Origin of the sequence: Bacillus sp. JJ1562 (assembly GCF_036962705.1) — a bacterium.
Classification (GTDB): domain Bacteria; phylum Bacillota; class Bacilli; order Bacillales; family Bacillaceae_L; genus Ferdinandcohnia.
The window spans coordinates 57,672-104,753 of record NZ_JBALOQ010000022.1; the positions used below are offsets into that span (position 1 = coordinate 57,672).

Annotated in this window: 38 protein-coding genes (1 of these 38 cut by a window edge); 4 read left to right on the forward strand and 34 right to left on the reverse strand. The window is 37.1% G+C overall.

The genetic code is table 11. From position 1 onward, the window contains the following. From V7097_RS14500 to V7097_RS14565, 14 genes are all read right to left on the reverse strand, one after another. Nucleotides 1-1,243: the 5' portion of a TOMM precursor leader peptide-binding protein gene (locus V7097_RS14500; protein WP_335704340.1), read on the reverse strand. The gene continues 701 nt to the left of window position 1, outside the view; 1,243 of the gene's 1,944 nt are visible here — the first part of the coding sequence; its start codon is at nt 1,241-1,243; its stop codon lies beyond the left edge, outside the window. Next, nucleotides 1,240-3,207 carry a putative thiazole-containing bacteriocin maturation protein gene (locus V7097_RS14505; protein WP_335704341.1) on the reverse strand — a complete coding sequence of 656 codons (1,968 nt, stop codon included), beginning with the start codon at nt 3,205-3,207 and terminating at the stop codon, nt 1,240-1,242. Before V7097_RS14505 ends, V7097_RS14500 begins: the two co-directional genes overlap by 4 nt. Before the next feature lie 175 nt (nt 3,208-3,382). Further along, the gene (locus V7097_RS14510) at nt 3,383-3,715 is read right to left on the reverse strand and encodes a heterocycloanthracin/sonorensin family bacteriocin (RefSeq protein WP_335704342.1); all 333 of its coding nucleotides are present in this window, start codon (nt 3,713-3,715) and stop codon (nt 3,383-3,385) included. 370 nt (nt 3,716-4,085) lie between these two features. Then, nucleotides 4,086-7,013 carry a fibronectin type III domain-containing protein gene (locus tag V7097_RS14515; protein WP_335704343.1) on the reverse strand — a complete coding sequence of 976 codons (2,928 nt, stop codon included), beginning with the start codon at nt 7,011-7,013 and terminating at the stop codon, nt 4,086-4,088. Between the two features lie 450 nt (nt 7,014-7,463). Then, nucleotides 7,464-8,294, reverse strand: a complete 831-nt coding sequence (locus V7097_RS14520; protein ID WP_335704344.1) for a TPM domain-containing protein — start codon at nt 8,292-8,294, stop codon at nt 7,464-7,466. Continuing rightward, the gene (locus V7097_RS14525; RefSeq protein ID WP_335704345.1) at nt 8,288-9,244 is read right to left on the reverse strand and encodes a hypothetical protein; all 957 of its coding nucleotides are present in this window, start codon (nt 9,242-9,244) and stop codon (nt 8,288-8,290) included. Before V7097_RS14525 ends, V7097_RS14520 begins: the two co-directional genes overlap by 7 nt. A gap of 158 nt (nt 9,245-9,402) precedes the next feature. Continuing rightward, nucleotides 9,403-10,689, reverse strand: coding sequence for an SPFH domain-containing protein (locus V7097_RS14530; RefSeq protein ID WP_335704346.1), 1,287 nt, complete (start codon nt 10,687-10,689; stop codon nt 9,403-9,405). A gap of 219 nt (nt 10,690-10,908) precedes the next feature. Further along, nucleotides 10,909-13,941: an efflux RND transporter permease subunit gene (locus V7097_RS14535; RefSeq protein WP_335704347.1), complete on the reverse strand. Its 3,033-nt coding sequence runs from the start codon at nt 13,939-13,941 to the stop codon at nt 10,909-10,911. A gap of 267 nt (nt 13,942-14,208) precedes the next feature. Beyond that, nucleotides 14,209-15,024, reverse strand: coding sequence for an alpha/beta hydrolase (locus V7097_RS14540; RefSeq protein WP_335704348.1), 816 nt, complete (start codon nt 15,022-15,024; stop codon nt 14,209-14,211). An 89-nt stretch (nt 15,025-15,113) separates the two neighbouring features. After that, nucleotides 15,114-16,325 (reverse strand): ABC transporter permease, encoded by a 1,212-nt coding sequence (locus V7097_RS14545; protein ID WP_335704349.1) that lies wholly within the window; start codon nt 16,323-16,325, stop codon nt 15,114-15,116. Beyond that, nucleotides 16,322-17,002 (reverse strand): ABC transporter ATP-binding protein, encoded by a 681-nt coding sequence (locus V7097_RS14550; RefSeq protein WP_335704350.1) that lies wholly within the window; start codon nt 17,000-17,002, stop codon nt 16,322-16,324. Before V7097_RS14550 ends, V7097_RS14545 begins: the two co-directional genes overlap by 4 nt. Continuing rightward, nucleotides 16,986-18,248: a biotin/lipoyl-binding protein gene (locus V7097_RS14555; protein ID WP_335704351.1), complete on the reverse strand. Its 1,263-nt coding sequence runs from the start codon at nt 18,246-18,248 to the stop codon at nt 16,986-16,988. The genes V7097_RS14550 and V7097_RS14555 overlap by 17 nt, the downstream gene beginning before the upstream one ends. A gap of 217 nt (nt 18,249-18,465) precedes the next feature. After that, a complete protein-coding gene (locus V7097_RS14560; RefSeq protein ID WP_335704352.1) occupies nt 18,466-19,140 on the reverse strand; it encodes a YdeI/OmpD-associated family protein in 675 nt (224 codons plus the stop codon). 99 nt (nt 19,141-19,239) lie between these two features. Next, a complete protein-coding gene (locus V7097_RS14565; protein WP_335704353.1) occupies nt 19,240-21,735 on the reverse strand; it encodes a DEAD/DEAH box helicase in 2,496 nt (831 codons plus the stop codon). A gap of 147 nt (nt 21,736-21,882) precedes the next feature. On the opposite strand from V7097_RS14565, the gene V7097_RS14570 reads away from it, so the two are divergent. The 3 genes from V7097_RS14570 (at nt 21,883) to V7097_RS14580 (ending at nt 23,516) form a co-directional block, all read left to right on the forward strand. Further along, entirely contained in the window at nt 21,883-23,034 is a 1,152-nt protein-coding gene (locus tag V7097_RS14570) for a glycoside hydrolase family 18 protein (protein ID WP_335704354.1), read from the forward strand. A 56-nt stretch (nt 23,035-23,090) separates the two neighbouring features. Further along, nucleotides 23,091-23,225, forward strand: coding sequence for a hypothetical protein (locus V7097_RS14575; RefSeq protein WP_335704355.1), 135 nt, complete (start codon nt 23,091-23,093; stop codon nt 23,223-23,225). 147 nt (nt 23,226-23,372) lie between these two features. Beyond that, nucleotides 23,373-23,516 carry a hypothetical protein gene (locus V7097_RS14580; RefSeq protein ID WP_335704356.1) on the forward strand — a complete coding sequence of 48 codons (144 nt, stop codon included), beginning with the start codon at nt 23,373-23,375 and terminating at the stop codon, nt 23,514-23,516. Nucleotides 23,517-23,548: 32 nt separating this feature from the next. On the opposite strand, the gene glgA is transcribed toward V7097_RS14580, so the two are convergent. The 13 genes from glgA to V7097_RS14645 all read right to left on the reverse strand — a co-directional run bounded on the left by glgA (nt 23,549) and on the right by V7097_RS14645 (nt 36,812). Beyond that, nucleotides 23,549-24,985 (reverse strand): glycogen synthase GlgA, encoded by a 1,437-nt coding sequence (gene glgA / locus V7097_RS14585; protein WP_335704357.1) that lies wholly within the window; start codon nt 24,983-24,985, stop codon nt 23,549-23,551. A 12-nt stretch (nt 24,986-24,997) separates the two neighbouring features. After that, nucleotides 24,998-26,104, reverse strand: coding sequence for a glucose-1-phosphate adenylyltransferase subunit GlgD (glgD, locus tag V7097_RS14590; protein WP_335704358.1), 1,107 nt, complete (start codon nt 26,102-26,104; stop codon nt 24,998-25,000). Between the two features lie 24 nt (nt 26,105-26,128). Beyond that, nucleotides 26,129-27,283: a glucose-1-phosphate adenylyltransferase gene (locus V7097_RS14595; protein ID WP_335704359.1), complete on the reverse strand. Its 1,155-nt coding sequence runs from the start codon at nt 27,281-27,283 to the stop codon at nt 26,129-26,131. Continuing rightward, nucleotides 27,280-29,223 (reverse strand): 1,4-alpha-glucan branching protein GlgB, encoded by a 1,944-nt coding sequence (gene glgB / locus V7097_RS14600; protein WP_335704360.1) that lies wholly within the window; start codon nt 29,221-29,223, stop codon nt 27,280-27,282. The genes V7097_RS14595 and glgB overlap by 4 nt, the downstream gene beginning before the upstream one ends. 426 nt (nt 29,224-29,649) lie before the next feature. Beyond that, on the reverse strand, nt 29,650-30,663 hold the full coding sequence (locus V7097_RS14605; RefSeq protein WP_335704361.1) for a glycoside hydrolase family 15 protein: 1,014 nt from the start codon (nt 30,661-30,663) through the stop codon (nt 29,650-29,652). A gap of 296 nt (nt 30,664-30,959) precedes the next feature. Further along, nucleotides 30,960-31,472: a hypothetical protein gene (locus V7097_RS14610; protein WP_335704362.1), complete on the reverse strand. Its 513-nt coding sequence runs from the start codon at nt 31,470-31,472 to the stop codon at nt 30,960-30,962. Then, the gene (locus V7097_RS14615; protein ID WP_335704363.1) at nt 31,462-31,842 is read right to left on the reverse strand and encodes a hypothetical protein; all 381 of its coding nucleotides are present in this window, start codon (nt 31,840-31,842) and stop codon (nt 31,462-31,464) included. Before V7097_RS14615 ends, V7097_RS14610 begins: the two co-directional genes overlap by 11 nt. A 364-nt stretch (nt 31,843-32,206) precedes the next feature. Continuing rightward, nucleotides 32,207-32,596: a hypothetical protein gene (locus V7097_RS14620; protein WP_335704364.1), complete on the reverse strand. Its 390-nt coding sequence runs from the start codon at nt 32,594-32,596 to the stop codon at nt 32,207-32,209. Nucleotides 32,597-32,634: 38 nt separating this feature from the next. Then, nucleotides 32,635-32,781 (reverse strand): hypothetical protein, encoded by a 147-nt coding sequence (locus V7097_RS14625; protein ID WP_335704365.1) that lies wholly within the window; start codon nt 32,779-32,781, stop codon nt 32,635-32,637. Continuing rightward, nucleotides 32,782-32,994 (reverse strand): hypothetical protein, encoded by a 213-nt coding sequence (locus tag V7097_RS14630; RefSeq protein WP_335704366.1) that lies wholly within the window; start codon nt 32,992-32,994, stop codon nt 32,782-32,784. Between the two features lie 69 nt (nt 32,995-33,063). Further along, nucleotides 33,064-34,410: a UDP-glucose dehydrogenase family protein gene (locus V7097_RS14635; RefSeq protein WP_335704367.1), complete on the reverse strand. Its 1,347-nt coding sequence runs from the start codon at nt 34,408-34,410 to the stop codon at nt 33,064-33,066. A gap of 117 nt (nt 34,411-34,527) precedes the next feature. Continuing rightward, entirely contained in the window at nt 34,528-35,421 is an 894-nt protein-coding gene (galU, locus tag V7097_RS14640) for a UTP--glucose-1-phosphate uridylyltransferase GalU (protein ID WP_335704368.1), read from the reverse strand. Nucleotides 35,422-35,480: 59 nt separating this feature from the next. Continuing rightward, the gene (locus V7097_RS14645; protein ID WP_335704369.1) at nt 35,481-36,812 is read right to left on the reverse strand and encodes a glycosyltransferase family 2 protein; all 1,332 of its coding nucleotides are present in this window, start codon (nt 36,810-36,812) and stop codon (nt 35,481-35,483) included. Between the two features lie 723 nt (nt 36,813-37,535). On the opposite strand from V7097_RS14645, the gene V7097_RS14650 reads away from it, so the two are divergent. Beyond that, nucleotides 37,536-38,699, forward strand: coding sequence for an MGDG synthase family glycosyltransferase (locus tag V7097_RS14650; RefSeq protein ID WP_335704370.1), 1,164 nt, complete (start codon nt 37,536-37,538; stop codon nt 38,697-38,699). Nucleotides 38,700-38,808: 109 nt separating this feature from the next. Here V7097_RS14650 and V7097_RS14655 read toward each other — a convergent pair whose 3' ends face one another. The 7 genes from V7097_RS14655 to V7097_RS14685 all read right to left on the reverse strand — a co-directional run bounded on the left by V7097_RS14655 (nt 38,809) and on the right by V7097_RS14685 (nt 46,886). Then, nucleotides 38,809-39,930 carry an acyltransferase gene (locus tag V7097_RS14655; RefSeq protein ID WP_335704371.1) on the reverse strand — a complete coding sequence of 374 codons (1,122 nt, stop codon included), beginning with the start codon at nt 39,928-39,930 and terminating at the stop codon, nt 38,809-38,811. Nucleotides 39,931-40,641: 711 nt separating this feature from the next. After that, complete coding sequence (locus V7097_RS14660) at nt 40,642-41,625, reverse strand: ring-cleaving dioxygenase (protein WP_335704372.1); 984 nt, start codon at nt 41,623-41,625, stop codon at nt 40,642-40,644. A gap of 275 nt (nt 41,626-41,900) precedes the next feature. Next, the gene (locus V7097_RS14665) at nt 41,901-42,815 is read right to left on the reverse strand and encodes a LarC family nickel insertion protein (protein WP_335704373.1); all 915 of its coding nucleotides are present in this window, start codon (nt 42,813-42,815) and stop codon (nt 41,901-41,903) included. After that, nucleotides 42,816-43,571 (reverse strand): nickel pincer cofactor biosynthesis protein LarB, encoded by a 756-nt coding sequence (gene larB / locus V7097_RS14670; RefSeq protein WP_335704374.1) that lies wholly within the window; start codon nt 43,569-43,571, stop codon nt 42,816-42,818. A 76-nt stretch (nt 43,572-43,647) separates the two neighbouring features. Beyond that, complete coding sequence (locus V7097_RS14675) at nt 43,648-45,120, reverse strand: gluconokinase (RefSeq protein ID WP_335704375.1); 1,473 nt, start codon at nt 45,118-45,120, stop codon at nt 43,648-43,650. A gap of 113 nt (nt 45,121-45,233) precedes the next feature. After that, nucleotides 45,234-46,034, reverse strand: coding sequence for an ATP-dependent sacrificial sulfur transferase LarE (gene larE, locus V7097_RS14680; protein ID WP_335704376.1), 801 nt, complete (start codon nt 46,032-46,034; stop codon nt 45,234-45,236). A gap of 81 nt (nt 46,035-46,115) precedes the next feature. After that, on the reverse strand, nt 46,116-46,886 hold the full coding sequence (locus V7097_RS14685) for an SDR family oxidoreductase (RefSeq protein WP_335704377.1): 771 nt from the start codon (nt 46,884-46,886) through the stop codon (nt 46,116-46,118). Between the last annotated feature and the right edge of the window lie 196 nt (nt 46,887-47,082).

The window sequence follows — 47,082 nt, forward strand, 5'->3', positions numbered from 1 at the left end:
ATGGGTCTAATTGTGGAAGTGACATTTGCGCATACCAAGTCATCAAGAATGAATCGCGTTCTACGACTTCCATTATTCCGTAGAAAATAGCCTCTTCTAGGCTTCCGCCTAAAGCACATCCGTTTGAGGTTTCATAAACAAAACCCTGCCCATCGCCTAAGCTGTAATAGGCAAGCAACTCTGGAACAAGAATCGGTCGGTCATGCAAAAGTGAATAGCCCCATACCCAATTCATTGGGCTATCAGGATCGAACGGTTTAAACGGAAAACCAGGTTGGGAATACTTTTCCGCTTCATGAAGACCTACGGTGAGAGGGTTTAGTGCTTTTCCTTCTAAATTGCGGAAACTATCATGTATGACAGTTCTTTTTCCACGTGGAGCAAGACCACAGTACCGCTCCAAGCCTTCTAATATCGCAGTCAATTCACTTACTTTGTATGAATGAGTACGTCCGGCTACTCCCTCGTCACCTATCAACAAAGGCAAATTAACACCTACATCGGCAAAAGGCGGCACGAGGTCATACATTTTCCCATTTAAAAAGCCAGTCTTAGGATCCAAATAGTCATTAACTAAGAATTTTTCTAAGTCGTCTAAAGAACGGCATCGGTAACTGTCAAGGCTGCTCTTAGGACTAGGTTGAAGAGAAATTTTGGCGCTGCTTGCAGAATCGTCAGGAAGTCCACCACATACTGAACATAATGGGTTTGAGAGAAAGGAATGCCATGAACTTTTTAGAGTTTGCAAGTTTATTAATAATAGTTTTCCTTCTGAGTGAGGGATCCTTCCACCTAGAATACTCTTGACCTCTTCAACTATAAAATAAGCCATCTGCAAAAGACCCGTGTTAGATGCCCAAACATCACGAGTAATTCCTCTCTGTTCAGAAAGGTGTTTCTGCATATCCTGCATTTCTATTCGGTCACGGCCAGCCATGAGGCGTCTCATGTCAGCGCATTGGGAACAACCTGTGGAACCTGGACGAACCAACGGACCAACCACACCTTCACCAAAGGAAACAAAACCTCGTAACCAGGGGATTCCCTTAGGGCGTAGTAACTCTTCTGCCTTTTGATGAATGGAGGGATTCCAGGCTTCATGCAATACTAAAACCAAATTAGTCTCTTCTGGTATTCCTGAGTCAATATCGGGATGACGAATTAACATGTAATGGGAGGCCAATTCTTCGGACACGCGATCCGCTAAAAAACCTTCTCCGATAATCACCACGATAGCATTCAAGTGGATCCCTCCTTTTTTAAAAGAACACCATATAGCTCAACCAGTTCCTCTTTCCAAAATGGTTCTATTTCAAGTTCAAATACCAAGATTTGCTTGTCGTTTCGTTCCAATACTTTTATAGCCGAATTCAAAATCTCGGAATGTGGCATCTCTTCACACGAAGGTATTTCAAGGCTTAGTGGAACAGTATCCTCCAGAAGTATGGAAGATACTTCCGATGCATGAGATGTTCGAAAATCCCCAATGTTTTCTGCCTTCATAATCGCGTGTTGTAACGCGTTTTCCAATGCCTTTGTAATAGTCAAACCTGTACCGCTATACCAGCGGTTATTAGTACCAATCCAAACAACAGGGAATCCAGAAACTTCCTCTCCTAAGCCGATAATCGGTGATCCATTCAACCTAGTCAATACCTGCATATAAAACTGACAGTTTTTATCTTTTAAAGATGCCAATTCTACACGAGAGACAGTATGACTCTTTTCAACATTTTTTTCGCTAAGCTCCTCAACTAAACACTTTTGCAATCCCCGGCAAATACTTTCTGCAAACGTTTCCCCCATTCCTACACCAATAAACTCATTTTTTTCTCCAATACTACCATCTACTTCCTGATGTGATAGAGTTTTAAAGAAATGATTAAAAGTTTGAGACACATAGGCTTCAAGCCCTGTCAACCCTGCTTCCCTTCGAGCCTCCACATGAGTCAAACCAGCACAGACAATCTCTGGCAACAGCTTAGCAGGTCCATCTGACAAAGGGTTTGCTGCCTGGACCCGGCATAGTGATAAGGGAAGTTGCTTTAAATCCCCTTCTTCCCAGGTATGAAGAATTCCGGTTTCAGGTGATGTCAAATGATTGAAAAATAGAAACAATTTCTCCACATCATTAGCGCCTTCTCCTTCTTTGTTCCGTAAATCTAAATCTTGTATCCTTTTAGCTTCTGCAAAACCAGTCACTAAGGGGTGTGGGATGAAGGTATGCCAGTTCCCCTCCAAAGTATCTAGATTAAGCAGAAAGAATTGATTATCCTCTTTTTCCGATTCGGTTCTTCTGGTAATCTCTTTGAATAATTCAAAGACGATTACATTTGCAAGCATTGCTCCTGCTATTTGAGAGAAATTGGATAGCGGCTGTTCGTTGTGAAGTGCAGATTCGTGTATGCGCCTCCATGCCGATTCCCAACATCCTCTAGATTCTGGACGCACTAGAGGACCGGCCATACCTACGTGTTCTAAACAAATAGCGGGGAGAAACCCCTTCTTCTCTTTCGTGCAAATCTCATTAAGAGCCCGCAATTCTTCAACATCACCCTCTTGTGACACATACAAAATAAAATGAAATTCTTGCACGATTTCCCGCCATGAACTCATCATCTCATCCTTTTGTAGGGTTAACTCATTTACCATTACCTCGGGGTCGGTTTGATGTGCATGTACAACGTGTTCTGACAACCTCTTTCTATTAGTAGATACTTGGTCGGTAATTAGCACATGGAACTTTGGTAATCCAGATTCGAGTAATGCAGATACTAACGATACTAAAAATGGGCCAGATCCTACTGCCAATACTTTTGACTGACGATAAGCTTGAAAGCGGTAAGCACCAGAGTCTCCAAAATTTTCCAGGAATTCAATTTGAGATGCATACTTCTTAGTAATATAAGACGGCAATTGATGCGGCAAATCTTGACTTACATCCTGAACAAATCCGTTACGATATAGCGCTTCCGCAATTTCATATACCCGCTCTCGGTATGGTCCGGGTAATCCTTCTGTTAAATTCTCCAACGTGTATTCTCCATTGAACATCGGTATTAGCTTTTCAACCCACTTATCGATTGTATTTCCTTCCATACTGAACGAACTTGTATTGTTCCGAAAATATACACCGCTGTTTGCATAAGGGAGAAAAAACGTGTCTCTTTTTACCTTGAGACGCATAGAAGGGATTAATTTTGTCATTTCGTTCCTCCTTTACAAAATATTCAATTAGAGATTCTGTACCATCACTATCACTATAATCCTATGTACAGAAATTTGTCTTATATGTCTAATCTTAAAGAGAAAGCCCCTAAAGTAATTTTTTCAGGGGCTAAACTTCTTGATATGCTAAATTTGTTTTGTATCTAAATTCGAATTAGTGGTGACCTCCACAGCGTCCACCGCCTCCACAGCGATGTCCACCTCCACAGCGTCCACCACAATTAGAGCAACTAAAGCAACTAAAACAACGGAAACAATTAAAGCAATTAAAGCAATTAAAGCAATTAAAGAAGCACCGAGCACAACTAAAGCAACTTGAACAACGACCAAACCCTAATCCACCAATTCCACCAATTCCACCAAATCCACCTAATTGTCGGGCAGATTCATCATAATACTGATTTGGGTCCCAAGGAACTGCATCACTCGAATAGAAATCCCCAACATTCAACATTTGTAGTTCATTTTGAAAATTGTTCACGAACATTACCTCCGATTATTCATTTAATAAGGTGTGAAAGTACTTTAAAAAGAAAACAGAACAAAGAAAATAATATAGAAATGTGTTCACGTTAGATTCGAGATATTTCAAAGACTTTCACCATCAAAATATGAATGATTATTGGGTGTTGTGCCTGATTCCATCGCCTATTTTTAATTGACTATTATAAAACTCAGATACATGTGAATTAGTTGCAATAGAGACTGGAAATATTTTAAAAATATTAAAACACAGAAAAGGCTGCATTTAATTGAAATGCAGCCTTGTGTTGGTAAATTTATCAGGGTATGCAATCTTTTATTTAATTAAGGAATGCTCGCCCATGATTTTACAACATATTCTACTTAGATTTTACTTATTCACTTTTTGCTTTACCAGGAATTAGATGAACATCGACACTTGGCCCAAATCCACTCCATCTGTATCCTGAAACTTCAAGAAGACCATTTGGAAGTATATCTGAGAGTCTCTCTCTCTTTGAGTATTTGATTCCATGTCCAACTGCTTCAACTTTAAATGTGTAACGTTTTCCTTGTTTTAATCCTGTTACTGTGTAGCTTGTATCGGATGTAGTTATTTCCGAATTAATTGGTGTAAATGCTGCTCCTTCAGGTTTAATAGGTTGTCCATTCACAAATACCCGGTATCCAATTACATCTTGATTAATCGCTTTTGCAGTGTTCCATGACAGTGCTACACTAGTTCCATCTTTATTAATTTTTGCCTCTAAGCCACCATCAAAGGAAGGTGCACCGATTGGGTATGGTCTTGCTGTTTCGAATTCTAGTAAACTATTATAAGGTGCTATATTATCTGCAAAATCAACTGCTTCGACTTCTATTTTATATTTTGTACCAGGTTCTAATTGTGTTAATGTGTATTTATTCGATTTTGCAAATCCCTTTAATTCTCCATTTGCATAAACGTTATAACCAGCAATACCCGTGTCGTCATCAGCTGCATCCCAAATGATAGAAGTCCAAGAAAAACCAGTGTACACAACATTAACTTCTTTGCCGCTAAAAGTATCACTAGAAGGAATTTTAGTAGTTGATTCAGAAATCTTTGTATTCTTCGGTAGAACAGGTGCTGTTTGATCAGCCTCACCATTTGTAACTACCTTAATTTCTGGTCCATTAGAAGTACGATTTCCCGTTGAATCAGTTGCTTCCACTTTAAATGTATATTCTGTAGCCGGTGCCAGTCCATCTACAGTAAAGCTTGTGAGATCCGTAGTTGTATAGGCTGCACCAAGTTTCTCGTCATCTTTGTAGATTGTGTAACCCGTAACACCAATATTGTCTGTTGCTTCACTCCAAGTTAAAGTTACACTTTTTCCGTCAGGTGCTGATTGAGCATCAATAACGGTTTCTCCTACCCATTCTGGCTTTTGTGTAGCATCAATAGGTGTTGATGTTGTATTCTCAAACACAAGTCCTGCTGAATTTGTTATTCTCCACGGATTTCCGCCGTTATCTTTAACGTTTGTAAATGAAACATTAATAAATTTGAAGTCTTTTGCATAATCCATATTTACCGAATAGACATTATCAAATTTAACATTTTTGAAAGTAATATTTTCGTGATAAATTTCTCCAGCATTATTATTACCATTCACAAGAATAGCTTGCTTGTTGCTTCCTCCTTGATTGCGAACTGTTGTATCAACAATCTCCATATCCCTAAATTGAGAGATGACCTCCGCTGGCTCGTATAGGATTGCAGCATTCGCATCCGTATAAGAGGAAGTGAAAACAAATGGACCGTCTCCATCAATACCCTCCAATGCATTGTTTCTGAAAAGGATATTTTTAGCCCCACCACCCATTGGTGTATTTGTCTTACTGCGTAAACCTACATCCGTTTTATACATGATATTATCCTCTACTAAAAAGTCCTGGATCCATCCACCAGTATGACTACCGGTAACAACCCCACCGTGACCTTCACGAATATAGTTGTTGAAAATCCAAGCATTTCCTGTTGGCTCACTATTGGATGCTACTTGTCCCATACCTGACGCGAAATTAATAGCATCATCGCCAGTATCAACAAAGTTATTGAATACCATGATATTTTGAGAGTCACCAAACTCGTAACCATCTGCATTATTTCCATCGTACGTTTTGGAAATGGTTCCGTTAATAACGATATTTTTACTATGAAGGTTCACAATCCCGTGGTTTGCCGGGTTTAGTTGGGTAATCCCTTCATAATACATACCATCTACTCCGCGAACAGTAATGAGATTTGAACGGGTCGAATAAGCAGATTTCACATCCATGCCTGATACTTGTGCAGCATATGATTGGTTTGCTGCCAAGATTCCAAACGTATTTTCAGACTCAAGATCTAATGGGCTCATTTTCCCATTCTCTACTTTTACATTCCCAGTTACTCTTGAATTGTTGCCTGCTACATAACGAGGCAATTCGTTTCCAAGTTCATCAATGGTAGGATGATTGTTATCATATTTCCACCCGTTCCCATCAATGATACCGTTACCTACGATACGAATGTTTTTTAAACTTCCGTAATCGTATGTATGTGCATTGATGAGTGAATATGATCGTTCATCTGTAGAATAATCATATAGCCAGAAATTCATACTGTAGTCTTCGGCATCCGGGGATCCAAGTAAGTATCCATCGACTTGTAAAGTCATATCAGATTTAAGCCATAATTCCCCAGAGATAAATTTTCCATCTGGAATTAACACCTTTGAACCAGGTGTTGCAGCATCAATGGCCGCTTGAATGGCTTCTGTATCCTTTGTTTCATCATCTGGTGTTGCCCCATAATCTTCAATATTAAAAATTTCTGGTACCTTTGTTGTTTTTCCTACAATTTTTTTGGAAGGTGCGGATTCCACCCCTTCAGCATTTACAGATGTTACATAAAATTCGTAGGATTTATTAGATTTAAGATTGTTAACCTTAAAATTATGGATAAGAATCTTTTCGTGGAAATTATCCTTATCGATATTTTCATAGAAATTATCGATATAAGCTTTTGCTGGGCCGCTATTATCTTCTAAAGCGCTTCCAATTTTCTTCTTATTCATATAGATGTTAAAATCAACGATGTCATTATAACGCTCAGGTTTTTCCCAAACAAGAGTGATGCTGTCTTCGTCAAAGGCAAGTTCTGGAATCTGTAAATTGACAGGTGATGCAGGTGCATTAGGAGACCCATTCGAAACTGCATAAGCTCCCCCGCTAAAGCTACTAAAAACCAATAGTAAAATTAAAAACAAAACTCCATTTACTTTAAGACCCTTCAAATACTTCTACCACCTTCACGTGTTTTTTGTGAATCTAATAAACTTATTCTTCCTCCTATCTTTTAAATTTCATATAAACCTTTTTGTGGATAAACACACCAAGTTAAAGGTCTATATATCAAGGAAATCGTAAATTACATTTCTATGTTAGTCTCTTCCATTAAAAACGTATACAATCATTTTATTGAATATTTAGATAACTATAGTTCTATTTACCTAACCAAAAAGTCCTTTGTGAGTTAGTGATTACCTCCAAATGAAATGATTACAATCGAAAAAAAGCTTGGCCTAATCACGTTAACTATACCTCGGGTATCTATTTTGTATATTTCGACAAACTCTTGGGAAATAAATTATCCTTATCAAATAAAGATGTTATATCAAGAAAATTTCTAAATTTCTCCACTATTACATCATAAAAAAAGCATGAGGCAATGTCCTCATGCTTTCCTAAAACCCTCTTCCCCCACCGCCAGATCGACCACCGCCGGAAAAAGAGGATCCTCCACCATTATTTGAATTTCGTTGAATTTTTTGCTGTGTAACACGTGTATTGTAATGTCGGTCCATTTTATTTATAACATCGAAGGAATTAGACTCTAGGTAAGTGCTAGCTGTTGTTGTGGAGCGGCCTCTGTTATACATCGCCATCACTCCAACAGAAATTACTCCAATGCCAATTGCAATTGCAAGATATATTAAGAGTTCTTTTATTAACTCACCGTTGGTTGCTGCAGGGGCACTACTTGAATAAGATGTATCACTATCTGATTGTGAGTAACCTCCAGACGAAGTTGAACCTTCGGAAATCCCTTCATTCATCGTTGCTTCCAAATCTGATAAGAAGGCTTTCGCACTGTCACCAAATGCTTCCTCGGTTAGGAATGGATAGACGTGGTCAAGTATTTGTTCTACGGTAGAGTCCGGAAAATAATCAACAATCCGGTCTCTCGTAAAGATATACACTTCACGATTATCCATATCAATTAGGTATAAAATCCCGTCCTCCGACTCACCGTAACCGAATCCGTGGCTATCATAAAAATCACTTGCATATTGTCTTGCTGATTTTCCTTCACTGTTACTTGTGGTGACAATGCGGATATCCATTTGAAATTGTTCCGATAACATACTTGTTTGTTCCTGTAACTCTAGCTTTTCTGTTTCCGAAAACAAATTGGCCTGGTCAAATATATTTTCAGTGTTTGCAAATGTAGGGATCGCAAAAGCCACTATTAGAAGGAGGAAAAATGGTAAAATGAGAACTTTCTTCTTTACCATAAAAATAACCCTCCTAACGACAAGACTGCAAAAATACTTGCTGAAATCATCCCAAACCACTTACTCGCTCTTCCAATACTAATTGGCAAGTCACCGGCAATTTTACCGGTTTGACCATTCATAGCAAAGACATAGGTTTTACCTTTAAATTGATACGTAAACATCCAAACAGGTAATAAAACGTATTTCGTCTTAACGTTTGCTAGTTTTACATTTGTATTATGAATTGCAACCGTACTATATCCGTGAATCGTCCCTTCAAGCAAAGTCCCTAGATTTTCGCGAAGGAGACTTGAGATTCTACCGTAGACGTCGTTCTGGTTCATATCATACTTCTCAGCAAAAAAACCAGACAAATAAGACATTGAAAAATCGGTTAAATCTTTATAATCATAAGGTTCAAGAATGGTCATTAGTTTATCATCCATTTTTTTAGAACCGTCCGCTGGAACATCGCGGAATATTGCTCTTCCTTCTCGCATCACCTTATAATATTTTGTTTCAGTATATCTTGTATCCCCTCTTGTATAGGTACGAACTCTTCGTGCTTCACCTTCAACTTTTCCAGATGTGTTACTATCAAACAACCAAAATGGAACATAGATTCCAGATAATTTCTCGAGCTGGGAATTTGAAGTGAAAAACTTCGGAAGTAGGGGCTTCCCCTTACACCATTTTACAAATAACTCTTCTGCTTTTTTACGGTCAATTTTAAAAGGAATTACCTTTTCAGGGCGATATTCTCCCTCTAGCTGCCTTGGGATAATCGTCGGATTATGGCAATAATAACAAAAGGTGGCGGCAGTGGTATCATCGGTTACGATTTCTGCCCCACAACTGCTACATGTATAGCCTGTTGCTTTGTCATTGAATTCTTGATCCAATTCCTTTGCTTGGTGTAAGGCCTCTTCACTTACTTCCGCTTCTTCTTCAGCCTTTTCGTTATTCACAAATTTTTTTACATCTGCTTGTGAGAACTCACTTAAACAGTAATCACACGTCCAGTTTTGGGTGTCTGCCTTAAACGCTAGAGGACCCCCACAGTTTATACATTTATATACAATAACCCCCAACCAATATCACCTCTTCTTCTTTTGTATATGGTTGATTAGTGCTCAAAACGTGTTCCACATTCTGGGCAGAATTTTGCGTTTGGATTAGAAGGTTTAAACCCGCAATTTTTGCATGTTAGTTCTTCAGGCTCTTTATTACCACAGTTTGAACAGAACTTCCCGCTATTCTCTTGGCCACATACACATTTCCACGCGTCTTTTTTTGCTTCCTGTTTTGGTGACCCACATTCTGAACAAAAATTACCCGTGTTTGTATGTCCACATGAGCATTTCCATTGATTTGGATTTGAAGTTTGTTGATTTTCTTGACGACCTGCTTGTTGCTGCATTTGCTGACGATTGGTTTCAGAAGCAGCGCCCATAAATCCGCTACTATTTTGCATCCCCATTCCCATGCCTAGAAACCCTTGCATAGAACCTGCTTCATTGGAACCAGCAGCTTCCAAGCCCCTGGCAATGGCACCTTGAACATATCCTTCACGAACGGAAGTGTCCTGAAGCATTGCTCCTTGGTTTCTCATGTTTATCAGCTTTTGTGATTCCTGATCGTACGTAATACTGTTGATGCCGACGGATTCAATCTGCATTCCGCGCATCCTTGTCCAATCTTCATCTAGGACTTCAGCCATATACTTCGCAAGCTCCATACCTTTTGAAGTAACATGAGAAATTCGAATGTTATCTGCAGACATTTTATTGATAGCCGTTTGTAATGCATTCATATATTCTGACAAGTATTGGGCATTTATGTCATTAATATCAACATTAGATTTATTTCGCGGAATGGCTTCCATATAAAATTTTATTGGGTCTACAATTTTGATTGAATAGGTTCCATGGGCACGCAAAAATAATTCCGCATTATAAAAATTATCGAAGTAATTGATTGGATTACGCGTACCAAACTTAATTCCCTTGATTTCTTGAAGGTTAATAAAATATACTTTTTGCGAAGTGGATGGGACACCACCGAACTTAAAACGATTAAAGGTTTCGTATAAGGCATCTTCAAATTGACCATTGAATAAGGATGGCTGTGAAGAGTTTACAACTTGGTAGTAACCCTCTTCAGCTGTATAATCAATAATTTTTCCACCATCAACTAAAATCATAAATTGATTTGGGTACACGTGAATGATTGAACCATTCGTAATTGTCGAATCTGTACCCTTGAAATTCTGATTTCGACGATCTTTTGCTCGTATTTTTACACCAACCGACATAACGGTTGTATCACTCATAGCCTGTGGTTCGATTACCTCAAGCCATTGATCTGCTAAATTTCCTTTTACCGCACCAACTGCTGCTTTAATAATTCCCACTTATAACCCCTCCTGCTTATAAATGAATCTTTGTAACTATATGAGATAGATTACTCAATATACATTCATGATATCAGAAAAAAGCGCTGCTGTTTTGCCCGCTAGTATTGTAATACGATTTTACTAGTCGAATGGTTTCATTTTCAATCCTTCTTATTGAGAAGTGGGGAGAGTTTACAAAAAAGAGAGCCATTACTGGCTCCCCCTTGCGGAAGTTGATTATCCTGCAAAATGTTCTTTCGAAGCACTTGCTTTCAATCGTTGTTTCTTTGATTTTTTGAAGAAAAGCATCTCATAGATTACAGGTACAACGATTAGTGTTAATAAGGTGGAAGTGGTCAGGCCTCCAATAACAACAATCGCTAAGCTTTGTGAAACAAGGCTTCCCATTTCTGCCTGTTTAAATAATAATGGGAGCATAGCGCAAATGGTTGCTATTGCAGTCATTAAAATTGGACGAAGTCGCGTTGCTGCTGCATCTAAAATAGCTTCTCTGATAATCATGGTTTCTTCGTTTTGTTTCACCCTGTCAATTAACACTATTGCATTCGTTACAACAATACCAATAAGCATTAGTGCACCTAATAATGCTGTTATTTCAACCGGAATTTGACTAATTAATAATCCTAATATTGCCCCAATTGCTGCTAGTGGCAACGAGAAAAGAATGGCGAGTGGTGCACGCATTGTTTTAAAGGTAACTACCATGATTAAATATACAATACCAATAGAGGCAATCATAGTAATAAAGAGATCTGTAAAGTCATCTGCTTGCTGAACCGATGCTCCACCAACAAACACCTCTACATTTTCTGGTAAATCCATTCCTTTACCAGGAGCTACGCCGTTAATTTTTTTAGTAATTTCTACAGAAACAACTGATAGCTTTTGTGGGTCGACAGTTGCAACTACCCTTATATACGTTTCCCCTGACTTGTGAAGTATTTGCGTTGATTTATTTTCAACAGTAAGATCTGCTACTTCTGTAACTTGCATAAGTTCCTGACCTGAAGTAATTTGTATTTTTTCGAGGTCCTGAATTGATTTTGGCTCTACAGATGCTTCCAAATAAACCGGTGTACTTGAACCGTCAAGTGTTATCGTACCGATTGGCATGCGATTTAGGAGCATGCCAAGCTGTTGGGTAATCTCAGCAGGGTTAGCCGCTTCTGGGTCAACTGTAAAAGTAATTACAGGCTTTTTCTCTTCTTGGTTTGTTTCTACTTTTTCTACGCCTTCAATATCTTTAATTTCATTTATAACATTTGATGCTGTCTCCTCAATGTCATTGATTTCGTCCCCAATTACATCAATCGTAATCGCGGTTCCGCCGCCTCCCATAAGAAGGGCGTTGGCTCCAGCTGTTAATTCAGCATTTGGGTATTCACTTTTCTGCTCATTCACTTTTTCGATAAACTTCTCTGCATCCGCATCCTTCTTCATGACAATTGTGTAACTCGCCTTTGTAGGAGATTCAACAGAACCAAATTGAGCAGCATCCGCACTATTTCCAAGTGCTGTATACATTTTCTCGATTTCATCCTGTGCTAATATAAACTCCTCAAGCTTTAGTGTATTTTCACGAACATCTTCCATTGGAGTTTCGTTTGGATAATCGAGTGACACCATAACAAGCTCTGAATTTGAGCTATCAGTAGCACCCTTAGGCATCACAAAATACGCACCGATTGATCCAGCGAACACGATGAATGAAGCTAGAATAACCACCCATTTATGATTCAACGACCAACGAAGCATATTCACATATCGTGTAGGCGTACGATGCTTCGGTAGCTTTGCTTTCCTTAATAATCCCGCACTCATTAGTGGTACTACTGTTAGCGCAACTAGTAATGAAGATAATAGAGAATACGTAACTGTTAAAGCAAATGGTAGTAGGAAGTCTTTTAAGCCAGCACTTACTAACCCTAGAGGTAGGAACACAGCAACAGTTGTAAGGGTTGAAGATGTAATCGCCGATGCTACTTCTTTTGTTGCATCAATGACCAGCTGAACAGAGAATTTTTCGGTTTGCATTTTCCTGAAAATATTCTCAATGACGACAATACTATCGTCAACTAAACGACCAACAGCCACGGCCACCCCACCGATGGTTAAAATATTTAGTGTGATCCCTGATTGTGCTAGTAAAAATAATGTAAACGCTAATGACAATGGAATAGATACAATTGTGATAAGGGTAGAACGAATATTTCGTAAGAAAAGCATGATAACAATGGTTGCGAATAAAGCGCCAAGTAGCACTTCTTTTATCATCGTTGTTACGGAATCAACAATCATATCAGCGGTAGAATAAAAGACAGATACATTTGCATTCTTGTATTTATTAGAAAGCTCTGCTGCTTTTTCCTTTACATTATCTGCAACTGTAACTGCACTTGAGTTACTGTCCTTTATTACACTTGCGAGTAATGAATCTTCACCATTGATTCGGGTAATATTTCCTTCTGGGTTTATTTTTTCTACAGTAGCAACTTCCCCAAGGGTTACTCCAGGTAACACAGGTAGACCCTTCAAATCTTCTAGACTCTCAAGTGAACTCACAACTTTTAGATTACTCGCTTTTCCATCGATTGTCTCCTGACCTACTGCTGCTGCAATATTTTGACCCTGTAAGGTACCAACTACTGCATGAGCTGGAAGATTGAGTTGTTGCAGCTTTTCTTGATTTAACTTAACTGAAACCTCGCTTCCGGTTCTTCCAAACATTGAAACATTTGCAACACCATCAATGTCCTGTAAAGCAGGTAAAAGCTTCTCCTGAGCTAATTCAATATTTTCCTTTGTAATTCCATCTTCAAACGTGATGGAGATATCAGCAATTGGAATCATATCGGTATTTAGCTGAGAAACAATCGGCTTGTTGATATTTTCTGGAAGCTGCACAGCGTTGAGAGCTTCCTGCACATCAAGCTTTGCCTGCTTCATATCTGTTCCGCCTTCAAAGAACAAATCGACCTTTGAGAATCCATCCCCTGTAGTTGAAAAAATATCACTCTTTCCTTTTACAGTTGTAACAGCCTTTTCAATTGGTGTTGTTACGTTATCAGCCATCGTTTCAACGTCATTACCCTGCCCTAATACAACAACTGTAATCTGAGGATTGTCAGCGGACGGTAGAAACTCCATCGGCAAAGTAAAATAACTCACAACTCCCATTACTAGAATAAGGACTGTCGTAAGGGATACTGCGGCCTTGTTTTTAAGAGACCATTTCGTAAACCAAGTCATATTCAGTTTTCTCCTTTTTATGTAGAATATTTGGTTCTAGTTATGTAGGTAGGATTCTTGAGAAATGTGTTCTATGAGGTGATACAGGATGTGTACAACAAAAGTTTTATGTTATAACTAGTACAAAAGTAGTGGTAAACAAAATGAATTATAACTCGGATTACATTAGAAGTAAATTCTTTTTTTGTAAATTAATTCTAAATAATGCACCAACAATGCTTACAAGCAAAAAAGAAAAACTGGATGGCAAAAACACCACCCAGTTTTTTATAAACCTTTTACCCATCTTGCCGCCATCTCAACCCAATTTTCTACCTCAGGTTGAATATGATCAACTCGACCATTTGATTGTGTTTCTTCCGTTCCAAGGGATAAGCCATGAACACCATTAGGATAAATATGCATTTCGAGTGGGACCTTGTGTCTTAATAAGCTTTGTGCAAATAGCATACTGTTTTCCACCGGTACAGCAGCGTCTGAAACCGTATGCCATAAAAAAGTCGGTGGAGTTTCGTTTGTTACTTGGTTTTCCAAGGATAAAGACTCCCTACTAAGTTGGTCTTCGAACTTATCTCCTAATATTGCTTTGAAGCTTCCTTCATGCGCATATGGACCAGAAGAAATAACAGGATAGCTTAAAATTAATCCATTTGGTTTAATTTGATCTTTTGAATATGGGAGTTGTTCGGTTAGGAACTCTCTATTCCAGAAAACCCCTAAACTTGCTGTTAAATGACCACCAGCCGAAAAGCCCATGACAATGATTTTGTTGGGATCCACATTCCAGCGTTCGGCATTATCGCGAATTAAGCCAATTGCACTTGCCAATTGGCATAGTGCTGTTGGAAAAACAGCAGGTTCAACACTATACCTCAAAATACTTGCTTGATATCCTTTACTGAGCATTTGTATGGCAACTGGCTCAGCCTCTCTATCTGATGTATGTACATAGCCACCACCGGGGCAGATGACAATCATTGGTCTTTTTCGCTCGGGATCGATACTTTCTGAGTTATCAAGAATATACGTAACAAATTCTGCTTTTTCGTTGTTTTGAATTAACTCATATTTTTCATGAATCATTGGTCTCCCACCTTTTAATAATTTCTTTCTATAAAATTTCGACACTTGTTTCTAACTTCCTGCATGAAAAAAAGGCTGGTAAACCAGCCTTATTCATAACGTAATGCATCAATTGGACTCAGTTTGGATGCTTTGTTTGCCGGTAAGATTCCAAAAATGATGCCAATGAATGCGGAGAATCCAACCCCAATGATCACGATAAGTGGACTGACTGTAGCTGAGATTGGTGAATAAATAGAAACAATAATTGTTCCTAATACTGCAAGTCCAATTCCAAGCATACCTCCTACCGATGTTAATGTCATCGATTCAATTAAAAATTGAAGTAAAATTCGTCCACGTGTTGCACCGAGTGCTTTTCGGAGACCAATTTCTCGGGTTCTTTCGGTAACAGAAACGAGCATGATGTTCATAACACCAATTCCACCGACAAGTAAGGAAATACCTGCAATACTACCGATTACCAAAGTCATAATGGTAAGGACAGTATCAACCTCTTGCTCATATTGGGAGAAATCGTTCACGGTGTACATTCCGTCTTCAAGTTTTTTCGCCATTGTTAATGTATCGGCAGCTGAACGCCCGATTTCGGAAATTCGTTCGGGGTCATCCGCGATTATGGCTAATCGTTCGATTTCCCTATTTCCAAACATCATCGAAATAACTCCCCGTGGCATGAGCATTTCACCTGATTCATTGTAACGATATTGTTCAGGGATTGGTGATTCATAAACACCGACCAACTTATATGGATTTCCATTAAGGTCGACAATTTCACCGATAATATCTTCTTTATCCTTAAAGAACTTTTCCCTTGCTACTGTATCAATCATGACAACACGGTTTTTTCCATCATTATCTCTTGCATTGATTGGTCGTCCTTCGACAATTTGAATATCCCGAGCTGTGAAAAATTCAGGACCAACTCCGGTAATTTCCATTTCGCCCTGTTTATCATTATAGGTCAACGGCCCCCAACCTTGGTTTGTGGCAATTACTGCTTTTACACCAGGAACCTGAGAAAGAGTTTCAACATCATCAGAGCTTAGTTCTGGTTCCATCCAAAACATTTCTGACTCTTCTTCCCCCTCTTTAGGCATTGGCTGGTACCATATATCAACTGCATTTTGTTCTAGACTAAATAGATCCTCTGTCATTTTTGTTTTGGCACCTTGTCCTATCGCTACAATAATAATAACAGCAGCTACACCAATGATAATTCCAAGCATTGTTAAAATTGATCGTACCTTATGATTCCATATCGAGGATAACGCTACTTTAAAGCTTTCTAATAGACTCATAGACTTCTCCTCTGGTCATCCGTTATCAACCCGTCCTTTAAGGTGATAACCCTATTTGCATATGCTGCAACTTCTTCCTCGTGTGTAACAATGATAACGGTTCTACCTTCTCTGTTTAGTTGAACCATAAGCTCCATTATTTGTTCACTCGTTTTGGAGTCTAAAGCACCGGTTGGTTCATCTGCTAAAACAATCGAAGGATTATTTACTAGGGCTCTTGCAATTGCCACCCTTTGTTTTTGTCCACCCGAAAGCTGGTTTGGTAAATGTTTTACTCGATCTCCTAGTCCAACCTTGTCTAACATTTGTTTAGCTCTTTCGGTTCGTTCCCGCTTCGGTACTCCTGCATAAATAAGCGGAGATTCCACATTTTTTATTGCATTATGTCTTGGCAATAGAAAAAATTGCTGAAAAACGAATCCGACATGTTCGTTTCGTAATTTTGCTAGTTTGTTATCCTTGACTAACCCGATTTTTTCCTCATTTAATTCAAATGTACCTGATGTGGGTGAATCTAGAAATCCAATAATATTCATAAGGGTTGATTTACCAGACCCAGATGGCCCCATTATCGCTACGAATTCCCCGTCTTCAATAGTTAAATCAATTCCGTGAAGAACGGGTACCTTTAGAGATCCATCTCCATAGACTTTGGTAATATTACTCAACTTCATCAAAGGAGGTCACTTCCATTCCGTCGTACATTCCTTCGTATGGTGTTAAAACAATAAGCTCATCCTTTGTAACACCCTCTGTAAGTTGGATAAATTCATCATTCATAGAACCAGTTTGAACTTCACGTCTTTGAAGAATTCCGTCTACTAGTACATATACAACTGGTATTCCACCTTCGTCTAAAATGGCGGTATGCGGAATTACTGGAAGAATTTCTGTTCCAGGAATTCTTACCTCAAGTGATACATGAAAGCCATGGCGAAGCTCAGAGGTATCGTCTGTAATTCCCACTTTGAATGGATACATGGTAACATTTCCACCACCCATTCCCGGGAACTCTCCACCTCCACCGCCGTCATCATTTGGAAAATGTGAAACGGATTCCACAACACCCTTCCATTCTCGGTCCTTATAAACCTTTGGTCGGACAATAACCTCTTGTCCCTGCTGAATCTTAACAGCATCAAACTCACTCATTGTACCGATGACCTTATACGGTTGGTTTGAGATAATATGTATAACAGGTTCAGAAGCTCCATTTTCCGTGGTTGCAATATTTTTATTTATCTTAACAATAATTCCATCAATTTTACTTACAACGGTCATTTCTTTTTTCTGATTTGTAATTTCTGTGATTCGTTCATTTGCTGCTGTAATTTCTGATTTCGTATTTTCGTATTGTAGCTCCATTTGAACCTTTTCATTTGTAAGTTGGTTCACATCTTCAACTTGGACTTCCACAACTTGTTCTGGTTCAGTGCCTTCTTCAGTCCCTGAGCTTTCAGTTTTTGGTTTATTTTTTTGTGCGGCTTGAGCTTTTTTCGCTTCTTCAATTCGTTTATTTAGTGCTGCAATTTGGTTTTGTTCTGTTTTTGCCCTTGTCTGGATTAAGTCTCTTTCTCTAGTAGCTCGAGTTATCTCTGTGTCTAGCTTTGAAGAATTATAGACAAATAGCGGGTCTCCAGCTTTTACGGTTTGGTTCTCTTCTACTTTATATTCGCTGATTTCTCCATGCTCTGGATTTAAGAAAACCTTCTGCTCACCTTCAGGTACGATTTCCCCTGTTACTAGAATTGTTTCGATTAATTCTTGTTCCTTTGCTTTTTGTACGGTTACATTTACCTCTTCAATTTCTCCTCCTACAGATGCCATGCTTTTTTCCTTCATCAAGAAGGCAGTTGCACCACCCGCGATGGCCAAGACACCAACAATCGACAAGACCCAAATTAAAACCTTCTTTTTCTTCACCATACTTCCCCCTATAGTTTTCATTTCATCGGGTAAATTTTGAATCTCTCTATCTACTAACTTTTTTTGTTATACAGAGCTGTATGTGATTAAAAAATTTCAAATTTATCCCTATACATTAAGACGCATAGATTGCCAAAAGGTTTCAATTTTTTACAAATCTTTTAAAAATTTTACAAAAAAAGATCAACTAGGCAAAACTAGTTGATCCTTATAACTATATTTTATTGGCGCGATAGAGATCACGGGTCTTATAGCCTTGAGCTAGTATCAATTTCATTTCTTCACGGCGTTTTTCCTTTGTAGCTTCTTGCTTGGCACTATATACAAAACGTGCCCAATCCTTTCGGTAACCAGGAGTAAGTGATTGGTAAAAGGCTAGGATGTCGGGTGAGTCCTTAAGGTCTTCTTCAATATTTGGAATCATTTCAATATAATCATCTACACATTGACTTGCCTTCGATGATTTTTCACTTTTCTTTTTTGCCTCTATTTTAAAACCAACCACTGTAAAAACATCATCTAGTCCAACCATTCGTGAAAATCTGATGTCACTGACACCGATATAACCATTTTCATCTGCACCTAGTCCGCTAAATAGCTCATCGCGATGGATGAAGGTCGGGTATACTTTATTTCCTTTTTTCGGATAGGCAACGTACATATATCCTTTTTTGTTTAATAGATTTTGTTCAATGACATGCTTCATCAAATCCTTAAATGCTTCTAAGTCTAAGACAAATGCAAAGATTAGGTCATAGGTAGAATTATTAACTAGAGAGGTATCGTATTCGGTTAACTCTTCAAAATAGTTGCTTTCATCAGGCATTTGCAATACCGCTTTTTTGTTGTATTTTTGTAGGTTTAGTTTTTCCACAATCGTTTTCGCCATAGTAATCACCTGTTCTTAAATTTATCAATTTTAGTTTAAATGTAATAATGACTATATGCAAAATAAAAAAGTAGCATATGCTACTTTTTTAATATTAATTTAGCTAGGATGTCGATGTCTTGGTCGCTCGAAATAACATTCATTACAGATTGCGAAAGAAAAACCAATTGGCAGATCTTTGCCGCAACGTTTGCATACTCTTTTGGCTGGTTGGATTCCACTCTTTAATAGTTCATGAATTTTGTCACTAATTTCCTCTCGTACTCTTTCCCAATAATGTGCTTCGGTTTGCTTACCTAATTTGTAAAGGAATAATAAGTGTAGTCCGACTGCTTTATAAGAAAGTTCAAGCTCCTCTAGTCCTGATTCCTTTAGGATCGGATCTGGTATTGGAACACTTTCAACAATTGCCTCAAGAGTTTTCTTCCACTGTGCTCTTAATGACGGTTCATTCGAAGAAAAAGGCAAATGTAAAAAGCCATACAAGTCAGGTAACGATAGCTTTGCTTCAATAATGGTATCTTCAACCAATTCATACAGCATTCTTTCCTCATAGAGGGTGGCTTTCTTTGTACCTTCAGGGCTTTTGAATTGATCCCAAAGAAAGAAGAACATCCTCATTTTTCGAGAGTATTTTTGAAACCGTTCCAGAATCGCATTCGTTGGTGCGATCGCAAAGCCCTCAAGCGGGTGATCCACTTGCTCCAATAGACGTGTCATTGTCTTAATATCACTCGTAAATGCGACTTTTCCGATATCGTAAATACCTCGTCTTCCTGCTCGTCCTGCTATTTGCTTCACTTCCTGAGAGGTTAACAATCTTCTTCTCGTTCCATCAAATTTATCATTTTCTAAAAACACAATCCGTCGAATCGGTAGGTTTAACCCCATTCCAATTGCATCCGTAGATACAATCACGGTTGTTTCCCCATTATTGAAACGTTCAATTTGTTTTTTCCTTGTTTCTGGAGGCATACTACCGTAAATCATACTCACCCTACGACCACTTCTTTGTAGCTCGGAGGCTGTTTCAAGCACTCTTCTTCTTGAAAAACAAACAAGTGCGTCACCTTTTCGTGTTTGATTCAATCGAAATAGCTGGTGCTCAACTTCTAGTGGGACATCCCGATGATATTCGTGTACTTCTACATTGGAGTTTCCAAGTAATTGAAGTATCATCCATTTTGCATGAAAACTACAAATGATGTGTACCTCTTCTGCGTTTGCATTTGTAATGGCCTTATACCAAGAGAAGCCACGATCCTTATCAGAAATCATTTGTGCTTCATCAATCACGACCACTTCATAAAATTCTTTTTCTCTTAGCATTTCAACGGTTGCTGATAGATGATTTGCACCCTCGACAATCTTTTCTTCTTCTCCTGTTTTTAAATTGCAAGGGACACCTTCTTTATTTAATTTTTCATAAATCTCCAGTGCTAATAATCGTAAAGGCGCTAAATATATCCCGCTATTCGCATCCTTCATTCTTTGAATTGCTTGAAAGGTCTTTCCTGTGTTTGTTTCTCCAACATGAAGAATATATTGAATATTTCGCCCTGGTGATAAATGATACGCTTGTCCGAAAATATCTTCCATCATTTTTTGTTCTACTTCTTTTTGGCGTCTAAGTTCCTCTTTTTCCTTTTCAGCTCGTTCTTTTCGCTCGAAGATATCCCTTTCAAATAATTCTCTATGAGTGTCCAAATCAAATGGAATATCAATCAATTTCACAAGATCGGATACATATTCCTCTAATATATCCTCAAATAAATCATCTCGAACATCTAGAAAGTACTCATATGCCACTTCCTGTAAAAACGCATCTGATAAAGGTTCCTGAAAGCTATTTTTACATTCTTCGAATATTTGTTCGGGCAAATTGGATTTTAACCAATTTGGACCGAAATCCATGAGTTGATGTAAAATGAGATCTTCGTATTGCTCGATCAAGTTTTCCTGGTAGAAATAGCGATTATGAGCGAGTTCCGTTTCTTTATATAGATAAGAAGCGAAAGTAATATCATCTGAAGATAAAACCATTCCATTTTGCTCAATCTCAATAGCTAAATGACTTCCTAGTAAATAGCGAATCCTTAGATAGAGTTCATCGTAGCGGTCACCTAATATTTCGTTAAGATAAAAATTAAGCTTAAGAATGAATTTTCTTCTTTTTTCTCTCTCCTGTTGTTTCTTCAACCGAGCTTCATAGTCTTTTCTTGCCGATTGATATTTTTGCTCCCATTCATTCGGTTGATTTGCAAATGTGTCCTCAAGCCAGGAGATAAAATCAAAGTGCTCGAAATCCCGAATCTCTGTTCGAAATAATTTATTTAGTAGCTTTTTAGTGACACCTTCTACTTCAAAGCCACGCTCCTCTAAATAAGCCCTTTTTTCTGAAAAAGGTGCTTGAATTGCGGTATTCTGCCAAGCATTTAACCAAAGTTGATCGATAAAAGACCCCCGTTCACGCACATATTGTTCATAGGTAGGAATTGTTTCTTTTTGTTCTAGGTAATGGTGGATATCATCCATAATCATCTGTTTTGCTCGTACTACTGCTTGATTATAGTACTGTTCAAGTTGATTGCTCATTTAATTGCTCCTTGTCAACATGACGTGTTGTTATTATTTTACATAGTACTGGTGAAAAATATTATTTATAGGATGATATTACCACAACAACACGCTTGATCTGTCTGATACAATTTTAAAGATAAAGATAACTTGGAGGACAACATCATGAAAAAACGATATATCTTCCTTACTATTTTATTGATTGTGGTATTTGTTGGTGGAATTATAACAGGGACAAAGCTATCAAACCATAGTCAATTTGAAAATAAAATAACAAAGGATGCACCTCATTCTAGCAAAACACCTACACCTAAAAAAGTGCCAAATCTAGATTATATGCAGTCTAAGGTTCTAGTTGGGTATGTTCAGGATTTTCGAGATCCAAATCAAATCGATTATTCTAAATTAACGCATGTTATCTTTTCTTTTGTTCATCCAACGGAAAATGGTGAGATTCTCTTTACAGGCGATCACGCAACCAAGAATCTAAGAAATATGGTTGCAAATGCACATAAACATCATACAAAGGCGATACTTGCTGTTGGTGGTTGGTTCCATATGAATGGCGGAGAATCATATGATTATTTTTCAGCAGCACTCGCTAACCCTAATTCCCAAGCAAAGCTCGTAGATGAACTAATAGGAGTAGTTGAACGAGAGAATCTAGATGGAATTGATATTGATTTTGAACATCCACGTACAGATGCAGATACGAAGAATCTACATCAGTTTATTAAAATTCTAGGTGACACGCTACATGCCAATAACAAGGAATTATCAATTGCTGTCCACTCAAAAATTCACGGACAAACATTAACTGAGCTTGGATATGTTAAATATGATCCGTCTATGTTTCAATATGTCGACTATGTAAATATTATGGCTTATGATGGACAATGGGATGGTGGCTATTATGCAGAAAATTTATCCCCATATCCATTTACCGAGAGCATTGTGGGTTACTGGTCAAAGTTGTTTGAAACTCACAAATTACCTAAGGAGAAACTGGTTTTAGGAGTTCCATTTTATGGGCAACCCGCTGATCCGAATATCAAGCCAGTATCATATGAAGCAATCATCGAAAATAATCCGGAAAATGCGGTAAATGATACCGTCAATATGAATGGTACAACCTATTACTATAATGGCCAAACGATGATGACAAGAAAAACGGAGCTGGCCTTAAACCACGGTTTTGGCGGCATGATGATTTGGGAGCTTGGTCTGGATTCAAAAGGAGCAAACAGTTTAACAAATACACTTTATGAAACAATAGCTGCAACAAATATAAAAAACTATTATGCGATGAAAAAATAATTTGACTGTCATGTTATTTTGTTTTTCAACCATCCTAAAAGATGGAGGTGAAAAACATGGTAAATCGCAATCCAGTTGAATTTACAGGTAAAGTGTTAGATAAACGGAATACCTTAACAGGTCCAGATGATGAAAATAGAGCGGGACATCCAAAACGTCCGCAAAATGTACAGATAAAAAAAGATAAATAATGTAGGGAAAAAATGATTCGGGTAGAATCACTTTTTTTAGGATGATGTAATTTGTCCGCCATTCACATGAATGGTTTATGAACATCAATTCCCAATGATATAAAAACTTCCTTACTGGGGATTATAAGCCTATAAGGAGGAGTCCCTATGATGGAAAACAACGATGTTAATGTACATCCTTTGATGAATGAAAACCCCATTAGACAACAGATGAGAAAACGAAATGCAACCGATTTTAGCAGCTCATCTCTAAGAAGGATTGCATTAACACAATTGAGTCGAAAACGGTAAAAACGTTAGGGACGTCCCTAACGTTTTTTAGCTTAACGAAAAGCAAATTGCAGCATTTCAAACAATTTTATATATTCTTTAGAAGATGCCTTCCAGCTATAATCGAGCTTTAATGCTCTTTCAGAAAGCTCTCTCCATTTTTTAGGCTGGAAACGATAAAACCAGATCGCTCGCTCAATTGTATACAACATGTCATGTGCATTGTAATTCGTGAAGCTAAATCCATTACCAAGGTTGGTAAATTCATTGTAAGGTTGAACTGTATCCTTTAGTCCACCTGTTTCTCTCACGAGTGGCAGTGTCCCGTAGCGAAAGGCGAGTAATTGGCCGATCCCACAAGGCTCAAACTGTGATGGCATTAAAAACAAATCGGATCCCGCATAAATTTTTCGAGACAGTGTCTCGTCAAAAAAGATATTTGTTGATACCTTTGTTGGATATCGGTAAGCTAGTTCTCTGAAAGCATCCTCATAATGGCTTTCCCCTGTTCCAAGCAAAACAAACTGTATATTTTGGTTAAGGATTTCTTCAAATACATGCAAGACAAGGTCTATACCCTTTTGTTCAACGAGTCGTGTAATTATTGAGATAACAGGAACTTCTTCGTTAACTGGAAGTCCAAGATGCTTCTGCAATGCCCGTTTATTCTTCATTTTTCCTTCGTACGAATCATAAAAGTTAAAAATCGCCTTATCTGTAGCGGGATTATAATTTTCATCATCAATCCCATTAATAATTCCTTGCAATTCAAAATTACGTTTTCGTAAAAATCCATCCAACTGCTCCCCGTAATAGGCGGTTTGAATTTCATTTGCATAAGTTGGACTTACGGTTGTAAGTGTGTCAGCAAAGGCCAACCCAGCCTTCATATAACTGACATTCCCAAAAAACTCAACACCGTCTACATGGAAATAGCGTTCACTTACATCAAGTAATTCACCTAAAACAGACTTTGGGAAAACCCCTTGATAGCGTAAATTATGAATCGTAAATACCGTTTTAATCCCCTGATAGTCAGGATGGTTTGAATAATGTGCTTTTAATAAAAGTGGAATCGGTCCTGCTTGCCAGTCGTGACAATGAATGATATCTGGCTTGTTATCTAGATATGGGATTGCTTCCAACACCGCTCTAGAGAAAAATGCAAACCGCTCCCCATCGTCATAAAATCCGTAGCTTCCATACCGTTTAAAATAATACTCATTATCTAAAAAATAATAGTTAATGCCGTTGTGAACTAATTTTTCAATGCCACAATATTGTCTCCGCCATCCTAATGGCACCTCAATAATTCGTTCTAATACAAGCTGTTCCTTGTATTTATCGGCTAAATCGCCATATTTCGGAAGGATCACATTTACTTGTATTCCTTCCTTTTGTAAAGCGTTTGGTAAAGCCCCTATTACATCCCCTAGTCCGCCTGTTTTAATAAATGGAGCACACTCTGATGCTGCGAATAATACGTTCATGATTTTCCCCCACTAGATAATCTCAGCTTTTTTTATAACAGTTGGAGTAAATTCCCCAATGATAACTTTTTCAGATGTGATATTCACTTGTTTATCTGTTATCACATTTTCAAGATAGGTTCCTTCGTCAATAACGCCTTTTTGCATGATAATACTGTTTTTGACAGTGGCACCTTTGCGAATTTTTACCCCTCGGAATATAATGCTATTTTCAACCGTTCCCTCTATATCACTGCCGTTCGCAATTAAAGAATTGCTGACATTTGAGGTTGTCGAATATTTAACTGGTGGCTCATGCTTCGTTTTCGTATATATCTCCCAGTTGTCAAAGAAAAATTCCTTCGTTACTTGCGGATTTAAGAAATCCATATTTGTTTTATAATAGCTTGAAATTGAATGAATAAATGGCATATAACCTTTAAAATGATAGCTGTTTACTTTAAGACGATGTAGATTTGCTTTAACCAAATCTCGAATAAAATCATATTCCCCATTTTCATAGCATTTTGTAATTAGTTCAATTAGCAGTTTCTTAGAAAAAACAAAGGTTTCTGTACAAACAGGGTCTCCTTGGTTTGGAGAAGTATAAAGTTCTATGTTTGTCACTTTATCTTCTGCATTTAAGATGCATTTGTGATATATAGGTTTATCGACAGGCTCTCCATCATATTGCTTGTATACGACTGTAAGGTCTGCCCCACTTTCCCTATGGCTTTTAATGACTTCATTAAAATTAATTTTATAAACATGATGACCAGGAGATAATATCACAGTGTCTTCATGGGAACGCTTGAAAAATTCTAGGTGATCATAAAATTGCTGTATATCGCCGACTATATTTTTGTCCAGATGAACAGGAGGTAAAATAAACAATCCCCCATTTCGTCGATCAAGGTCCCATTCCTTTCCATTGCCAAGATGATCCATGATGGAACGATATTTATCCTTTGTGAAAACGCCCACTTTTTTGATTTGGGCGTTAATAAAATTGGACATAGTAAAATCGATTAGTCGATATCTACCTCCGAATGGTACAGCTGCCAAACAACGATGCTGGGTTAATTCTTTTAAATATTGTTTATCATTCACTAAATTAATTACACCAATTACTCGTTCCAATCCCAATCGCTCCTCATGAAATAGTTATTTACTTACGCTTAAGGGTCTTATAATGGTTTCGTCTCCAACTAATGTAATGGCAGCATTTGGGGCATCTGTTCCAATAATTGCTCCATCTGCTATGCATAAATCACTTGCGATAATTGCTTTGTGAATGGTCACATTTTTGCCAATTTGAACATTCGGCATGATAACAGAATCTTTAATAATCGAATTCTCTCCAACCTTCACATTGTATGAGAGTACGGAGTGGTCTACCGTTCCGTGTACGATACAGCCTTCATTGATTAATGACTGAGAAATTTCCGCAGCCGGTGATATATATTGTGGTGGATGAGTCGCGATTCCCGTAAAGAATGGCCAGCTCGGATCATGCAAATCAAAGCCAGGAGCATCATCTAACAAGTCCATATGAGCTTCCCAAAGGCTTTCGATTGTACCAACATCCTTCCAATAGCTATCAAACTGGTACGCATATAACTGATTATTGTCTTTTAGTAATTTTGGAATAACATCTTTCCCAAAATCGTTGGAAGAATGAAGATTTCCTTCGTCTTCGATTAAGTATTGTTTTAATAGCTTCCATTTGAACAAGTAAATCCCCATTGAAGCAAGATTGCTTTTAGGATTGGCTGGTTTTTCATCAAATTCAACAATTTTCTTTTCATCATTTGTATTCATGATTCCAAATCGGCTTGCTTCTGCCCATGGAACTTCAATGACTGCAATAGTAGCAGCAGCATCTTTTTCCAGGTGAAAGCGAAGCATCTTACTATAATCCATTTTATAAATATGATCGCCAGATAAAATAAGCACATATTCTGGATCATACTGCTCGATATAATGAATATTTTGGTAGACTGCATTGGCAGTTCCTTTGTACCAATCTCCACCATTCTTCCCAAGGTATGGCGGAAGGACTGTTACTCCCCCATTGTTCCGGTCTAAATCCCAAGGACGCCCATTGCTTACATAATTATTGAGCACATGTGGGCGATATTGAGTAATGACACCAACTGTATCAACACCTGAATGAGTACAATTACTTAAAGGAAAATCTATAATTCTGTATTTTCCACCAAATGGAACGGCGGGTTTGGCCAGGGTTGTCGTTAATTCCCCCAATCTTGACCCTTGACCACCTGCTAATACAACTGCAATCCACTTCTTTGACCTCATTTTTTGACGACACCTCTTTTTCTGTTTTTTGTCTGTTTTCTGAAAATACTAATCGCTAAAGGTGGAACCTTGATTGTCATGCTATATGGTTGATTATGTGCTGGCGTCTTATCAACTGTAATAGCTGTTGCGTTAATTTGACCAGATCCTCCAAATTCCACTGAATCACTGTTTAATACTTCTATATAACTCCCAGTCGATGGGACGCCAATACAATAATTTTCATAGACTTCTGTTGAAAAATTACAAACGATAATTGAGTAATCACCTTTGCGCTTTCCATGCCTCATAAAAGTAATCACAGATTGATCATGGTTATCAGGGTCAATCCATTCAAAGCCTTCTTGTGCATGGTCTAGTCTCCAAAGACTTGAATTCATCTGGTGAAAATGTTGAAGCTCTTTGAAAAAGGCTTGAAGCTTTGAATGGGATTCATAGTTAAGTAGCATCCAATCTAGCTCCTCAAGTTCCTTCCATTCGGAAAATTGGCCGAACTCTCCACCCATAAAGAGATGTTTTTTTCCTGGGTGGGTCATCAAATATCCGTATAGTAATCGCAAATTTGCAAACTTTTGCCAGTAATCGCCTGGCATTTTATCTAATAGGGATTTCTTTCCGTGTACAACATCATCATGTGAAAATGGTAATACAAAATTTTCTGAAAATGCATAAAAAAAAGAAAAAGTTAATAAGTTATGGTGATAACGTCTGTCAGATGGATGTAGTCGCATGTATTTAAGAACATCATTCACCCAGCCCATATTCCATTTATAATTAAACCCTAATCCACCTTCAGAGGTTGGTGCTGTAACAAGGGGATAATCGGTTGCCTCCTCTGCGATCATTAAAACCCCAGGATGCCGTTTGAAAATGGCCTCATTTGCTTTTTTAATAAACTCGATTGCTTCAAGATTTTCTTCTCCACCATATTGATTAAAAAGCTTTTCTTGTTGCGGGTTGTCATGGTTGAGGTAAATTAGTGAAGACACGGCATCGATTCGAAAGCCATCAATATGATACATATCCATCCAAAAAGCAAGATTGGATAATAAGAAACTATGAATCTCTGGTTTTGTAAAATCAAAGCTGTACGTTCCCCATAATGGTCGATCAGCTCGTTTTGAATCAGTTGGCTCATAAAGAGGAGTTCCATCAAACCTTCCTAATCCGTGTTCATCACGGCAGAAATGAACGGGAACCCAATCAAGAATAACGCCTATGCCTTTGAGGTGACATTGGTCCACAAAATACATGAAATCTAAAGGACTACCATGTCTACTCGTTACTGAATAAAAACCTGTTATTTGGTAGCCCCAGGATAAATCAAATGGATGTTCCATAATAGGCATCAATTCAATATGTGTAAAACCATGTTCTATTACATAATCAATCACTTCATCCGCTAGTTCACGGTATGAATAAAAGCTGCCATCTTCTTTCTTTTTCCAAGAGCCAGTATGTAGTTCATAAATTAGCATTGGATTATTGTAGGAATCAGCTTTATCTCGGTTTTTTATCCATTTCTTATCATTCCATTTGTACTGGTCAAGTCTTGATATAACGGAAGCAGTATTTGGTCTTACTTCAGAAGAGAATGCATATGGATCTGCTTTTAGTTTCTTTTCGCCATTTGCATTAGTGATTTTATATTTATAAAGTTCACCCTCTTTTAATCCTGGAATAAATCCAATCCAAACACCAGAGTTTGGAATCATTATAAGGCTATTTTCACTGCCATCCCATTTATTAAAATCTCCAACGACAGACACGGCCTTGGCATGAGGTGCCCAAACAGAAAAACGAACACCGTCTACACCTTTATAGGTCATGACATGTGCACCAAGCATCTTGTAGCCTTCTAATAATGTTCCTTCGTGAAATAAATACAGGTCGAACTCACTTGGAAAAAGTTCAGCCTCCTTTTCAAGTGTAGAATTCACTAACATATCCTCCTTTTGTTATATGTAAGTAGAAAGTTTGTAATACCAAAAATTTATGTCATTTGTATGAAATTAATAAATAATAATAAGACCAAGGTTTGGTATTACCTTCTCACTTTATTATATTAATTCGTGGTGTGTGAGATTTATTCCTTTGGCGAATAATGTTTTTTATTGTCATAAAAGGTAGAATAGGCAGAAAATTATTATTTTAATGTGAATATTTTTGAAAATAAATATGAAACCGTTTACAATACGATGTTGATTTGTGGGAGTTTTTTACTTTTTTGTGCAGAAATTTGATATTGTGAAATAATGTAAAAAATGGTGAGGTCCTTTGGTTTTTGCTATATTGGAATATTTTTTGGTTTTGTATTTGTACATACTGTAAAATACTCCACACAAAAAAGCTGCTTACGCAGCTTTTTAAGAAATTTTTTGTTGTGCAAGGTCCTCCATTTTCGTGAGGAAAATATAGGACATCGCAACTGACCATGCTAATGGGGTGTTTCCGTTTGGTTTATTTGTACCACCTACATAGAGCTCAGGAACCTCCCAATTATCAGGCACAATCCTTTTCGTTTTTTCTATATATTCACTTGCTTTATGAAATTGACCTAATTCAAGGTAGCAAAGCCCTAGCCATGGGAAACCAAAGCACCACTCAGCTTCATTTCCTTCATTATAATACTGATCATTTTCATAGCGAATCACACCATACGTGCGCTCCAATTTTGAGGAAACGGTTTCAACAATCTTAATGGCAGTATCACGGTCAACCACCCGATAAGGGAATACAAGGGAAAGGAGTGCTAAATCAGAGTCCTTTGTTTCGCTTTCTCGCGGTAATAAGTTTCGGAGTGCATTTTCACCTTTTTTAATTAGATCTTCTTTTACATTAACAAGGATTTTTACGGCATTTAGTCCCGCGACACATGCCCCTATACTTGAAGCATGAACTTCCATGTTCTCTTCCCACATGCCATTATCTTTTGCTTTCCAATATTGAAGGCATTCTAGATAATCGACGAGCTTTTGAACAATTTCAATATCCTTTTTATCTCGGATTACTTTTTGTCCTAATCGGTAGCCTTCACCAACTCCCCATAAAAATGCGCCAATTGCATCATTTTGGGCATGCCCCCATTCGACAGGCATCTCTTTTAAATCTGTGGAATACCGTGAATGGATGTATTCAAACAAATAAATTGGTTTCTTTTTCCGATGGATATCAATTTTCCACTCATACGTCTTAAACATATCAAATAATGCATGATAAGCGTTCACATATCTGTCAGACGGTTCATTGATAAATGGAAGAACTGTATATACAATATCTCGAATCCACACATAGCTATAATCATTTGATAAACTTGCTGTATAAGCACCATTTGATAAACGCATACGGTCAAGAACCTGAATTGCTTTATTGGTATACATTTCGTATCACCCCATTAGCTTATTTACTATACATTCATTCTTGACAGAAATCATATTTATAAAACACATCAAAGGCATTTAAGGTTATTTACTTAATTAATAATTATTATTAATTTATATTCTATAATATGTAAGCACAGCCAAAATGATAACAAATGTCATCTTTTTGTGATAAACGCCTACGTTTTTGTGCATGTCACAGCCCGATTTTTCTTCATTCAAGCAAAATGTTTCACAAAAATTTAAAAGACCAAATCACACTTTTTCGTGGTTTTGGTCTTTTTTGTGCAGGATTATTATTTATTAAAGATTATTGAAATGATTTCGTCTGCTGTCATATTGCTGTTAATTTCGAATGTGCCAAGCTTTAAGTATTTGGCAACGCCTTTTTTCTCGACTAGGTTTGCGAAATCCCAAGCATTTCCGCTAATAATTTGGGCTGAAATAAGTGCTTTTCCGACCTCATAGCTTGTCATACCCTCGGAGACAGTGATGACGGTTTGCTTGACTTCCGGTTCAGCAGGTTCTTCTTTTGGTTCTTCCACCACTTCTTCTTTTACTTCTTCTTTTGGTTCTTCTTGTGCTTTATCAACCGTATTATTTGTTTCAGTATTAGCATTATTCCACTCATCTGAAGACAGGACAGCGTAACCTTCTGCAGTTAGAAGGCTCTTCAACTCTTCAACGGTTGGTTTTTCTTCTGCCTTTGAACTCGTTGCTTGTTGGGGACCGAAAAAATAAACAACAGCACAAACCACTGCAGCAAGTAATAGCCCAGAGGCGAAGCTAGTTAATGTTTTAGCGGTCATTGGCTGCTTTTCTCCCTTCTGTTTGCTTGATAAAAGGAGATAGCAAACCTTGTACTTCGATCTCACTTAACTTTTTCTCATTCGCAATGCTTGTCACTGAATATCCTCTTTTATATAAATCAAGTGCATCACGAAGTAACCCACGATGTTCTTTATCTGTAGTATCAATCCCTGCTTGGTTTGCAAGAATTTCATTGTCTAATTCGAGGTTTCTCATTTGCTGTTGTAGCTTGTTTATTTCCTCCATAAAAGTTACTGAAAATAATTCAAGCTCTCGCTGTTCTACCTTTTTTGCTTTTTTCGTAAGAGCATAAGATAAAATAAGTAAAACCGCTGCTACTCCAAATAATATGACTAACGCCCATTCCATAATTGGACATCTTCCTTTCCAAGCTTTTTGTCTTACAACAGATAATTATACAATGAAATGAGACAAATTTCGATTGATTTCGATAAAATCCTTCCATGGTCAGTATTTATGGAAGAAATTAACGCGCGAAAAACAAGGTTTCGCGTCTTTTGACCTATGTACAATCGCAATTGGTAAATGTTTGTTGTCATGAGCAACCAGAAATTACTAAACCCAAACATAAAAATGGATGCCCTATTGCACGCGTGTCGCTGAGTGCAGGGAGAAGAAATCAGAAGCTGAGTTGAACATATCCATAATTTATAAAAACTAAATTAACAAATAAAACGGATTCCATAGAAGGAACCCGTTTCAATAATAGATGTTATCTTTGAAATTTTAAATCTACTTTTGTGTTATCAACAAAATTAGCATCGATATCTACTTTAGAAATATTCGTTACTTCAATTCCAAGTACATCAGAAACAGTTGCTAAATATTCATTCCAAGCTGTGTCATTTTTTGGGATGATACCCTCCACAAGCCTGGAAATTTCTTCACTAGCTTCCGTACCTTTTAATACTTCCACGCCTTCCTCTGTCCGTTTTTGAATATGATCTTTATCATTTTTCTTATTTACATGAATATTGTAGAAAGTACCGTCATTCGCTCTAAGCTGCACTTTTAAGTTACGAAGATCAAAAGGATTACTAATGTTAGATTTTTCTCCTTGCTTATAAGAGAAAGATGCTTTTGCATTGTTTGTGAAAGTCACTTTTGCATCTGCTTTTTTTACATCTGAAAACTCAACTCCTAGGGCAGTCGAAAACGATTCAATAATTCTTCCTTACTGATATTCTTTGATAAATCAAGATTTTTTACAAATTCAATGACACGGTCATTTGCTTCTTGTCCTGTTAATTCAATTACCTCATTACCTGTTTCCTTCTGAATTTTCACCTATACAATACCATCATCATTGTCATATGAAACTTTATACTTCGCATCATTAAGAAAGACATTTGCTTGAAAACGATCAATGGATTGCCAAATATTATTTACATCTACATTTTGAACGATTGGGGTAGGCTCCTTTACTTCCTGTGCCGATGCGTGACCAGTTACACTAAAAGCTAAAGCAGATACTAATAGAGCAGTTGTTATTTTTTTCATTTAAAATAATCCTCTCGTTTTATTATTTTTTTTGGTTGTTTTGTAAACTTTGTTTCATGAAAACTATCATTAAATAGATGAAATATTTGATGAGTTGCTCTGTCCTCCATCAGGTTTTACAGGCTCTCTTCCAATCGAGAAATATTCAACCTTATATTGTCTAGCTTCTTCTGCGGTATAACAGTTTCGACCATCAAAGATAATCGGTTTTTCCACAAGTAGGCTTGATAAGATTAAAGTTTTTTCTACAATCTCTTTCCAGTCCGTTAACAGAAAAATGACGTCTGCTATTTTAATGGCATCTTCAATTCGATCTACATACTTAACACTTTTTGGAAGGATTTCCTTAGCGTTTTCATTTGCAATTGGATCATAGGCAACTAATTCAGCACCTTCATTATCTAGCACTTTAGAAACACTAATAGAGGCTGCCTCTCTCATATCATCCGTGTTAGGCTTAAAGGAAAGACCTATAAGGGCAATCCGTTTTCCTTTAAGCGAACCAAAGAGTTCCTTTGCCTTTTTGACTAGTACAGTTTTTTGTTTTTCATTAATTTGGATAACCGATTTTAGTAACGAAAAATCATGATTGACAGCCTCCGAAGTTTTGAGCAATGCCTTTGTATCTTTAGGGAAGCAAGATCCACCATAACCAATTCCCGCTTTAAGGAATTTGGAACCGATACGTGCATCCATCCCAATCCCCTTCGAAACCTCCGTAATATCAGCACCAACATTTTCTGAAAGATTAGCAATTTCATTAATAAAAGAAATTTTTGTTGCTAGAAACGCATTAGCAGCATATTTAATCATTTCTGCACTGCTGATGCTGGTTTTTATAACTGGTAGACCAAACGGCTTATTAATTTTTTCTACTACATTAGCCGCTTCAGGGTCTTCGGTTCCAATTACAATACGATCACCATGAAAGGTATCATACACGGCCGATCCTTCACGTAAAAATTCAGGGTTTGAAACAACTTCAATACAATGGTTACCTTGTAAATTAGCCAAAACTAATTCTTTAATTTTATAATTCGAACCAAGCGGAACAGTGCTTTTTGTCACTACTATAACATCACGTCTAATATTTTGACCGATGTCCCTTGCAGCTTGGAAAATATAAGAAAGATCAGCTGCTCCATCTTCTTCTTGAGGCGTACCAACAGCAATGTAGATTACCTCAGCATCTTTTAGACCAATATCATGATTTGAAACAAATTGAAGGGTTCCCTTTTTTAGATTCTTTACTATTAATTCCTCTAATCCTGGTTCATAAATCGGGGAGACTCCTTGCTTAAGCAATTCGATTTTTTCGTTGTTAATATCGAGACAAGTGACATCATGGCCAATTTCAGACAAACAAACACCTGTTACCAGCCCAACATAACCTGTTCCGATAATTGTAATTTTCATTAAAACTCCTCCTTTGAAAAGCTCTAATAATTTTTTAATATCAATATTTAAATTCTAGAAAACGCAATTGGGAGATTTTAAATCAACAATAAATCGCGTACTTCTCATCTCCTATTTTTAAGAAATATTATGATCCATATCGATAACTAGATTTTTTAAATAGGCTTCGATATTTTCACTTATTTCTGATCTTTCTAATGCAAAGTCAATTGTTGCTTTTACGAAGCCAGTTTTATCTCCAACATCATAGCGTTTACCTTTGAAATTATAGGCTAAAACAGTTTGTTTTTCGTTCAACAGTTTAATCGCATCTGTTAGTTGAATTTCATTTCCTGAGCCTGGCGGTAATGTTGCCAAAATCTCAAAAATTTCCGGTGTAAGGATATAACGACCCATGATGGCATAATTGGATGGCGCTTCTTTAATGGCTGGTTTTTCAACAACCGAATCAATGGGAAGTACACCGTTTTTAAGCGTATTACTTTTATTCGGATCAATAATTCCATATTTAGAAACTTCGTGAGGCTCAACTACCTGAACTCCAAGAACAGATGCTTGATGCTGGTCAAAAACATCAAGCAGTTGCTTTAGGCAAGGTACGTCGGCTTTAACGATGTCGTCCCCAAGAAGTACGGCAAATGGTTCGTTTCCAATAAACCGATGTGCACAATATATGGCATGCCCTAAGCCAAGAGGCTCTTTTTGACGGATATAATGGATGTTTGCTAGATTTGAAATTTCTTGGATTTCTTGAAGCTTTTCATACTTTTCTTTTTTTAATAAGGTTTCTTCTAACTCATATGATTTATCAAAGTGATCCTCTATTGCCCGCTTATTACGCCCGCTGATTACAAGAATATCTTCAATACCAGAATGCACCGCTTCTTCAACAATATATTGAATGGTTGGCTTATCCACAATTGGAAGCATTTCTTTTGGTTGTGCTTTTGATGCAGGGAGAAATCGTGTGCCTAAACCAGCGGCAGGAATAATCGCTTTACGAACCTTCAAATTAAACATCTCCAATCACAAAAGATTCATAGAATAAACCTTTCTTATTTATAAAAATTTTACTCTCTAGTTCCCCAAGAAGATGAACGAAGAGTAAGTAATGCCCAGATACGAAGTGGACATAGTATGATTAAGAATAACAATCCATATAGCGGCGCCATTAAAAATGTCAATGGTCTTTTATACGCATAAAAGACATTTCGCGCATAGGCTGAAATAATAACATAGGCAAGGTAATAGATTAAAATAATCCAAGCCATCGTAGAAGAAGCAATATAAAAAGCCATAACTAAAGAAATCCCAAAGGCGATCCACAGAAACATTTCTAGGATGACCCAAATAAAGACGTTCGGCTTTTTTAAACCAATTTTTAAGGCAATTAAGCTTTCTCTAAAAAATGATTTGTTCCATCGTGATTGCTGTTTAATTAAAGTTCTTAATTTAGTTGGAGCGTCAGTAATACAACGGGCAGTAGATTGATATAATGTCTTTCCTTCTCTAATTGCATAGTTTGTTAGGCAACGGTCATCACCTAATTGTACTTGTTGACCAAGAAAGTTTTGATTGCCATAATGCCCTAAGTTTTTCATGACAACTTCCCTACGATATGCACTTAATGGACCACTACATACCAGTACATTATTCGTAACAGAGTGAGCAGCACGCTCAACACGGAATGCATTATCATAGCGCATATCAATTAAGCGAGTAAGAATATTAGCTGTCCGATTCCGAATATTTACATGACCTGTCGTAGCAGTTACATTAGAATCATTCAAAGGCTTTAATAATTCACGAATAGCATCAGGGAACACTGTACAGTCGGAATCAACCGTTACATAAATATCACCTGTTGCCCGTTCAAAGCCCCAAATTTGAGCGTGTCGTTTCCCTTTGTTTTCCGGCAGACGGTGAACAATCAAGTTTGGCATTTGATCCGATAACGTTTCCAATGATTCAAGATTATCCCTAAGCTTTAAAACAGCTTCATAGGCTGAAGTATCTTTACTGCCATCATCGATGATGAAGATTTCATGAATAGGATAATCTTGTTTTAATATACTTTCGACTGTCCCCAATACAGCTTCGGGGGCTTCATTATAAGAGGGAATCACGACGGATACTTTTAAATCTGGTGGTTCCATTGTGACTTCCGCATATTTAAACGAAAGAAGCATTTTTCCCAGTAGGTAAGTAATCATAACAGACCCATAAACTCCAATCGTTAGATTTATTGCGTTTGTTGCCGTCCAGTTCACAAAGAAAAGGCAAAATACAGTAATCACAAATAATGTGATTACAAAAGTTTTTTCTTTTTTCGAAAACCTTTTCCTTGTTTCAATGCTTTGTGTGTTCGATCGTGATTGAACACCTTCTCCATCTTTTGCCATCTTTTTCTCCTCACAATTCTCATTATTTTTCTTTTTGTTTTCACACAATAGAGTATTGATTAAGACTTGTTTTGTTCATGTATCGTTTTTCCTGTATCAAAATCTATTCCTGTCCGTTCATTGAATGAAAAACGCTACATATCAACGATGTAAGCGTTAAAACAACAAAATACGTCGTTGAAAAATCTGTAATCTTCTATTATTATTAGGGATTTTTGAACTTGTACTAAAGGCTTTCAAGTACGGTGTGAGCGATATTTTTGTACGTGTAAAGAAAGACACGAAAAATTAACAAAAAAAAACAAAAAATATTAATAAAAAAACGAAATATGAGGTAAAAAACTATTCGGCAAAAATTTTTTTAAAAAGATAATTTGTACCTAGAAAGATTTACTATTTTCTAAATCAAAATACTTTTTTGGGCAAATTGCTTGGAAATATTTCATAAGATACATTTCAAATTAAAAAATAGAAAAAAATGGTAATCTCTATATCTTGTAACAATCATTGGTACATTAGATCTTTCATTATTTTGATTTCAATAGCAATCTGTTTAACTACTATTGGAACTTTGCTAAATACAAATCATATATTTCAACAGTCACTTCATCAAAATGTACAACATACAAATATAGAAGACCTCACTTTTTATTAGATGATACGTGCTTTCTTTTATGGTAGATTAGATTAAAAACCATAAATATTTTTTTATGGAGGAAGGAAATGAAAAAAATACTCGTTTTGCCGCTCTTTACAATGGAATCCGGACATCATAGAACTGCTGACACACTAATTGATTCTTTTAGAAAACAGGATTCTTATATTCAATGTGAAAAAGTAGAGTTTCTCAGCTATATAAGTCCGGTATTTGAAAAGCTCATTTCCAACGTGTACTTAAAATGGATAACAAAAAGTCCCGTGATATACAGCAAATTCTACAAACAATTCTTTAGCAAAAAATCTGTCATCCTTTGCTCTATATACGAAGCACTCTTTTTAGAAAAAATGGAACAGTTACTTGAGGAAACACAGCCGGATATAATTATATGTACACATAGCTTTCCATCGTTTTTCGTAAGTAAACTTAAAGAATATGGTGTTTGTAAAACGCCAATGATTAATGTGTATACAGATTTTTTCATTAATGAGCTTTGGGGAATCAATCAAGTAGATATGCATTTTGTCCCTTCAAAAGAAACTAAGACTGATTTGATCAAAGCATCAGTTCCTGAAGAAAACATCATCAAAACTGGAATTGTTACAGCCGATTTAGTCTCCAAAAGACCAGGTAGACGGACAAATAATAAAAAAATGCACATTCTTGTATCCGGGGGGAGCTTAGGTTTAGGAAATCAGCTATCCTTTCTTAAATCCGAGAATAGAGACTTAGTCGAATATCGTGTCCTATGCGGATCCAATGCAAAATTATATAAGGAAATTGCTTCATTAAATATAAATTCAATTAAACCTCTACCCTATATTACGTGTACTGAACAGATGAATCATTTATATAATTGGGCTGACGCAATTATTACAAAACCGGGTGGCGTGACTATTAGTGAAGCCATAAAGAAAAGAATTCCAATCTTTATCCATTCGGTTCTCCCAGGACAAGAAGAAATTAATATGAATTATTTAGAACGAAAAGGATTGGTTCAAAAACTAAATAAGACTAGATCAGTGGAGGAACAAGTGGTAACAGCACTAAAAAATCCAGCTGGTATAATACAAATGAATAAAGCAATCAATCTCTACCTTAGTGAGATTGAGATGAACAACTGTGTAGAAGTAGCAAGTTATATTATAGAAAAGGTGACAAGCAAGAACTCGAATAAGCGAGTTCAATACCTTGATCAAATATTATCCAGAATCTATTGCAGTCTATAAGACTTATTTCCCTTATGTGATAAAATAAATTATTTTAGGAGGATTTTGCTGGAATTTAAACATAATCAAAAGAAAGAGGCACCCCCGAAGGGAACCTCTTTCTTTTGATTTATACAGGTTTTTCATCATGAACACCACTTGATTTCGCATGTAAATCTCGAGTCTTTTTAAGCTTTGGAACAGGGATCACAAAACTGCTAAGTGGAATGTATTGAAACATTTTAATAAAAACCACCGCAATGATTAAAACGGCTAAAAACATGATAGGCACGTAATCTACATTCCAGTATTGTTCTGGTAAATGGCGGGCAAATAGATACAAAATTAGTGGGTGAATCAAGTAAATTCCCATTGAGTATTGGCCAATTATTGTAAGAGTCTTTTTGAACACATTCCATCTGGCTAAAAATGGATAAATCCCAATAATAGCGATACTTAGTAATGGAATATTTGCTAAATTTGTTAATCTTCTATTTGAAATATCCCCATATATTGTATATTCAATGACTGCACCTATTGAGATAATCAAGATTAGTGTAAGCATCTTCCAAGGACGCTTTGTTGCAAAGGAGAGAATTTCATTCCAAAAGTAAGCTAGTAATCCACCAAAAGCAAAATAAAAAATCCAGATTGGCATAAAAGATTTGCTTGCTATAAATTCTCCGATTACCCCTTCTAAATCCGGATTAAATCCAAAGAGATTATAACTCACTAAAAATGATAGAAATAAAAATACGATCATCATAGTTTGGGTTCGAAATAGCTTTTGTAAAAATGGAAAGATAAAATAGAATTGAATAATGATCAGAAAAAAATAAAGATGATAAAAGGCATTCCCCATTAAAATATTTCCAATTTCTCCTTTAATACGTCCTAGCTCTTGATTCTCGTAATAATAAAGGAGGTAACGATAGACTAAGCTCCAAATTAGAAAAGGGAGTACAATCTTAGTTACACGAGATGAAAGGAAATGACCTAATCGAAAACCTCTTCTTTTTACTTGATAGAAAAGAAGAAAACCACTTAGAACAACTAAAATTGGAGTACCGAACCGACCATATTGGTTAATAAAATAAGTAAACCAATTCCATGTATCTTCATTCATTCCATAGTGTGTAGCTGAAACATGGACACCAACAACTGCTAAACAGGCAAATGCACGTAAAAAATGAATCTCAAAGAGATAATTGTTATTTTGTTGGCTTGAATCACTTGTTGTTTCATTAGACATTCAATTTTTCCTCCTTTACCACAAAATTCAACCTCATTTTAATTCAAACATGAAGGTATTTGTTGGCTTTTTATGAAAAGGATTCAATAGTCCTGAATATTAAAAGTGAACGAAATATACAAAAAACCTCAATGTAAACGCTGTATCGATTGATATCATGGGTAGGTTTTTTTCCCTAATTCTTAGCCAGTCAGAAAAATTGATGTTAAAGTCATGGACTCTTTGCCATCTTACCTTTAATTTGTCACGATACAGTTTAAATTGAACCAGAATACTTAGAAAGTAGTTTTCCTTTTTCTTTTTTGACCTAGGTTTGAAAAATTGTGAATGATGAAGTGAGCAAATATACCTAAAATATCGGAATCACTAACTGATTTGATTAAATCCTGCTAGGCATGCCGAGAAACGTAAAGCATAAAGGGATTTTTGATGGTGGCTTTATTAAAACTCATTGTTTTTACTTAGCCGGAAGATTCGGAGGTATCAAGAATGACGGTTAGTGCATTAGATTTGTGAATGGTCAATGTGGAGTATTTACGAATAGACAAATTACAAATATAAACGTTTGTGATAATGAGCATGTAAATGTTTTAGAATATTAATAATAAGGTTTTTTACATATCCACTTTCCATGGTGAAATACCTTATTATCATTTCCTATACTATTAAAAAACCAGATCCTCATAAAGAGCATCTGGTTTGACTAATTTTTTATTCATATTCTTTATCAATATCTTTAGTACTTCTGACGGTATCAATCGGACGAACATAACTCTCAATAGCCTCACGCTTTGGCTCTAAGAATGGTGGTAAAGATAGTTTTTCTCCTAATGTTTCATAAGGTTCATCCCCCATAAAACCAGGTCCATCTGTAGCAAATTCAAATAGAATTCCAGGTGCTACTCTTGAATAAAGTGAACCGAAGAAGAAACGATCAACAAAGCCCGATGTTTGGAGACCGAATCCGCGTATATGATTGTCCCACTCCTCAAGGACTGATTTATCCTCTACACGAAAAGCTGCATGGTGGACTGTTCCAAAACCTTGTTGTGATGGTGGAAGAACAGTGTTATTTTCAACGACAACCTGTGCCCCATTTCCTCCCTCACCTACTTCAAACAGGTGATTGGAGCCTTCAGCTGCAATTTCTTTAAATTGTAAAACTTTTTCAAGCATTTCCTTAAAGAAATCAAAATGAGCAGTTCGTACAAATATTGGTCCTAAACCAGTGATTGCATATTCTAATGGTATTGGCCCTTTTTGCCATGGAGTACCGGCAAGCACACCTTTATTGTTTTCGTCTGAAACTAATTGATATTGTTGATCATCAAAGTCAACGAAAGATAGTGTTTTTACCCCAAATTGTTCTTTTACTCCAAAATGTTTAACATTTAATCGATTAAACCGTTTTTCCCAATAATTAATCGCAGCATCGGTTGGAACGCGGAAAGATGTTTTTGAAATTTCATTTGTACCATGTACTCCTTTCGGGATTCCTGGAAAATCGAAGAATGTCATATCTGTACCAGGACTTCCTTTATCGTCTGCAAAAAACAAGTGATATGTTTGAATATCATCTTGGTTTACGGTTTTTTTTACTAGTCGCATTCCTAATACATAGGTGAAAAATTCATAGTTCTTTTCTGCACTACTGGTGATCGCAGTGACATGGTGTATTCCTTTTAATCCGTTCATTACTTATGCCTCCAATATAGTACGTGTATTTTAGTTTTTCCAAGCAATTATAAATTATTTATAAAAATATCTTTAAGTGAGATATCTTTAATTCAAGATAATTATACTGTTTATTAAAACTTGTGTCAATAAAGGAATTCTAAAAAAGAAAAGTCCCCACCTTGGTGAGGACTAACTTAATCAAATACGCCTTGGCGTATTTGTGCCCAGATTTTTTCGAGCTTTCTCAAAAAATTTCCATTGAAAATCGCATGTCTCCGCCGGAGGCTTTAACTTTATTCTCCAATAATGACACGAAGAACATTTGGACGATCTTTAAACGTTTTTGTGCCGGCCCCGTAGCCAATTGCTGCTACCTTCATTGAAGGAAAGCTGCAAAATTCATCTGTGAGGACGGATATAATTCCTGCTCCAGTGGGAGTCGTGAGTTCAAAACGAATATCGCTTTGTTCAATTGGTACCCCTTTTAAAATTTCAAGAGTAGCAGGTGCTGGAACAGGATAAATGCCATGGTCAATATGGATTTTACCTGTTCCAACTGGTACAGGTGACGATTTAACTGAAGTTATTTCTAATTGATGCAGTAAAATAGCTGCTCCGACAATGTCAATTATAGAATCAACAGCACCAACTTCATGAAAATGCACTTTTTCCAATGGAAGTCCATGGATAAGACCTTCCGCTTCACCGATTTTCTTAAAAATCTTAAGTGATATTTCCTTTACTTCAGTGGCCAATTCAGATTCCTCAATCATCTTCACAATATCCTTATAGGCACGATGTGAATGATGGTGATTATGGCCATGATCGTGGTCATGGCTGTGATGATCTTGTTCATGATTATGGTGATGAGCATGGCTATGGTCATGTGTATGTATATGTTCATGATGATGGTGGTCATGAGTATGTTCGTGATGATGGTCGTGATCATGATGATGGTGTACATGCTCATGATCGTGGTAGTGCTCATGTGATTGCTTATGGCCTTCATCTTTTAAAATGACATCAAATTTTGTTGATGTGATCCCGTTTTTTACGACCTTTTTCCATGCTAATTCGTATTCATCTTCAAATTGAAGTTTCATTAATTCCTCAACAAATTTTTGTGGGTCACCACCTGCATCAAGCAATGCACCAATTACCATATCCCCACTAATTCCGGAAAAACAGTCAAAATATAATGTTTTCATTTAATCTAGTTCCCCTTTTCGTGCAAGTTGATCAATTAAGACGGCGTTGTAAGCACCACCGAAACCATTGTCGATATTCACTACACTGATTCCAGATGCACAGGAATTAAGCATTGTTAGTAAGGCTGATAATCCATGAAAATTTGCCCCATAACCGATACTTGTTGGGACTGCAATAATTGGGTGGGATACTAGTCCACCAACTACACTTGGCAAGGCGCCTTCCATACCAGCAACAACAACAGAAACATTTGCATTTCGAATCTCTTCAATGTTATCAAATAAACGATGGATGCCAGCTACCCCTACATCATAAAAGCGACGAATGTTACTGCCTAACACCTCAGCTGTTATAGCTGCTTCTTCCGCCACACGTAAATCAGAGGTTCCTGCACAAATAATAGCGATATAGCCATTTCTCTGTTTGGTATCGATTGTATCGTCCTTCCAATATAGAACCTGGGCTATTTCATTGTAAGTAAACTCAGGATTTGATTGTAAAATAAAATCTGCTTTCTCCTGCGAAATGCGGGTCACAAGTACATTATCCCCGCGTTCCTTAATAACATTTACAATTGTTTGAATCTGTTCTCTCGTCTTGCCCTCACCAAAAACAATTTCCGGGAACCCTTGTCTATTTTTTCGATGATGGTCAATTTTTGCAAACCCTAAATTCTCATAGGTTGCTAGTTGCTTTTTAGCATCTTCTATACTTAATGTTCCTTTTTTGACTTGCTCTAAGATTTCTTCTACCATGTTTCACACACCTTAATCGATTTCAATATCGATGTATACCTAAAGTAAAGCGCCAGTATCAGACTGACGCTTATGTTTAGAAATGTTTGATAATATCTTTTCCAATTGCATCATATTTTGCGTAAATAGCTTTGTATTTCTCATGGTTTTCGCTATTTGGTAAAACAGGCTCTCCCATTGGGATATTGTTCTTGATTTCTTCAAAGGAATTCACTTTACCGATGCCTACCAGTGCTGTCCAAGCTGCACCCCAAGCTGCACTATGATGGCTTTCTGGGACGTAAACCTCTTTACCAAAAACATCAGCAAGCATTTGAAGCCACAATGGTGAACGTGCCAATCCACCGTTTACATAAAGTTTTTCGGTTTCTCCGGCTTGTTTTTCTAATGCTTGTCCGATTTGGTATAGATTAAATGTAATCCCCTCTAAAACGGCACGAACAAAGTGCTCAGTTTTATGGGTAACAGACATTCCAAAGAAGTTACCACGGGCTTGTTGGTTCCATAATGGAGCGCGTTCCCCATTTATATATGGGTGGAAAAATAAACCTTCAGCACCCGGGCCAACCTTTGCAGCCTCTGCAGTAAAATGATCAAAGCTTTCTTGGTAATTAAGTAGCTCTTTTAACCATTGAAGGGCAATTCCACCGTTATTCGTTGGGCCACCAACTATAAAATATTCATCAGAAAAAGCATAACAAAAAGTTTCATGTTTTCTATTTGATTGGAATCCTTTTGTAAATTGGCGAATGGCTCCACTTGTACCAGCTGTTACAGCAACTTCACCTGGAGAAATCGCTCCAATTCCTAAATTAGCAAATTGACCATCTGCAGCTCCGATAATAAAAGGTATTTCGTTTGAAATTCCCATTTCATCTGCAATAGCAGATTTAATGTCAGTTAATGGGTAGGTTGGTGGGACGATTTTTGAAAGCATGTCTTCTGTGATACCAGCTTTTTTAAGCACTTCTTCATCCCATTGAAATGTTTTTCCGTTAAACATTCCAGTAGCAGAAGCCATAGAATAATCAATTACTCGCTTGCCAAACCATTTTAATAGTAAATATTCTTTAATGGATAAGAAATAACTGGCTTGGTTATATGGAATATAATCAATTTCCTTCATCCAAATGAGCTTTGCTAAAGGTGACATCGGATGAATCGGCATACCTGTTCTTGAAAAAATTTCAAGACCGTCTGATTCCATAAGTTCATTCGCTTGTTTTGTACTTCTACCGTCAGCCCAAATCAATGCTTGGGAAAGAGCTTCTCCATTATCACCCATACAAATGATGGAATGCATGGCTGCTGAAATACCCAAGCTAATAATTTCATCTTTGATAACATTCGCTTGCTGAATGGCCATATTAATTGCCTTTACAGCAGAGCGCTCAATTTCGTCAGGGTCTTGCTCAACCCATCCTTGCTTAGGGTAGTAAGAGGTAACTAGATCCTCAGCTTCTGCAATTACCTTACCATCTAAAGTAAAGATAACTGCTTTTGCACTGGTTGTCCCAAGATCGAGACCAATGACGTATTCATGTGACATACCTACATCTTCCTTTACACGTTCTATCGTATCTTAGTTAGTTTGTGACTTAATGTTACCATATTATTCTTTGACAAAGAAAAAGCTTTGGAAAGAATCCAAAGCTTTTTCACTTAAGAAAGGACTTTATTCATACTTCCACTCTTGTAACCTACTAAATCTAGTGTTATATATTTATAGCCAATTGAATTCAGTTCTTTCGTAATGGCTTCATGATTTTCAAGGACAATTTTCATATCATTAGGTTCAACTTCAATCCTTGCAATTTCTTGATGAGTGCGGACACGAACCTGACGGATTCGAAGAGTTTTAAGAAAAGCCTCTGCTCTTTCAACCTTTGTTAATTTTTCCATCGTAATTTTTTCACCGTAAGCAATCCGTGAAGACAGACAAGCAAATGATGGTTTACTCCAAGTTGGCAAATCAAATTCACGAGATAATTCTCTAATTTCATCTTTAAAAAGATTTGCCTCCTGTAACGGACCACGAATTCCTTTTTCCTTAGCTGCCTTCATGCCAGGGCGGAACTCATTCATATCATCAGCTATGACACCATACACAACATTGTGATAGCCTTCACGTTCCATAACTGGAATGAGATGATCAAACAGACTACTCTTACAGAAATAACAACGATTTCGATCATTCTCTGTATAACCAGGAATGGCTAGCTCCGATGTTTCAATGACACGATGGTTTGCCCCAATGTGTTTTGCAAGGATTTGAGCTTCTTTAAGCTCAGTTGAAGGATATGTTTCTGAATCTGCAGTTACCGCCAATACATTTTCTTTTCCAAGTGTGTCGACAGCAACTTTAAGTAAGAAGGTACTGTCAACGCCACCGGAAAAAGCAACGACAACTGATTCCATCTCACGGAGAATTGACACAAGCTTTTGATATTTTTCGTCGAACATTGTCTTATCCCCCTTCTCTCCCGGTTGTAATTGTTCTCTTTCTATTTATATCATTTAAAAATACGTAACAGAAGTACTATTTTAGATAGTCATGCTTCCAAATCCGCCATCAACGCGAATGAATGTACCAGTTACGAAGCTAGAAGCATTTTCTGAAGCTAAGAATACCGCTGCTCCTTTTAGCTCATCTGGGTTACCGAAACGATTCATTGGAGTGTGTCCCATGATAGACGCTACACGTTCTTCACTTAAGATCTTACGGTTTTGTTCAGCAGGGAAGAATCCTGGAATAATTGCATTTACACGAATTCCGTTTGGTGCGAATTCTCTTGCCAAGAACTGAGTCATGCTGTTAACACCAGCTTTTGAAACAGAGTATGTAAATACTTTAGATAGCGGTGTTGTAGATGACACAGAAGAAATATTAATAATGCTTCCTTTGCTTCCTAGTTCAATCATTTTCTTCGCGAAAATTTGAGTCGCTACTACATAACCTTTAAGGTTTACATCCATGATTTTGTCATATTCATCCATTTCAAGCTCGAAGAATGGAGTTGGACTGTTCATGCCTGGTGCATTTAGAAGGATGTCAATTCCACCAGACCAAGCTTGAATTTCTTTCGCAGCATTTTCAAGTGATTCACGTGAAAGTACGTCTGCTGTAAAAGCTTTCGCAACTCCACCCTCTGCTTCGATTTCTTTTACAACTGCTTCTGTTTTTTCAAGGTTTCGTCCAACGATAGCTACCTTTGCGCCATGTTCAGCAAATCCCTTACAGATAGAAGAACCTAGAACACTATTTCCACCGATTGCTACAGCTGTTTTTCCAGTTAAGTCAAATAATTTAGTCATGTCTATTCCCCTTTGATTATGAAATTAAGTCTTGTTTAGTAAAGAGGATTACTCCTCTCATGAATCAAATGCGCTTTGGCGTATTTGCGCCCGATTTTTAGGCCCACAGGAAGTGGGTCATAAAGACGTTGCCACAGGAAGTGGCGTACTTAGTCTTTGATCTTACTAATCGAAAAATTTCCTTTGAAAAATCGTG

Bases quoted from the DNA above. Each gene is read 5' to 3' on its own strand.
- V7097_RS14505 (WP_335704341.1), bottom strand. From the start codon at position 3,207: ATGACAAAATTAATCCCTTCTATGCGTCTCAAGGTAAAAAGAGACACG.
- V7097_RS14510 (WP_335704342.1), bottom strand. From the start codon at position 3,715: ATGTTCGTGAACAATTTTCAAAATGAACTACAAATGTTGAATGTTGGG.
- V7097_RS14520 (WP_335704344.1), bottom strand. From the start codon at position 8,294: ATGGTAAAGAAGAAAGTTCTCATTTTACCATTTTTCCTCCTTCTAATA.
- V7097_RS14535 (WP_335704347.1), bottom strand. From the start codon at position 13,941: ATGACTTGGTTTACGAAATGGTCTCTTAAAAACAAGGCCGCAGTATCC.
- V7097_RS14540 (WP_335704348.1), bottom strand. From the start codon at position 15,024: ATGATTCATGAAAAATATGAGTTAATTCAAAACAACGAAAAAGCAGAA.
- V7097_RS14545 (WP_335704349.1), bottom strand. From the start codon at position 16,325: ATGAGTCTATTAGAAAGCTTTAAAGTAGCGTTATCCTCGATATGGAAT.
- V7097_RS14560 (WP_335704352.1), bottom strand. From the start codon at position 19,140: ATGGCGAAAACGATTGTGGAAAAACTAAACCTACAAAAATACAACAAA.
- V7097_RS14565 (WP_335704353.1), bottom strand. From the start codon at position 21,735: ATGAGCAATCAACTTGAACAGTACTATAATCAAGCAGTAGTACGAGCA.
- V7097_RS14570 (WP_335704354.1), top strand. From the start codon at position 21,883: ATGAAAAAACGATATATCTTCCTTACTATTTTATTGATTGTGGTATTT.
- V7097_RS14575 (WP_335704355.1), top strand. From the start codon at position 23,091: ATGGTAAATCGCAATCCAGTTGAATTTACAGGTAAAGTGTTAGATAAA.
- V7097_RS14580 (WP_335704356.1), top strand. From the start codon at position 23,373: ATGATGGAAAACAACGATGTTAATGTACATCCTTTGATGAATGAAAAC.
- glgA (WP_335704357.1), bottom strand. From the start codon at position 24,985: ATGAACGTATTATTCGCAGCATCAGAGTGTGCTCCATTTATTAAAACA.
- V7097_RS14595 (WP_335704359.1), bottom strand. From the start codon at position 27,283: ATGAGGTCAAAGAAGTGGATTGCAGTTGTATTAGCAGGTGGTCAAGGG.
- V7097_RS14605 (WP_335704361.1), bottom strand. From the start codon at position 30,663: ATGTATACCAATAAAGCAATTCAGGTTCTTGACCGTATGCGTTTATCA.
- V7097_RS14610 (WP_335704362.1), bottom strand. From the start codon at position 31,472: ATGACCGCTAAAACATTAACTAGCTTCGCCTCTGGGCTATTACTTGCT.
- V7097_RS14615 (WP_335704363.1), bottom strand. From the start codon at position 31,842: ATGGAATGGGCGTTAGTCATATTATTTGGAGTAGCAGCGGTTTTACTT.
- V7097_RS14630 (WP_335704366.1), bottom strand. From the start codon at position 32,994: ATGAAAAAAATAACAACTGCTCTATTAGTATCTGCTTTAGCTTTTAGT.
- V7097_RS14635 (WP_335704367.1), bottom strand. From the start codon at position 34,410: ATGAAAATTACAATTATCGGAACAGGTTATGTTGGGCTGGTAACAGGT.
- V7097_RS14645 (WP_335704369.1), bottom strand. From the start codon at position 36,812: ATGGCAAAAGATGGAGAAGGTGTTCAATCACGATCGAACACACAAAGC.
- V7097_RS14650 (WP_335704370.1), top strand. From the start codon at position 37,536: ATGAAAAAAATACTCGTTTTGCCGCTCTTTACAATGGAATCCGGACAT.
- V7097_RS14655 (WP_335704371.1), bottom strand. From the start codon at position 39,930: ATGTCTAATGAAACAACAAGTGATTCAAGCCAACAAAATAACAATTAT.
- V7097_RS14660 (WP_335704372.1), bottom strand. From the start codon at position 41,625: ATGAACGGATTAAAAGGAATACACCATGTCACTGCGATCACCAGTAGT.
- V7097_RS14665 (WP_335704373.1), bottom strand. From the start codon at position 42,815: ATGAAAACATTATATTTTGACTGTTTTTCCGGAATTAGTGGGGATATG.
- larB (WP_335704374.1), bottom strand. From the start codon at position 43,571: ATGGTAGAAGAAATCTTAGAGCAAGTCAAAAAAGGAACATTAAGTATA.
- V7097_RS14675 (WP_335704375.1), bottom strand. From the start codon at position 45,120: ATGTCACATGAATACGTCATTGGTCTCGATCTTGGGACAACCAGTGCA.
- larE (WP_335704376.1), bottom strand. From the start codon at position 46,034: ATGTTCGACGAAAAATATCAAAAGCTTGTGTCAATTCTCCGTGAGATG.
- V7097_RS14685 (WP_335704377.1), bottom strand. From the start codon at position 46,886: ATGACTAAATTATTTGACTTAACTGGAAAAACAGCTGTAGCAATCGGT.